Here is a 57,671-nt window from a genome sequence, read left to right as displayed (position 1 = left end):
CGCTGTTCGACCACCGCGCGGTCCTGCTGGACGGCGTGGAACTGGCCCGAGGTCAGGCAGGCGATGGCGGCCGGACCGCGTTCGTGTTCTCCGGCCAGGGCTCCCAGCGACTCGGCATGGGCCGCCAGCTGCACGCCCGCCACCCGGCCTTCGCCGAGGCCTTCGACGCGGTGGTCGCCGAGTTCGGCGACGACCTGCGCGACATCCTCTGGGGCACCGACGCGGAGGCCCTGACCAGCACGGACAACGCCCAGCGGGCGCTGTTCGCGGTCGAGGTGGCGTTGTTCCGGCTGCTGGCGTCCTGGGGACACCAGCCGGACTTCGTCACCGGCCACTCCATCGGCGAGATCGCGGCCGCGCACGTGGCCGGGGTGCTGTCGCTGGCCGACGCGTGCGCACTGGTGGACGCCCGAGCCCGGCTGATGGCCGCGCTGCCGGCTGGCGGGATCATGGTCGCGGCCCACGCCCCTGAGGCGGAGGTGGCCGCGCTGCTGGACGGTGAGGTGGCCATCGCCGCGGTCAACCGGCCCGGCAGCGTGGTGCTCTCCGGTGCCGAGGACGCGGTGACCAAGGTGGTGGACCGGCTCACCGAACTGGGGCACCGCACCAGGAAACTCGCGGTCAGCCACGCCTTCCACTCGCCGCTGATGGAGCCGATGCTCCGGGAGTTCGCCGCCGCCATCGACGGCATCTCCTTCGCCGAACCCCGTATCCCGGTGGTGTCCACGCTGACCGGACGGCTCGCCGACGGCGACGAGCTGCGCACCATCGACTACTGGGTCCAGCAGGTCCGCGGCTGCGTGCGCTACGCCGATGCCGTTGCCACCCTTGGCGAACTGGGTGTGCGCGGCGTGCTGGAGGTAGGCCCGGACGGCCAGCTCGCCTCGGCCGCGGCCGACGTGCTGCCGGAAGCCACCACCACCTCGCTGCTACGCCACGACACCGAGGACGAGGAGCAGGCGCTGCTGCGCGGCCTGGCCACGCTGCACGTCAACGGTTTCGACGTGGACTGGAAACCGTTGCTGCGCGGCGGTTCCACCGTCGACCTGCCCACCTATCCGTTCCAGCACCGCCGCTACTGGCCCGCGCCCGGTGTGGGCCGCGGCGAGGCCACCAACCTGGGCCTGGCCGCCACCCGGCACCCGCTGCTGGCGGCGAGCACCGCGCTGGCCGGTTCCGGCGAGCTGCTGCTCAGCGGCCGCCTCTCGGTGGTCACCCATCCCTGGCTGGCCGATCACGAGGTCAACGGCCGGATCCTGTTCCCCGGCGCGGGTTTTGTCGAGCTCGCCCTGCGCGCGGGCGACGAGGCGGGCCTGGACCTGGTCGACGAACTGACCATGGCCGCCCCGCTCACCCTCACCGAGGATGCCGCGGTCAACATCCAGGTCGTGCTCGGCACACCGGACGATTCGGGACGCCGCACCATCACCATCCACTCCCGGCCCGCCGACCGCGAGGACGAGCCGTGGACCCGGCACGCCAGCGGCCTGCTGGCCACCGCGAACACCCAGGCCGAGTCATTCGACGCCACCAGCTGGCCGCCCACCGGCAGCGAACCGGTCGACCTGACCGACTGCTACACCCGCTTCGTCGCGGCCGGATTCGGTTACGGGCCAACGTTCCAAGGGTTGAACGCGCTGTGGCAGCGCGGCGAAGAGCTGTTCGCCGAGGTTCGGCTGCCGGAAGAGAACGTCGGCGGCTACGGCCTGCACCCGGCGCTGCTGGACGCCACCCTGCACGGCCTGATCGCGGTCGGCGAGGGCGGTCCCGCGCGGCTGCCGTTCTCCTGGGACCGGGTGCGGCTGCACGCTTCCGGCGCACAGGACCTGCGGGTCCGCTTGACCCCCAACGGGGACGCGGTGCGCATCCAGGCGATCGACGGCGCGGGCCAGCCCGTGGTGACGGTGGAGGGCCTGCGCACCAGGGAGGCGGAGACCACCGTCGCCGACACCGGCGACTCGCTGTTCACCCTGGAATGGACCCCAATCACGCTGCCGGGGACCACGCCGCCGGACATCGCTCAGGTCACCTTCGTCGGTGGCCCGGACGCCCCGGCCGAGGCGCTGCGCCTCACCACCGAGGCCCTGTCCCTGCTCCAGCAGCACATCGCGACCGGCGACCCGCTGGTCGTCCTCACCCGCGGCGCCACCACCGGCGCGGACCCGGCGGCGGCCGCGGTCTGGGGCCTGGTGCGCAGCGCCCAGGCCGAGAACCCCGGCCAGTTCCGGCTCATCGACCTGGACCCCGACGGCGGCGACCTGCCCCCGCAGGCCCTGGCCGGCACCGAACCACAGCTGGCCATCCGCGGCACCGAGGTCCTGGCCGCCCGGCTCGCCCGCGCCAACCCGGCCGAACCGCAGCCGATCCGCTGGGACGGCACGGTTCTGGTCACCGGCGGCGTGAACGGTCTCGGCAGCCTGGTCGCCCGGAGGCTCGCTGGCACCCATGGCATCAGTCGCCTGGTGCTGGCCAGCAGGCGCGGCCCGGACACTCCCGGCGCTGATGAACTCGTAGCCGAGCTGGCCGAACTTGGTGCCACCGCAACGGTTGTCGCCTGCGACGTGTCGGACCGCGAGGCCGTGACCGCGCTGGTGAACGGCATCGACGGCCTGACCGCCGTGGTGCACTGCGCCGGTGTGCTCGACGACGGCGTGATCAGCTCGCTCACCCCGGAACGGCTGGCGAAGGTGCTGGCGGCCAAGGCTTCCGCCGCCTGGCACCTGCACGAGGCCACCAAGAATCGCGAGCTGGCCGGGTTTGTGCTGTTCTCCTCACTCGCGGGCACCATGGGCGCGGCAGGACAGGGCAACTACGCCGCGGCCAACGCCTTCGTCGACGCCCTGGCCCGCCATCGCAAGGAAAACGGGCTGCCCGCTACCGCACTCGGCTGGGGAGCCTGGGCCCCGGAGACGGGCATGACCGCCCGGCTCTCCGCCGCCGAACAGGAGCGGCTGACCCAGGCCGGCACGCCGCTGATGGCGGTGGAGCACGCGCTGAGCCTGTTCGACCTGGCGCTCACCCGACCTGAGCCGGTGTTGCTCCCGGTGCGGCTGAACCTGGCCGTGCTGCGCGCCCTGCCGGACCTGCCGCCGGTGCTGCACCAGCTCGTCGGCCCGCGCCGCACCGGCCGCAGGGCAGCTCAGGCCACCGCGGACAGCGGGCTGGTCGAGCGGCTGACCCGGCTCACCCCGGTGGAGCGGCACGAGCACCTGGAGGAACTGGTCCGCACCAGGGTCGCCGCGGTGCTCGGCCACGACGGCGCGCACCTGATCGACGCCGACCGGTCCTTCTCCGACCTCGGTTTCGACTCGCTCACCGCGGTCGACCTGCGCAACCAGCTCACCGCCGAGCTCGGCCTGCGCCTGCCGGCCACGCTGGTCTTCGACTACCCGTCGGCCGCCGTGCTCACCCGGCACCTGCTGGCCGAACTGCTCGGCGCGGACGAGCCCGAGGCGCGGGTGCGCACGGCCGCGATCAACGACGAGCCGATCGCGATCGTCGGCATGGGCTGCCGTTTCCCCGGTGGCATCAACTCGCCGGAGGACCTGTGGCGGCTGCTGCAGGCCGGGCGGGACGCCACCTCCGAGTTCCCTGCCGACCGCGGCTGGGACCTGGCCCAGCTCATCGGCCAGCAGGCAGGCGCGGCCGGGGGCTCGGCCACCGGGCGCGGCGGGTTCATGGACGACGTGGCCGGGTTCGACCCGGAGTTCTTCGGCATGAGCCCGCGCGAGGCACTGGCCACCGACGCCCAGCACCGCCTGCTGCTGGAAGTCAGCTGGGAAGCCCTGGAACGAGCTGGGATCGACCCGGCGACCTTGCGCGGCAGCGACACCGGGGTGTTCGCCGGGATCATGTACTCCGACTACGGCAGCATGCTCACCGCCGATGAGTTCGAGGGCTTCCGCGGCAGCGGCAACGCGCCCAGCGTCGCCTCCGGCCGGGTCGCCTACATCCTCGGCCTGGAAGGCCCCGCGGTCACCGTGGACACCGCCTGTTCGTCCTCGCTGGTCGCGCTGCACTGGGCGGCGCAGGCGCTGCGGGCGGGGGAGTGCTCGCTGGTGCTGGCCGGTGGCGCGACCGTGCTGTCCACGCCGGGCGCGTTTGTGGAGTTCACCCGGCAGAACGGCCTCGCGCCGGACGGCCGGTGCAAGTCCTATTCGGACAGTGCGGACGGCGTGGGCTGGTCCGAGGGTGTGGGTATGCTGGTCCTGGAGCGGCTGTCTGACGCGCAGCGCAACGGACACCAGATCCTCGCCGTGGTCAAGGGTTCGGCGATCAACTCCGATGGCGCGTCCAACGGGCTGACCGCGCCGAACGGGCCGTCCCAGCAGCGGGTCATCCGGGCCGCGCTGGCCAGCGCCGGACTGTCCACTTCGGACGTTGACGCGGTGGAGGGTCACGGCACCGGCACCACGCTGGGCGATCCCATTGAGGCGCAGGCGTTGCTGGCCACCTACGGGCAGGACCGGGAGACACCGCTGCTGCTCGGGTCGGTCAAGTCGAACCTGGGCCACACGCAGGCCGCGGCCGGGATCGCCGGTGTGATCAAGATGGTGCAGGCGATCCGGCACGGCGAACTGCCGCGCACGGTGCACCTGGACCAGCCGTCGAGCGAGGTGGACTGGACCGCCGGGCGGATCGAGCTGCTGGCGGAGAACACGGTGTGGCCGGAGGTGGATCGGCCCCGGCGCGCGGCGGTGTCGTCCTTCGGGATCAGCGGCACCAACGCGCACGTGGTGCTGGAAGAGGCCCCGGCGCAGCCTGGCCGGAGCCAGGAAGCGGTTGCCGCACAAGGCTCGCCCGGTGCCGGTGTGGTGCCGTGGGTATTGTCCGCCCGCAGCGAGCCCGCCCTGCGTGCCCAAGCCGCCCGCCTGCTCGCCCACCTGCGCAACGAGCCGGATCCGGCCGACCTCGGCTTCTCCCTGGCCACCGGCCGGTCCGCGTTCCGCCACCGGGCCGCGGTCCTCGCCGACCCGGCCGACCTCACCACCGCCCGCCAGGCGCTGACCGCGCTCGCTGAGGGCCGGACCGATCCCGGGCTCCTGCTCGGCTCGCCCATCGGCGGCCGGACCGCGTTCGTGTTCTCCGGCCAGGGCTCCCAGCGACTCGGCATGGGCCGGGAGCTGCACGCCCGCTATCCGGTGTTCGCCAAGGCCTTCGACGCCGCGCTGGCCGGGTTCGACCCCGGGCTGCGCGCGGTGATGTGGGGCGCGGACGCCGAAGCGCTCAACGGCACCGGGAACACCCAGCCCGCGCTGTTCGCCTTCGAGGTGGCGCTGTTCCGGCTGTTCGAGTCCTGGGGCGTGCGCCCGGACTTCGTGGCCGGTCACTCCATTGGTGAGCTGGCCGCGGCGCACGTCAGCGGCGCGCTGTCGCTGGCCGACGCCTGCACGGTGGTGAGCGCGCGGGCCAAACTGATGGCTGGCCTGCCCACCGGCGGGGTGATGGTCGCGGTGCGGGCCAGCGAGGAGGAGGTGTTGCCGCTGCTGACCGACGAAGTGTCCATCGCCGCGGTCAACGCGCCCGGCTCGCTGGTGCTCTCCGGTGCCGAAGCTGCTGTGCTGGCGGTCGCGGAAACCCTTGCCGCGCAAGGACGGGACACCAAGCAGCTGTCGGTGAGCCACGCGTTCCACTCGCCGCTGATGGAGCCCATGCTGGCCGAGTTCGCCGCGGCCATCGAGGGCATCACGGTCACCGAACCGGCCGTGCCGCTGATCTCCGCGCTCACCGGAACCCGGGTCGGCGCGGCGGAACTGGGCGATCCCGGCTTCTGGACCCGGCACGTGCGGGAGACCGTCCGGTTCGCCGACACCGTTGCCGCACTGCGGGAAGCGGGCACCCAGGTGTTCCTGGAGCTGGGGCCGCGCGCCGGGCTGAAGCCGGCGATGGTGGAGATGCTGGACGAGGCCGAGGTGCTGGCCGCCGCGGCGAAGGACCTGGACGAGGTCGCGGGCTGTCTGAGTGCGCTGTCCGCCCTGCACTGCTGGGGCCGGAGCGTGCGCTGGGCGGAGCTGTTCGCCGGGGCCCGGCTGGTGGAGCTGCCCACGTATCCGTTCCAGCACGAGCGGTTCTGGCCGCAGGTGAGCCAGACCGGCCGGGCGGGCGAGGTGAGCGCGTTCGGGTTGACCGAGTCCGCGCACCCGCTGCTCGGCGCGGTGGCCGAGTTCGCCGACGGGCGGGGCGCGCTGTTCTCCAGCAGGCTCTCGCTGGCCACCCACCCGTGGCTGGCCGATCACGCGGTGTTCGGCCGGGTGTTGTTCCCCGGCACCGGTCTGGCCGAGCTCGCCGGGTGGGCGGGCAGCCGGATCGGCTGCGGCCGGCTGGTCGAGCTGACCCTGTCCGCGCCGCTGCTGCTGCCCGCCGAGGGCGCGGTGCAGGTGCAGGTCCGGGTGGGCGAGGCCGGCCAGTCCGGCGAACGCGAGGTGACCATCCACTCGCGGCCCGAAGGCGCGGAGGAGCCCTGGACGCTCAACGCCGAGGGCACCCTGGACGAGCATCCGTCCGGCCCGGTCACCCTGACCGAGCCCTGGCCGCCCGCCGACGCCGAACGGATCGACCTGACCGGCAGCTACGAAGCCCTCACCGACGCCGGATTTGGCTACGGACCAGCCTTCCGCGGCCTGCGCGCGCTGTGGCAGCGGAAGGACGAGCTGTTCGCCGAGGTCGCGCTGCCCGCCGAGGTGGCCGAGTCGGCGGAGCGGTTCGGGCTGCACCCGGCGTTGCTGGACTCCGCGCTGCACGCGGCGATGGTGGCGGCGGCGGGCACCGGCGAGGCCGCCGTTCCGCACACCTGGGAGGGCGTCACGCTGCACCGCACCGGCGTCGCCGCACTGCGGGTCCGGCTCACCCGGACCGAGGAAGGCCTGGCGCTGCTGGCGGTGGACGCCGACGGCCGGGCAGTGGCCACAGTGGACACTCTGCGGGTGCGGCCGGTGTCGACCGAGCAGCTGGCGGCGGCGGACCGGTCGCAGGACACGCTGTTCCAGCTGGCCTGGTCCCCGGCGACGAGCAACGCGGTGGTCCCGGAATGGGCGGAGGTCGCGGCGCTCGACGAGCTGGAAGCCTTGCCACCACTGGTGTTGCTGCGCTGCGAGCCCTCCGGTGGCGATCTGGCCGCGGCCACCCACGAACGGCTGGCCGGGGTGCTCGCGGTGGCCCAGCAGTGGCTGGCCGAGGACCGGTTCCTCGGCTCCCGCCTGGTGCTGGTGACCCGCCGGGCGGTCGGCCCGGAGCCGGAAGACGTTGCGGGCGCGGCGATCTGGGGCCTGATCCGCTCCGCCCAGCACGAGCACCCGGACCGGTTCGGGCTGCTCGACCTGGACGAGGCCGAGGCCCCGGAGTCCGCGCTGGCGCTGCTGGCGGAGGAGCCGCAGGTGCTCGTCCGCGGCGGTCGCGCGCTGGCGGCCCGGCTGCTGCGGCTGCCGGTCGCGGCGGACACCGAGACCAAGTGGGACCCGGACCGCACGGTGGTGATCACCGGCGGCACCGGCGGCCTCGGCAAGGTCCTGGCCCGGCACCTGGTGGCCAGGCACGGGGTGCGCCGTCTGCTGCTGCTGAGCAGGCGCGGCGCGGCGGCGGACGGCGCGCCCGAGCTGGTCAACGAGCTGGCCGGGCTCGGCGCGGCGGTGGACCTGCGGCCCTGCGACGTCGGCGACCGCGAGTCGGTGGCCGCCGCGCTGGCCACGATCCCCGCCGAACACCCGTTGCAGGCCGTGGTGCACGCCGCGGGTGTGCTGGAGGACCGGGTGCTCACCGGGCTCACCGCGGACTCGCTCACCCCGGTGCTGCGGCCCAAGGCAGACGCGGCCTGGCACCTGCACGAGCTGACCAAGCACCTGGACCTGACCGCGTTTGTGCTGTTCTCCTCGGTCGCCGGGGTCTTCGGCAACGGCGGCCAGGCAAGCTACGCGGCGGCCAACGCGTTCGTCGACGCCCTCGCCCAGCACCGCAGGTGCCAGGGCCTGCCCGCGACCTCGATCGCCTGGGGCCCGTGGTCGCTGGAAGACGGCATGGTCAGCGAGGCGGAGGCGGCGCGGATGCGCAGGCTCGGCGTGCTGCCGCTGTCCGCTGAGGAAGGCATGGCCCTCTTCGACGGGCTGACCGGCGGCCCCGAGGCGGTGCCGGTGCCACTGCGCCTGGACCTGGCCTCGATCCGCTCGGCAGGCCAGATCCCGCCGCTGCTGCGGGGCCTGGTGCGCGATCCGGTCCGCCAGGGCCCGGACCGGGACACCGCGGCGGACTTCCTGGCCCGCCTGGCCGAGGCGCCGGCCGCCCAGCGGCACGAGGTGGTGGTGGACCTGATCCGCGACCAGGCCGCCACCGTGCTCGGCCACGCCGACCCGGCCGCGGTGGGCCGGGACCGGCGGTTCCAGGAGCTCGGCTTCGACTCGCTCACCACGGTCGAGCTGCGCAACCGGCTCGGCACCGCGCTGGGCAGGCGACTGCCGGTCTCGCTGCTGTTCGACCACCCCACCCCGGAGGTGCTCGCCGACTACCTGCTGCCCCTGCTCGCCCCGGCCGAAGCGGACCCGGCCGCCGAACTGCTCCGGCAGCTGGACCGCCTCGGCGCCGACCTCGCCGCGCTCACCGCGGATGAGACCACTCGCCAGCTGCTCAGCGGCAAGCTCGACCTGCTGCTGGCCGGGTTGCGCGGCGGCAAGGCCGAGGAGGAGGTGGACTTCGAGTCGGCCACCGACGAGGAGCTGTTCGACCTGCTGGACAACGAGTGGGAGCGCCCGTGATCTCGTGGACTGGGGCCGCGCCGCGATACCGGCCCCAGTCCACGACCTCGGCACTCAGCCCAGGCCGCGCAGCAGGTGCTCGACCTCGCTCGCCCTGGGATCGTTCAGCTCCTGGAAGGTCTCCAGCGCGTCCGTCCAGGCCCGCCTGGCCGAATCGTGGTGGCCCAAGGCGTTCCGGATGCGTCCGAGCAGCAGCAGGCTTTTGGCGAGGTCGTACCAGGCGCTGAGCGCACGGAACTCCGACCCCGCTGCTTCGGCGCTGTCTGCGGCCTTGGCCAGTTCGCCGAGGCCGAAGTAGGACTGCGCGAGGTTCACCGCGGCGATCCCGCCGTGCAGGTCCTTGCCCAGCGAGCGGAACAGCCGTCGCGCGGACTGGTTGTGCCGCAGGCCTTCCGGGTACCTGCCGACGGCGTTGTAGCCGTCGCCGAGGTTGAGCGAGAAGTCCGCCTCGTCGTTGACCGACCCCGCTTGGCGGGCCAGGGTGAGCGCCTGTTCCAGATATCCGATGGCGGCTTCGGCGTCACCGCTGTTCACCAGGGTGATCCCGATGTTGTTGACCATCATCGCGGTCCGCTCCGGGTCGTTGGCCGCCTGGCTGAGCGCGCCCCGGTACTGCGCGATGGCCTCCGCCCACCTTCCGGCCGCGCGGTAGGCGCCACCGAGGCAGTTGGCCGCGTGGAAAATCGCCAGTGGGTCGCCGATCCGCGCCGCGGCGGCGACCCCGAGCCGTCCCACCTCGATCCAGTCCGCCTTGTGCTGGCGAGCCCGGAAGAAGCCGTGCAACAGCCAGGCGAGTCGCCACACCTCGTCATGCCAGCCCCGCTTGGCCAGCCCGGTCACCAGGGCCAGCAGGCTGCCCCGCTCCGCCTCCAGCCAGTCCAGGGCTTGCGCGCTGCCACCAAAAACCGGCCAGGAGGGATCGCCCGCGGCGGTGTCCACGACCTCGTGGATCCGCGGGCTGAACATCACCAGCTCGCGCGTCCGTCCCACCACGACCAGGTACATCTCGACCAGCCGACGCAGTGCCGCCTCCAGCGTGGCCTCGTCCAGCCGCTCGGCGAGCTCGGTCGCGTACAGCCGCAGGAGGTCGTGCATGCGGTAGCGGTCCGGCAGCGTCCGCTCCACCAGCGAGCTGCTCTCCAGCGCGCGCAGCGGCCCGCGCAACCGCGCGGCGGGCAACCCGGTGAGGCAACTGATGGCGGTCAGGCTGAGATCGGCGCCCGGTGCGAGGCCGAGTGCCGCGAACACCTGCCCGGCCTCGGCGGAGAGCGCCCGGTAGGACCAGGAGAACACCGCGCGCAGGTTGTGGCCCGCGTCGTCGGTGTCGAAGGCGTCCAGCCGGGCCGCCGCGCTGCCCAGCTCCCCTGCCAGCACCGACAACGGCATCCCGGGCGCCGCCGCGGCCCTGGCGGCCACGATGCTCAACGCCAGCGGCAGTCCCCAGCAGGACCGCAGGATGTCGGCGACCGCCTCCGGTTCGGCCGCCAGCCGTTCTTCGCCGAGGTGGCGGCCGAGTAGTTCGCGTGCCTCCTGATCCGCCAGCACGGTCAGGCCGACCTGGACCGCGCCGTGCGCGCTGGTCAGGCCGATCAGCCTGCGGCGGCTGGTGACCAGCACCGCGCAGGTCGGCTCGCCGGGCAGCAGCGGCAGCACCTGCGCGGTGTCGGCGGCGTTGTCCAGCACGATCAGCAGGCGCTTGTCCGCGATCACGCTGCGGTACAGGGTCGCCATGGCGTCGGGCTCGGCCGGGACCATGGCAGGCGCCACCCCGAGCGCGTCCAGGAACCGCCGGAGGGCCGTTGCCGCGGGCATCGGTTCGGCCGAGGGGTCGAAGCCGCGCAGGTCCACGTACAGCTGCCCGTCCGGGAAGCGGTGGGCGTTGCGGTGCGCCCAGTGCAGGGCGAGGCTGGTCTTGCCAATCCCGCCCACCCCACCGATCGCGGAGATCACCACTGTCGACTGTGGACCACCGTCGAGCTGCGCGGCGCTGAGGACGGCGAGCTCCTGGGTGCGGCCGGTGAAGTGCTGGGGTGCGGCCGGGAGCTGACGAGGTGCGGGGTGTGGCCGGGCCCGGGCCGGGGCGGACCCGGTGTCACCGTCACGGAGCTGCTGGTGCAGCCGTCGCAGCGCCGGGCCGGGATCGGCGCCGAGCTCCGCGGCGAGCAGCAGCCGGATCCGCTCGTACTCGCGCAGCGCCGCGCCCTGGCGTCCGTTGCGGTACCTGGCGAGCATGAGCAGCCTCGCCAGCCGCTCGTCCAGCGGATGCGCCGCGGTGAGCCCGGCCAGTTCGAGGTCCAGCCCATCGCACTGTCCACTGTGGAGTTTCAACTCGGCGAGGTCCAGCCGGGCGTCGAACCGTTGACTGGTCAGTGTTTCCCGCAGCTGCGCCGCCCAGGCACCGTCGATGCCCGCGAGGGCCACTCCGGTCCACTGGTCGAGTGCCCTGCTGAGCAGGGTGGCCCGTTGCTCGTCGGGCGCGGCACCGACGTCGGCCAGCAGGTCCTGGAACCGGTGCAGGTCCACGGTTTCCGGGTCGGCGGTCAGCAGGTAGCCGCCGGCGCGCTGCGTGATGGCGACCCCGTCGACGCCGGCCAGCGCGCTGCGCAGCCGGGACACGTAGCTGTAGAGCGTGTCGCGAGGGCGACCCGGCTGCTGCTCGCCCCACACCCGGTCAGCCAGGGTGTCCAGCCGGACCACCTGGTTCAGGTCGGCGAGCAGCGCCGCGAGCACACAGCGCTGCCGCTGATGCCTGATCTCCAGCACGGCATCGCCGTCGAGCACCTGGAGCTCGCCCAGCAGTCGGAACCGCACCGGCACCCGTGCCCCCACCCCAGTCGCGAACCCACCTGCCCGTTGCTCCAGATGCTAATGAGCGTGTGCAAGATCCGTACAAGGTTCGGGCCAGCCCGCCCGGTTAGACATGGCTCGACTCGAAGTCCCGGACGAAGGCGAGAAGAAGATGCGACGCTTGGCGAAGATGGCGGTGGGCGCGGCGCTCATCGTCGGCGGTCTGGCCGGGTTCACGCCGGGGGCGGTTGCGGCCGAGCCGCTGGCCCCGCCGCTGTGCGGGGTGAACCGCTATGTGATGAGCTACAACCCGCCCATCGTCGGCTGGTCCGCCTACAACTGCGCGGACATCGGCTACACGGTGGAGATGTACCGGGCCGGTGGCGGGTCGGAACGGCACTGCGTGCGGGCGCACAGCTGGATCAACTTCCCGGCCGCGTTGTTCTCCGGTGGCCGGTTCGTCAACCCCTGCTACTAGGTCGCTGAGCACGGCGGATTCGTCAGGGGGCGAATCCGCCGTCGCCCGCGCGCCGGCCTGACCGATACTGTGCCGGTGGAATTCTTCTGCTACCACCGCGATCGTCCCGGCTCGCTGGCCCTGCGCCAGGAACTGCTGGAGCAGCACCTGTCGTACATGGACCGGTACGCCGCGGAGATGATCGCCCGCGGCCCCACCATGCTCGACGGGATCCCCACCGGCAGCGTGCACGTCCTCGACCTGCCGGACCCCGCCGCGGCCCGTGCCTTCGCCTTCGACGAGCCCGGCTACCAGGCCGGGGCGTACCGGGACGTGCTGCTGCGGCGGTGGCGCAACGCGCTGGGCCGCACCATGTGGGACTTCCCCGGCGGTCGCACCGGCGGCAACCGGTACCTGGTGCTCGGGCTGGGCGCGGGGGAGCCGGTGGACCTCGCCGTGCCAGCGGACCGGGAGCAGTTGATCGCGTACGGGCCGCTGCTCGCCGATGACGGGGACCGGTGGCTGGGCACGGCGGCGCTGGTCAGGGCGGAGGACCCGGCGGCGGCGCGCGCGGTGCTCTCCGTCGAGCGGTATGCCGACGTGGAGGTGCACAACTGGCAGTTCGGCGGCCGCCAGCCAAGTCAGTGAGACCTCGCGCGCGCCATCTCGGTCCACTCCACGTCCGGCGTGAGGGTGGCGCGCAGGGCGTCCAGGTCACCGGCGGCGGAGGCGAGGTACTGGCGGCGCACCACGTCGGCCAGCGCCGTGGAGGTGGCGAAGTCGGTGCTCATGTCGTTGCGCCCCAGGTCATTTCGCCCTTGGCGACCTTTGCGCCGAGCTGGGCGGCGATCAGCATGCCGTAGTCGGGGTAGCGCTTGATGAGCGCGTCGGTCAGCGCGGCGCCGTCTGCCGCCTTGCCGAGCTCCTCCTCGAAGGCGATGAGGTAGTCGCGGGTGGCGGTGATGGCGGAGGCGTCGGCGGGGGTGCCGGGCAGGCGGTGGCCGGGCACGACCAGCTCCGGGTCGAGGGCGGCCATCTCGGCCAGCAGCGCGATCCAGGCGGCGCGGAGCTCCTGGGTCGCGGTGTCGGCCACCCAGACGTGCTGCTGCTGGAACAGCAGGAGGCCGCCGAGGACGGCGCGCTGCTCGGCCTGCCACAGGTAGTGCCGGTCGGGCAGCTCGGCCGTGCCGCCCTTGAGCTGGAAGAGGTGGCCTTCCAGGGTGAGGTCGCCGGTCAGTGGCTCCAGGTCCACCAGGCGGGTCGGCAGGTTCGGGCCGAGATCGGCCCACGCGAGGAGCTTGCCCTGGTAGGAGTGCTTGATGTGCTCGATCACCGGCGGGGTCGCGACGAACCGCGCGGCCGGGAAGGCGTCGGCGATGACCTCGGCGTGCTCAAGGGAAACTCCTCAGTGTCCGAAGTGGACGGTCAGGAAGCGTGGGCTGGGTTCAGGGCCGGTCAGCGCGCTGATCCGGCGTTGGCGCCCTGGACATAACCGAACTCGCGGATCGGCACCCGGCGCGCGCCGGTGAACAGGCCGCTGGAGACCACCTCGACCGGCAACTCCGGGTGGCGGGCGGCGACCTCGAAGACGAGCCTCATCAGAACCCCGGGATCGTGTCGCGCCCGTCCGCTGCGAGCGGCTCACCCTCCACAACTTACCTGACTAGTCAGGTATTCCCGGCTCGTCAGCCGGATCTAAGGGTTTCCCGGGGGCATCAACCCAAGACTGGCGAGGCTGGTGCCACGGGAAGGGTCGAAGCCATATGCCGGACGACAGCAAGCTCGTCGACTACCTCAAGTGGGTAACCGCAGACCTGCACGAGACCCGGCGACGGCTGGAGGAGCTGGAGAGCGGGCGGCAGGAGCCGGTGGCCATCGTGGGGATGGCCTGCCGGTTCCCCGGCGGGGTGTCCTCGCCGGAGGAGCTGTGGGGAGTGCTCGCCGAGGGCGCGGACGTGATGTCGCCGTTCCCCACCGACCGCGGCTGGGACCTGCGGGTGCTCAGCGGGGACGGGGAGGGCCACAGCGCCACCGAGGTCGGCGGGTTCCTGCGTGACGTGGCCGACTTCGACGCCTCCTTCTTCGGCATCTCGCCCCGGGAGGCGCTGGCGATGGACCCGCAGCAGCGGCTGCTGCTGGAGACCGCCTGGGAGACCTTCGAGCGGGCCGGGCTGGACCCGCACGCGTTGCGCGGCAGCAAGACCGGCGTGTTCGTGGGCACCAACGGGCAGGACTACTCCGAGCTGGTGCTGCGCAGCGGCGAGGACGTGGCCGGGCACGCCGGGACCGGGCTGGCCGCCAGTGTGGTGTCCGGGCGGATCGCCTACGTCTTCGGGCTGGAAGGCCCCGCGGTCACCATCGACACCGCCTGCTCCTCCTCGCTGGTGGCGCTGCACTCGGCGGCGCAGGCCGTGCGGTCCGGGGAGTGTTCGCTGGCGCTGGCCGGTGGGGTGACCGTGATGTCCACCGCGATGGGCTTCGCCGGGTTCACCCGGCAGGGCGGGCTGGCGCCGGACGGGCTGTGCAAGGCCTTCGCCGAGGGCGCGGACGGCACCGGCTGGTCCGAGGGCGTCGGCCTGCTGCTGGTGGAGACGCTGGCCGACGCGCGGCGCAACGGGCACCAGATCTTGGCTCTGGTGCGCGGTTCCGCGGTGAACTCCGATGGCGCGTCCAACGGACTGACCGCGCCGAACGGGCCGTCCCAGCAGCGGGTCATCCGGGCCGCGCTGGCCTCGGCCGGGCTCACCCCCGCCGACGTGGACGCGGTGGAGGCGCACGGCACCGGCACCAAGCTGGGCGACCCGATCGAGGCGGAGGCGCTGCTGGCCGCCTACGGTCAGGAGCGGGAAACGCCGCTGTGGCTGGGTTCGGTGAAGTCCAACCTCGGGCACACCCAGGCCGCCGCCGGGGTCGCCGGGATCATCAAGATGGTCATGGCGATGCGGCACGGCGTGCTGCCGCAGACCCTGCACGTGGACCGGCCGTCCCCGCACATCGACTGGACCGCGGGCCAGGTCCGGCTGCTGACCGAGCAGACCCCGTGGCCGGATGCCGGACGACCGCGCCGCGCCGGGGTTTCTTCCTTTGGCATCAGCGGAACCAACGCGCACATCGTGCTGGAGCAAGGCCCGGCTGAAGAAGCAGCGGAAGAGCAGCCGCGCGAGGTGCCGGCCACGGTGCCCTGGGTGCTGTCCGGGCGCAGCCAGAAAGCCTTGCGGGCACAGGCAGAACGGCTGCTCGACCACCCCGGTGAGCCGGTCGACATCGGCTACTCGCTGGCCGCCACCCGCAGCCGGTTCGAGTACCGCGCGGTCGTGGTCGGCGCCGCGGAAGAACTCGCCGACGGCCTGCGCGCGATCACCGAGGAGACGCCGAATCCCGCTGTGGTCACCGGATCCGCGGGCAAGCCCGGCCGGATCGCCTTCGTCTTTCCAGGGCAGGGCGCGCAGTGGATCGGCATGGGTGGCGCGCTGCTGGACGAGTCGCCGGTGTTCGCCGAGCGGATCGCCGAGTGCGCGGCGGCGCTGGCCCCGCACGTGGACTGGTCGCTGACCGAGGTGCTGCGCGGACAAGGCCCCGAGGGCACGCTGGAGCGGGTCGATGTGGTGCAGCCGGCCTCCTTCGCGGTCATGGTCGCGCTGGCCGCGGTCTGGCAGCAGCACGGGGTGCGGCCGGACGCGGTGCTCGGGCACTCCCAGGGCGAGCTGGCCGCCTCGGTCATCGCGGGCGCGCTCGACCTGGCCACCGCGGCGAAGATCGTCGCCTTGCGCAGCGCGGCCATCGCGCGGCGGCTGTCCGGACTGGGCGCCATGGCCGCGATCCCGTTGCCCGCCAACGAGGTTCGCCAGATGGTCGGCGAGGGCGTGCAGGTGGCCGCGGTCAACGGGCCGCGCTCGGTGGTGGTCTCCGGCGAGGTCGACGCGGTGCAGGCGCTGGTGGACTCCCTCAACGCCAAGGAAATCAAGGCCAAGCGCATCCCGGTGGACTACGCCTCGCACTCCGCCCAGGTGGAGACCATCCGCGAAGAGCTGCTCGCCGACCTGAAGGACGTCACCCCCGCCGCGCCGGAGATCCCGCTGTTCTCCCCGGCCACCGGCGACTGGGTGCGCGGCGCGGACTTCACCGCCGAGCACTGGTTCCGCAACCTGCGCGACGAGGTCCGGTTCGACCCCGCGATCCGGCAGTTGCTGGCCGAGGGCTTCCGCACCTTCGTCGAGATCAGCGCGCACCCGGTGCTCGCGCACGCGGTGGCCGAGATCGGCGAGGACACCGGCGAAGCGGTGATTACCCTGGCCACCCTGCGCCGCGAGGACGGCGGCAGGCGGCGGCTGCTCACCGCGCTGGCCGAGGCGCACGTGCGCGGCCTGGCCGTGGACTGGACCCCGGCCCTGCCCGGCGGCAGGCGGATCTCCTTGCCCACCTACGCCTTCCAGCGCGAGCGGCACTGGCCGCGACCGGGCAGCACCGCGGTGGACGTGACCGCCGCCGGACTCGGCCGCGCCGACCACCCGTGGCTGGACGCGGTGGTCGAGCACGCCGACAGCGAGCAGGTGGTGTGCGTTGGCCGGATCTCGCTGGCCGCGCACCCGTGGCTGGCCGACCACGTGGCCGGTGGGCTGATTCTCTTCCCCGGCACGGGTTTCCTGGAACTGGCGGTGCGCGGGGGAGACCTGGTGGGCTGCCCCGCGGTGGAGGAGCTGAACCTCGCGGTCCCGCTGGTGCTCGCCGCCAACGGCACCACCACCGTGCAGCTCGTCATCGGCGCTCCCGACGACACCGGCAGGCGCGAGCTCGGCGTGTACTCCCGGCCGGCCGATCAGGAGGACGCGAGCTGGACCCAGCACGCCACCGGTGTGCTCGGCCCGCGACCGGTCGCCGAACCCGAGTCAACCCCGGACTGGCCGCCCGCCGGGGCGCAACCCGTTGACCTGCAAGGGTTCTACGCCAACCGCGAGTTCGGCCCGGCCTTCCAGGGCCTGCGCGCGGTGTGGCTCGGCGAGGGCGAGGTCTTCGCCGAGGTCGAGCTGCCCGGAGCCGAGGAAGAAGCCGGTTCCTTCGGCGTGCACCCCGCGCTGCTGGACGCCGCGCTGCACCCGATCTCCTTCGTGCTCAACCCCGAAGCCGGCAGCATGCTGTTGCCCTTCACCTGGGCCGAGGCCACCCTGCACGCCGCGGGCGCCTCGCACCTGCGGGTGCGACTGGCCGAGACCGGACCGGACACGGTCACCCTGTCGGCCACCGACGTCACCGGCGCGGCCGTGCTCACCGTCGGTTCACTGGCCCTGCGCTCGGTCGGGGCCGCCGCGGCCGCCCCGGTGGCCAGGGACGAGCAGGCCTCGCTGTTCCGCCTGGACTGGACCCCGCACACCGGCGACCTGCGGCCCACCTCCGGCGCCCGCTGGGCGATCGTGGGCGGCGACGTCTTCGGCCTCGCCTCGGCCATCGACCTGATCGGCGGCCGGGCCACCAGCTACGTCAGCTCCATCGCCGAGCTCGCCGCGGGCGGGGACACCACCGTGCCGGACGTGCTCGTGGTGCAGCTGGCCGGTGGCGCCGACCCGGTGGCCGCCGCGCACGAGCTGACCGCGCACACCCTGGAGATCATCCAGCAGCTCACCGGCGACGCCGCGCTGGCCCGCGCCAGGGTGCTGTTCGTGACCTGCGGCGCGGTCTCCGGCGGCCCGGAGGACCCGGTCACCGACCTGGGCGCGGCCGCCGTGCACGGCCTGGTGCGCTCCGCCCAGTCCGAGCACCCCGGCCGGTTCCTGCTCGCCGACCTGGACACCGAGGACAGCTCCACCACCACGGTGCCCGCGCTGCCCGGCCTGCTCGACGGCGGCGAGACCCAGGTGCTGGTCCGCGACGGCGCGGTCCGCCTCGGCCGCCTGGCCACCCTGGCCTCCGGCCCCGGCCTGCTGCCCCCGGCCGGCCCCTGGCGACTGGACACCGCCAGCCCCGGCAGCCTGGACGCGCTCACCCTGATTCCCAGCCCTGAAGCCGAACGCGAGCTGACCGGGCGCGAGGTCCGGGTCCGCGTGCGCGCCGCGGGCGTCAACTTCAGCGACGTGCTCAAGGCCCTCGGCACCTACCCCGGCGAGCCGGAACCGCTCGGTGCGGAGGTCGCGGGCGTGGTCACCGAGACCGGCCCCGAGGTCAACGGCCTGCGCGTCGGCGACCGGGTCTTCGGCGTGGTCCGCGGCGGCTTCGGCCCCCAGGTGGTCGCCGACGAACGCCTGCTCACCCCGGCCCCGGTGGAGTGGACCGACGAGGTCGCGGCCGCCGTGCCGATCGCCTTCCTCACCGCCTACCACTGCCTGGCCGAGGTGGCCGGGCTGCGCGCGGGCCAGTCGGTGCTGGTGCACGCGGGCACCGGCGGCGTGGGCATGGCCGCCATCCAGCTCGCCCGGCTGCTCGGCGCGGAGGTCTTCGCCACCGCGAGCCCGGGCAAGCACGCCCTGCTGCGCGAGCTCGGCGTGGCCGCGGACCACCTCGCCTCCTCCAGGGACACCGCCTTCGCCGCCGCGTTCGGCGCGGTCACCGGCGGCCGCGGCGTGGACGTGGTGCTCAACTCCCTCACCGGCGAGTTCGCCGACGCCTCCCTGCGACTGCTCGCCGACGGCGGCCGGTTCGTGGAGCTGGGCAAGACCGACATCCGCACCGCCGACACCCTCGACGGCGCCTGGTACCGCGCGGTCGACCTGGGCACCCTCGACCCGGCCGAGATCCAGCGCCTGCTCGGCGAACTGCTGGCCAAGTTCGCCGCGGGCGAGCTGCGGCCGCTGCCGGTCACCCGCTGGGACGTCCGCCGCGCCAGGGACGCCTTCCGGCACGTCAGCCTCGCCCGGCACACCGGCAAGGTGGTGCTCACCCTGCCCCGCGGCCTCGACCCCGAGGGCACCGTGCTGATCACCGGCGGCACCGGCACCCTCGGCGCCGCGCTCAGCAAGCACCTGGTCACCGAGTACGGCGCCCGCCGCCTGCTGCTGCTCAGCCGCCGCGGCCCGGACGCCCCCGGCGCGGCGCAGCTGCGTCAGGAGCTCACCGAAGCGGGGGCCGAGGTCGAGCTGGTCGCCGCGGACCTCACCGACCGGGACGCACTGGCCACCGTGCTGGCCGCGATCCCGGCCGCGCACCCGCTGACCGCCGTGGTGCACACCGCGGGCGTGCTCGACGACGGCGTGATCACCAAGCTCGACCGGCAGCGGCTGCGCACCGTGCTGCGGCCCAAGGTGGACGCCGCCTGGCACCTGCACGAGCTCACCCGCGAGCACCCGCTGACCGCGTTCACGCTGTTCTCCTCGGTCGCCGGGGTCACCGGCAGCCCAGGCCAGGCCAACTACGCCGCGGCCAACGTCTTCCTGGACACCCTGGCCGCGCACCGCCGCGACCTCGGCCTGCCCGGCAGCTCGCTGGCCTGGACCCTGTGGGCCGAGCGCAGCGAGCTCACCGGCAGGCTGGACGAGGGCCAGGTCCGCCGGATCGACTCCGCCGGCCTGCCCGAGATCACCACCGAACAGGGCCTGGCCATGTTCGACACCGCGGCAGGCTCGGACGAACCGCTGGTCATCCCGATCAAGGTCGGCAGGCGCGCGGCCGGCCAGGGCGCGGTGGTCCCGGCCCTGCTGCGCGGCATCGTGCAGGGCGGCCGCCGCTCGGCCGCCGCCGGTGGCGCGGTGGTCACCTCCGGGCTGCGGGAGAAGTTCCGCGGCCTCGGCGCCACCGAGCAGGAGGAGCTGGTGCGCGAGCTGGTCCTCACCCACGCCGCCGCGCTGCTCGGCCACCACGACCGCGGCGCGCTGGACCCCGAGCGCGGCTTCCTGGAGTCCGGCTTCGACTCGCTGATCGCGGTGGAGCTGCGCAACAAGCTGGCCGACGCCACCGGACTGCGACTGGCCTCTACGGTCGTCTTCGATACCAAGACCCCCGCCGCGCTGGCCCAGCGGCTGCGCGCGGAGCTGGCCGACTCGGTGGCCGCGGGCAGCGCGCCCGCGCAGGCCGGCGGCGCGGGCGGCGGCGAGACGGTGGAACGGCTCTTCGCCGACGCCATCCACAGCGGCAACGCCCAGGGCGGGCTCACCCTGCTCAAGGCGGTCGCCGCGCTGCGCCCCGGCTTCGACAGCCCGGCCGAGCTGACCACACTGTCCCCGGCCACCCTGCTCGCCGACGGCCCCGAGTCGCCCACGATCATCTGCATCAGCTCCCCGGTGATCACCGGCGGCGTGCACCAGTACGCCCGGATCGCCGCGCACTTCCGCGGCCGCCGCCGGGTGGTCGCCCTGCCGCTGATGGGCTTCGCCGAGGACGAGCCACTGCCCGCCGACGGTGACACCGCGATCCGCACCGTGGCCGAGAGCGTCCTGGAAGCCAGCGAGGGCCAGCCGTTCCTGCTGCTGGGCCACTCCTCCGGCGGTTCGATCGCACTCGGCGCGGCCGGGGTGCTGGAACAGGTGTGGGGCATCAAGCCCGAGGGCGTGGCCATGCTGGACACCCTCAGCGTGCGCAACGACGGCAGCGACACCGGCGGCATGGGCGGGATGACCCAGTTCTACCTGGACAAGATCGGCTCCTCGGCGATCCCGCTGAGCGCCGCCCGGCTCTCCGCCATGGCGCACTGGTTCAGCAAGCTGGCCGGGGCGGACCTGCTGGAGTCCACCGTGCCGAGCCTGCTGCTGCGCTGCACCAGGGACATGGACGGCAACCTCGCGGAACTGCCGCCGACGCAGGTGCCCGCGGACGTGGTGCGCACGATCGACGCGGACCACTTCTCGCTGGCCAAGGAGGACTCCGGGAAGGTCGCCGAGCTGGTCGAGGAGTGGCTGGGCTCGCTGAACTGAGGCGGCGAGGCGGATCAGACAGCTACGGCCTGGCCCGCGAAGTTCCGCGGGCCAGGCCGTAGGCGTGGCAGTGGGCTACCAGGTCACCGGCATCGAGTGCACGCCGAAGAGCACCCCGTCGTACTTGAACGGCAGCTCCGCGGGCGGCACCGCCAGCTTCAGCCCGGGGATCCGCTCGAACAGCGTCCGGTACGCGATGTCCATCTCCACCCGCACCAGGTTCTGCCCCAGGCACTGGTGCACGCCGTAGCCGAAGGCCACGTGCTGCTTGGCCCCCCGCTCCGGGTCGAACCTGCTGGGGCAGTCGAACATCGACTCGTCGTGGTTGGCCGCGGCCACCAGCGGCATGATGCCCTCGCCCGCCTTGATCAGCTGCCCGCCGATCTCCAGGTCCGCCACCGCCACCCGCAGCGCCACCAGGTCGGCCACCGAGTGCAGCCGCAGCGTCTCGTCGACCACCCGCTCGTCGCCGATCCACTCCGGGTTCACCAGCAGGGTCAGCACGCCGAGGGCGATGTTGTTCGCCGTGGTCTCGTGCCCGGCGATCAGCAGCAGCATGCCCACCCCCGGCAGCTCCTCGGGGGTCAGCGTGCCCGCGGCCAGCAACCTGCTCATCAGATCGTCGCCCGGCCACTTCTGCTTGATCTTGATCAGCCTGCTGACGTAGCGCAGCAGCGCGGTGCCCGCGGCCTCCCGCTCCTGGTCGGTGGAGGCCAGGCTGACCAGCACCTGGGTCCTGGACTCGAAGAACTCGTGGTCGGCATACGGCACACCAAGCAGCGCGGAGATGACCAGCGACGGGATCGGCAGCGCGAAGTCCGCCACCAGGTCGGCCTTGTCACCCCTGGCCAGCATGGCGTCGATCCGGCCGTCCACGATCTGCTGGATCGCCGGTCGCCACTCGCGCATCCGGCGTACGGTGAACTCCGGCATCAGCGCCTTGCGGAACCGGTTGTGCTCCGGCGGGTCGTAGCCGACGAACCAGCCGGGCACCTCGTCCGAGCGCGGCACGCCGCCGGTGCGGCCGAAGCTGGGGAAGCCCTCCCTGGTCGGGTCCGAGCTGACCCTGGGGTCGGTGAGGATCGCGCGCACCTCCTCGTGCCTGGTCACCAGCCACACCTGCTGGCCGGTGGGCAGGCTGGTGCGGACCAGGCCGGGGAGCTCGCGGAAGCGGGCGTAGTCCGCCGGTGGGAACGGCGCACCGGCGAGCCGCCGGGGGAACTCCACGACCGGGCACCGGGCCGGTTCGTCTGCCGGCATAGGTCCTCCTTGACTGCTGGGCGAGCCCGTCGCGGGCCGTGCGGCCACCATGGCCCGCCCAGGGCAGGAAAACGCCCAGAGGTGCGCCCCGCGCCGCGGTTCCGGCCACTGGGAACGATGGACGTTCAGACCGCTACGCCAGAGCTAGGATTCCGCCATGAGCGGGGGCGTTGAGCTGGTCGGGCGGGACCACGAGCTGGACCTGCTGGTCGAGATCGCGGACAAGGCGCGGGCCGGCACCGGTCAGGCGGTCCTGCTGCGCGGCCCGGCCGGGATCGGCAAGACCAGCCTGCTGCACGCCGCGCTGTCCCGGATCGCGCCGCTGGCCGCGCGCAGCCTGTCCGCGCGCTGCCGGGAGTCCGGCGGCGGGCCCTACGCCGCGGTGCGCGAGCTGTTCGAGCCGTTGCGGCTGACCGAGGACGGCGGCGCGGGACGCCTGCTCGACGGCAGCGCCCGGCACGCGCTGCCCGCGGTCGACCCCGACCTGCCCGACCCGACCCTGCACAGCAACGCCTACGCGGTGCTGCACGGCCTGCACTGGCTCACCGTCAGCCTGACCGCGGACGGACTGCTGGTGCTGGCCGTGGACGACGTGCAGTGGTGCGACGAGCCCTCGCTGCGCTGGCTGGCCTTCCTGCTGCGCCGCGCCGAGGACCTGCCGCTGCTGCTGGTGCTCACCCAGCGCACCGGCCGGGACGCCCCGGCCGCCGAGGTCTTCGACGAGATCGCCGGACTGCCGCTGTGCCACCCGATGGACCTGCCCGCGCTCAGCGCCCAGCCGGTGGCCGAGCTGCTGACCAAGGTGCTCGGCGGGCGGCCGGACGATGAGTTCGCCGCGCACTGCGCCCAGCTCACCGGCGGCAACCCGCTGCTGCTGAACCGGATCATGGCCCGGCTCAACGACTACGACGGCGACCGCACCGACCTCGCGGTGCTGGCCGACCTCGGCCGCGAGGTGGTCGCCCGCTCGGTGCTGGACCGGCTGCCCGAGCAGATCCTCGCGGTGGCCCGCGCCATCGCGGTGCTGCCCGGCGAACAGGTCGAGCTGCTGGCCGCGCTGGCCGGGGCGCACCAGCGCACCACCACCGCGGCCATCGCCGAGCTGCGCCGCCGCGACCTGATCACCGCCGATGACTGCGGCGCCCGCCCGGAGTTCGCGCACGACACCATCCGGCAGACCGTGCTCACCGGCACCCCGCCCGCCGAGCTGGACCAGCTGCGCGAACGCGCGGCCACCCTGCTCAACGACGCCGGCCGCCCGGCGGAGGAGGTGGCGGTGCTGCTGGCGCTGCTGCCCGGCACGCCGGAGCCGTGGATGGCCGACGTGCTGCGCGAGGCCGCCGGGTACGCCGAGCACCGGGGCGCGCCGAGGGTGGCGGCCGGCTACCTGGAGCGGGTGCTCGCGGTGGCGGACTCCGACGTGGCGGTGCTCTGCCAGGCGGCCAGGGTGCTCGCCATGATCCAGCCCGGCACCGCGCTGGCCCACCTGGAACGCGCGCTGGCGCTGGTGGCCGATCCGCGCGCCAGGGTGCCGATCGTGTTGCAGTACACCATCACCTCGCTGCGCGCGCAGAACTCGGTGCGGGCCTTCGCGCTGGCCGGTGAGGCCCTGGCGGCGCTGGAGGCGGTCATCGGCCCGGAACCCGACGGCGGCGACCGGGCGCTGCTGGCGGTGGTGGAGGCCTCCCTGCTGGCCGCGGGCATCGACGAGAAGGCCAACCTGGCCGCCCTCGGCGACCGCTTCGAGCACCGGCCGGTCCCGGCGGGGGACACCACCGAGGAGCGGCAGCTGCTGGCCGGGCTGGCCCTGCTCGGCATGGTGCGCGCCCGCCCCGCCGCCGAGGCCGCCGAACAGGCCAGGGCCGCGCTCAAGATCAACGAGGTGGAGGCGGGCGGCTGGACCATCCTGGGCTCCATCTACACCCTCTACCTGGCCGATGACACCGAGGCCATGCCCGCCACCCTGGACACCCTGGTCGAGCACATGCAGTCCGCGGGCGCGGCCTGGACCTACTGCATGGTGACCAGCCTGCGCGCCATCGTCCGGCACTGGAACGGCGACCTGGTGGAGGCGCTGGCCGACGCCCAGTCCTGCTACGAGCTGGTGGTGCAGGAGAACTGGGCGGGCGGGATGGTGATGCCGCAGATCGCCTTCGCCGTGGTGCTCACCGACCTGGGCGAGGCCGAGCGCGCGCAGGAGGTGCTGGACCAGATCCACCGGCCCCGCTTCGAGGCCTTCACCCTGGAGTACCACTACTACCTGATGGCCAGGGCCCGCACGCACGAGGCGCTGGGGGAGACCGAGCAGGCGCTGGAAGTGTTGCGGCACTGCGGCGCCAGCCTGCGCGACGGCCACGTGGACAACCCGGTGCTGGCCCCCTGGTGGTACGACGCGGCCTGCCTGCTCGCCGAGCTGGGCCGCCTGGAGGAGGCCCGCCTGATCGCCGGGCACGGCGCGGAGCTGGCCCAGCGCTGGGGCACGCCAAGGGCTTTGGGCATGGCGCTGACCGCCCGCGGCGCGGCCACCCCCGGCCCGCAGGGCGTGCGCCTGCTGACCGAGGCGGTGCGGGTGCTGGCCGCCTCCCCGGCCAAGTTCGAGCACGCCAAGGCCGAGTACCTGCTCGGCAAGGCGCTGCTGCGCGAAGGCGACCCGGAGGCCGCCCGCAAGCGCCTGCGCAGCTCCCTCGATCGCTCGGTGCTGCTGCGGCACCGCCGCCAGGTCTCACTGTCCTCGGCCGCGCTGCTGGAGGCGGGCGGGCGGCTGCGCCGGGGCACCGACTCACCCGCGGACAGCCTCACCGGCAGCGAACGCCGGGTCGCCGCCCGCGCCGCCAAGGGCGAGACCAACCGGGAGATCGCCGAGTCGCTGTTCCTCACCGTGCGCACCGTGGAGCTGCACCTGACCAGCGCCTACCGCAAGCTCGGCGTGCGCGGCCGCGCCGAGCTCGCGGCCGCACTGGCCAACCAGCTCTCCTAGAGGGAACGGCTCAGCGTGTGCTCGCTGGCCATGTGCGAGAGCTTCTCCGGGTTGCGCACCGCGTAGAGCCCGGTGATCCGGCCGTCCTCGATGCGCACCGCGACCACGGTGTCCAGCTCGCCGCCCCGCTGCACCACCAGCGCCGGGTGGCCGTTGACCTGGGTGGGCCGGAACGAGATCGGCCCGGCCGTCCGCCCGAGCCCGCCGATGAGCAGCCGGGCCACCTTGTCCGCGCCCACGATCGGCCGTGGCACGGCCTGCTTGATGCCGCCGCCGTCGCCCAGCAGCACCACCTCCGGCGCCAGGATGTCCAGCAGGCCCTGGAGATCACCGGTCTCGGTCGCCCGCTGGAAGGCCGCCAGCGCCGAACGCGTCTCCGCCGCCGACACCACCTCGCGCGGTCGCCGCGCCGCCACGTGCGCCCGCGCCCGGTGCGCGATCTGACGGACCGCGGCCGGGGTCTTGTCCACCGCCTCGGCGATCTCCTCGTACGGCAGGTCGAACACCTCGCGCAGCACGAACACCGCCCGCTCGGTCGGGGCCAGGGTCTCCAGCACCAGCAGCACCGCCATCGACACGCTGTCGGCCAGCTCCACGTCCTCGGCCACATCCGGCGCGGTGAGCAGCGGCTCGGGCAGCCAGGGGCCGACGTAGGACTCCTTGCGGCGGCCCAGCACGCGCAGCCGGGCCAGCGCCTGGCGGGTGGTGATCCGGACCAGGTAGGCCCGCTGCTCCCGGATCTCGGCCAGGTCCACACCGGCCCAGCGCAGCCAGGTCTCCTGCAGCACGTCCTCGGCGTCGGCGGCCGAGCCGAGCATCTCGTAGGCGATGGTGAACAGCAGGTTCCGATGGGCGAGGAACACCTCGGTCGCGCGGTCCGGGCGGTCGTCCACGGGGCGGCTCCTAGTCAGTCGGCTGGGTCACCCACCAGATGTCCCTGACCGCCATTCTGTGACAGCACCCCGCTGTGTCGCTCGTCACCGGGCCCGGCTGTCACAGGATCGGCGCGGCAGGCATCTCGTGTTCGTCCAACCCAGACGCACGAGTGAGGACAAGACAGTGGAAGCTCGCCTCAACCTGTTCACCAACGAGCTCGGCCTCAAGTTCGGCAAGCGCTTCGCCGGCACGGCCGCGCTGATCCAGCAGTCGTCGCTGCCCAAGGCCACCCAGGAGCTGGCGGCCTTGCGCGCCAGCCAGATCAACGGCTGCGCCTTCTGCATCGACATGCACACCAAGGACGCGGCCGCCGCGGGCGAGACCGCGGTCCGGCTGCACCTGGTCGCCGCCTGGCGCGAGGCCACCGTGTTCACCGAGGCCGAACGCGCCGCACTGGCCCTGACCGAGGAGGGCACCCGCCTGGCCGACGCACACGAAGGTGTGTCGGATGAGACCTGGGCCCAGGTGCAAGCGCACTACGACGAGGAGCAGATCGCCGCGCTGGTCTGCCTGATCGGCCTGATCAACGCGGCGAACCGGATGAACATCATCGTGCGCAACCCGGCCGGTTCGTACGAGCCGGGCACGTTCGAGGCCATGGTGCACTGAACGACAGCGGCAGGGGGCGGCACCGGCCGCCCCCGCCGATTCAGTGCAGGACCTTCAGCCCGATCACACAGCCGACGATCCCCAGCAGCAGCAACACTTTCACCACCGACACCGCCTCCGAGCCGGTCCACATGCCGTAGGCCACCGTGAGCGAGGCCCCGATGCCCACCCACACCGCGTAGGCGGTCCCGGTGGGCAGTTCCCGCATCGCGTAGGCCAGTCCGGCCATGCTGGCGACCAGGCTGACCGCGAACACCACGGTCGGCGTCAGCTTCGCGAAACCGGCGGACTTGCCCAGCGCGGTGGCCCACACCGCTTCCAGCACACCGGAGACAACAAGGACGAGCCACGACATGACGCACTCCCAGAGCGCCGTCTTGTCGCTGGCCGGGTACGGCACCCGCTCGTCCGGGGTCCTCCATCGGAGGCGCCAAGACCATTTTCGCACACCCTCCGCACACACCGCCGCACGCCGGGAAAAGCGCGAACAGGCGGGCGTGCGCGGAGGGCGCTACGGTCGCCCGGAAAGCGGTCCTGTTTTCCCGGAAAGGGCTTCCCCCTATGAGAATCGGTCGTTTCCTGGCCGCGTCCGCGCTCGTCCTCGGCTCCGCCGCGGGCGCCGTCGCGGCCGCGCCCTCCGCGAGCGCCGCGCCGTGCGGTTTCTACGTCGGCGACGGCAACACGGCCATGTACAACCACTGCGGCCGGGGCTCGATCACCATCCGGGTGCGCTGGCTGGGCGCGTTCACCGACACGCGGTGCGTCGGCCCCGGCATCACCAGGCTGGACAACCCGAACGACCCTGGCGACAAGTTCATCTCCAACGCCTGGTACCTCCGCGACGGTTGCTGACCGGTCACCGAACTCGTTCACCCGCCGGTCTTCCCGGCCCGCGGGTGAACGATCGCGCGCCCGGCGGCCACAACCGGCAGGCGAGCAGCGCGCCACCCCCGGCCAGCGCCGCCAGCGCGCCCAGCGTCGCGGGCAGTCCCGCCACCGCGCCGAGCAGCCCGGCGAGCAGGTAGGCGGCCAGCCAGGCCGCGTGGCTGGCGGTGAACTGGGCGGCGAAGAGCATCGGCCAGTCCGCGGCCTGCCCGGACCGGCGGAGCAGCCGGCCGGCAGGGGTCTGCACCGCCGCGCCGCCGAAACCCAGTGCGGGCCAGGACATCAGCAGCACCGCCCACCAGGCGTCCCGGTCCAGCAGGGCCAGCGCGAGCCCGGTCGCCAGCAGCACCCCGGCCAGCCCGGCCGCGCCAGTGATCATCAGGGCGCGGTCGCTGAACCTGTTGAGCAGCAAGGGGATCAGCACCGCGGCCAGGATCGAGCCCGCCCCGTACGCGGCCAGTGCCAGCGCCACCGCCGAGTCCGGCATACCCAGCTCGCCGCGCACCAGGACCACCGTGTTGACCAGCACCATGGCGCCGGCGGCCGCGGCGGCGAGGTTGAGCGCGAGCAGTGCGCGCAGGCGGGGCGTGGCCAGGTAGACGCGCAGTCCCCGCCTCGCCCGCTCGAACGCTCCGCCCGGCTCCGCCACCGGTCCGGGCAGCGCCACGCCGAGCACCAGCAGCGCCGAGGCCAGGAAACCCAGCGCGGTGCCCAGGAACAGCTGACCGGGACTGAGCACCGTCAGCAGCACCGCGGCCAGCACCGGGCTGAGCAGGCTCTCCAGCTCATAGGCCAAGCGGGACAACGACAACGCCCGCGTGTAGTCCTGCTCGCCGGGCAGGATCGTGGGGATGGTGGCCTGGAAGGTCGGGGTGAACGCGGCCGAGGCGGCCTGCAGCACCACGATCAGCGCGTAGACCTGCCACACCGCGTCCACCCACGGCAACGCCAGCGCCACCACGGCCCGCAGCAGGTCCGTCGACACCAGGAACGCCCGCCGGGGCAACCGGGCCGCCAGCGCGGTGACCATCGGCGCGAGCAGCACGTAGGCGCACATCTTGATCGCCAGCGCGGTGCCCAGCACCGCCCCGGCCCGTTCCCCGCCGAGCCGGTAGGCCAGCAGCCCCAGCGCGACCGTGGCCAGCCCGGTGCCCAGCAGCGCCAGCACCTGGGCGGTGAACAGGCGCCGGTAGGCCCGGTTGCGCAGCACGATCAGCACACCACGCAAGGTATATGCCCAAGGTGGTATGCGACTACGGTGCAACAGCCGCGACGGTGCAACGGCGACACCGAGGCAACGACGACAGGGGTGCAACGGCGACAGGGGTGCAACGGCACAGTGCTGGCAACAGCTACTCGCGCGCGGTCGCCGGGTGGTCCAGTTGCCTGGCCAGCCGCAGCCAGGCTTCGGCGGTCTGCCTGGCCAGTTCGGCCACCACCGGCGCGCAGTGCGCGGGCACGCTGCCCGCGATGCTCGTCGGGTCGACGGCCTGGGCGTCCAGCCAGCGCAACAGGTTCCGCCCCGACTCGGTGAAGCGCAACGCCGGATCCTGCCGCAGGTTCTGCCGGATCCCCGCGGTGCGCGGCTGCCGGAACAGCCGCTGCCCAGCCCCCGCTGCGCCCAGCCCGGCTCCTGCTCCGCCCGGCCCAGCCCCCGCTGCGCCCGGCCCGGCTCCTGCTTTGCGCCGTCCGGTTTCCGTTTCCCCCTGCGCGGCCGGGCGTTCGCGCGGCGCGGGCACCGGGTCCTCGCCGCGCCGCAGCCGGTTGCGCACGTCCAGCACCGTCGACGGCGAGATGCCCACCGCCTTGGCCACCGCGCGCAGCGAGATCTCCGGGTTCTCCATCAGCAACCGACCCGCCGCCAGCCGGCCCCGCACCGCGCTCACCGGCCGGGCCCGCCCGTCCTGGCCGATCCTGACCTCCGACCGGGGAGCCGCCGCCGACCGCCGCCGGACCTTGCCGATGGTCTTGCCGGACACCCCCACGACCGCCCCGATGGCCCGGTCCGACCAGCTCGGGTACCAGGCGATGATCCGGGTGGCCGCGGCGATCCGGTCAGCCGTCGAGAGCGACCGGCCGTGCTCGAGGTTGAGCCGCACCGCGAGCACGAAGGACTCACGCTCGTCACCCTCGAAGAACCGCACCGCGATCGTCTCGTCCCCGCGCCGCCGCGCCGCCAGCAGCCGGTGGACCCCGTCCACCACCCGCATGGTCGCCCGGCGCACCACGATGGGCGGCAACGGTTCCGCCGACTCCGCGAGCAGCCGCACGCGCGCGAAGTCCGTGCCGTCCCGCCGCAGGGCCGCCCCGGCGTGCAGGGCGTGCGGCGGCACCGGCACCACCGCCGAAAGTGCTTGGTGGTAAAGCAAACCGACCCCCAGTGTCGTCTTGCGTCGATCAAGGACCTTACGGAGCGGGCCTGGACAGATCCTGTTGCGATCCTGGCGGCCACCTGGCGGCGGGCTTTCGGCCTTTGCGCAGCTCATCGATAGTTCAGGTGATACATGTATGGCCCGAAATTCGAGCTGCGACCGGAACTTGCGCGCCAGGGGTTGACCCCGCCCCTGGGTCAAGCTGAATCCTGGCCGCATGGCAAACAAGATCACTTCCAGCACGCGGCTGGCGCTGGCCGTCGCGCTGCTGGCCGGGGCGGCCACGCCCGCGATGGCCGCGGACAGCCCGGCCGCGACGGGACCGGATCGCCCGGAGTTGCGCAAGGCCATCCAGGAAGTCGTGGCCTACGGCTTCGCCGGGGTGCAGCTGCGCGTGCAGGACCAGCACGGCACCTGGACCGGCAGCGCCGGGGTGCGCAAGCTGGGCGAGACCGCGAAGCCCAGGACGGATGGGCGGTTCCGGATCGGCAGCAACACCAAGACCTTCGTGGCGACCCTGGTGCTGCAACTGGTGGACGCGGGCACGATCGAGCTGGACCGCCCAGCCGCGGACTACCTCCCGGAGCTCGGGCTGGACCGGCAGATCACGGTGCGGATGCTGTTGCAGCAGACCACCGGGTTGCTGGACTTCACCGGCGATTTCGACGCCGACGGCAAGTACGTGCAGGGAATTCCCTGGCAGGGCAAGGAATGGGTGGCCAACCGGTTCCGCACCTATCCGCCGGGGGAGCTGGCGCGGCTGGCCCTGTCCCAGCGCCTGAAGTTCGTGCCGGGGACGGCGTGGAGCTACTCCAACACCAACTACCTGCTGGCCGCGCTGCTGGTCGAGAAGGTCACCGGCCACTCCTACGGGGAGGAGATGCGCGCGCGGCTCCTGGCACCGCTCGGACTCACGGGCACCGAGGTGCCGGGCGCCCGCATCGGGATCTCCGGGCCGCACGCCCACGGCTACTACCGCTACCAGGACGCCGAGCAGCGGTGGCAGGTGGTCGACGTGACCCGCCAGAACCCCTCCTGGATCCACGCCGGCGGCGAGATGATCTCCACCACCGAGGATCTGCGCAAGTTCTTCACCGCGTTGCAGCGCGGCGAGATCCTCTCCGCCCCGCTGCTGGCCGAGATGCGCAAGCCACACCCGGAGAGCCCTGGCTACGGCCTCGGCTTGTTCGTGCAGGACGGCAAGTCCGGGTCGCCGTTCCCGCCGCCGCGGTGCGCGGTCACGGTGTTCACCCACAACGGCGGCGTCAAGGGCTACGGGGCGCTGATGTACAGCACACCCGACGGCAAGACGGTGCTGACCGCCTCGGTGACCTCAGGGAACGCCGCGATCGACGAGGCACAGGCCTTCCGCAAGGCCCAGCAGCGGCTTGTCGACGAGGTGTTCTGCGGCGGGCGGACGGGTTGACCTTGACCTGAGGTCAGGCCGCACACTCGCGGCATGACACCCCCGACTTCGGCCGCCGCCCGCGGCGTCACGATCGGCCAGGCGGCGGCCTTCGCCGGAGTCACCGTGAAGACCGTGCGGCACTACCACCAGCACGGGCTGCTCGCCGAACCACGCCGGGACAGCTCCGGCTACCGGCGGTACGGCTCGGCCGACCTGCTGCGGCTGGTCCAGGTCAGGACCCTGGCCGCGGCCGGTGTGCCGCTGGCCGAGGTCGCTCCGCTGCTGGCGGCCGACGCCGAGGACTTCGCCACCGCGCTCACCGAGGTCGAGCGGCAGCTCACCGACCGGATCGCCGACCTGATCGCCCGGCGCGACATGCTGCGCCAACTCGCCGACGGTGACCGGGTCCTGCTGCCCGGCCGCGCGCTGGCCGTCCTGGACCGCTTCGCCGCGCTCGGCTTCGGCGCCGGCTACGTGGCCGACCAACGAGAAGCCATGGTGCTGGCCAGGGTCCTGGCGCCGGAGTTCCTGGACGCCTTCCTGACCCAGCTCGAACACCGGCTCGACGACCCCGGGTACGTCGAGCTGGCCAGGCGGGGCTGGCAGGCCCGGTCCTGGGATCCGGACGATCCGCGGGTCGAGGAGCTGGCCTCGGCCATGGCCGACAACCTGCTGGCCAACCGCGAACTGCTGGCGCTGCCGACCGGGTTCCAGGCCCGATCCGACGCCGCCACCCGGTACGGGCTGATCAACCACCACCGGGAAGAGGACCACGGACCGACCTCGACCCGGCTGACCGCGCTGGTCGAGGCGAAGCTCCGCGCGGCCGGTCTCGACATCCCGCACCAATGAGTACTTCCGCGCCACCGGCCTGAGAAGATCGGCCGGTGAGCGCTGCGGAGATCCCCTACACCACCGGTCTGCACGAGCTCGCCCCCGGCGTGCACGCCTGGCTGGCCCCCGACGGCAGCTGGGGCCTGAGCAACGCGGGCCTGGTCAGCGGCGACGGCGAGTCACTGCTCATCGACACCCTCTACGACCTCAACCTGACCCGCACCATGCTGGCCGCGATGGCCCCGATCACCGCGGCGCACCCGATCACGCACGCGCTCAACACCCACGCCAACGGCGACCACTGCTACGGCAACGAATGCCTCGACCCGTCGGTGACCATCCACGCCGTCACCGAGACCGCGCACGAGATGGAGCACGAGGCCCCGCCGGAGGTGATGGCCGCGCTGCTGTCCCCGCCCGCGGCCGAGGCGCTGGGGCCGGTGCTGGCCGGGTGGCTGCGGCGGGCGTTCGGGGCCTACGAGTTCACCGACATCACCCAGCGGACGCCGGATGAGACCTTCGACGAGCAACGGACGCTGACCATCGGCGGGCGGCTGGTCGAGCTGCGCAACCTCGGCCCGGCGCACACCGGCGGGGACGCGGTGGCCTGGGTGCCGGACGCGGGCGTGCTGTTCACCGGGGACCTGCTGTTCATCGGTGGCGCGCCGATCATGTGGGAGGGCCCGGTGGACAACTGGCTGCGGGCCTGTGACGAGATGATCGCGCTCTCACCGGAGCTGATCGTGCCCGGTCACGGCCCGGTGACCGACTGCGACGGGGTCCGCGCGGTGCAGGGTTACTGGCGGCATCTCCGGGAGCAGGCGCGTCAGTGGCACGCCAAGGGGCTGTCCTGGATGGAGGCGGCGCTGGCGGTGGACCTGGGGGAGTACGCGGAGCTGGGGGAGTCCGAGCGGGTCGCGCCGAACATGTACCAGCTGTACCGCGAGCTGGATCCGGACTTGTCCACTGTGGAACCGCTCGGGATGCTGGCCGCGATGGCCCAGTGGGACGCGGCACGGGGCAGCAGAGGATCCAACGCCACTCCGCCAGACGGCGCGAACGGATAGGGTTTGCGGACGGAAGACGCCGTGCCCGGTGTGGGCGGCGCCTGGTTGTGGAATTGGGATGGACATGACGCCGACCACCGCGGGCAACCCGCGACCCGATCTGCTGGGCGGGCGATACCGCCTCGGTGAGCTGATCGGACGAGGCGGCATGGGCGCGGTCTGGGCCGCCAACGACGAGGTGCTGCACCGCGACGTGGCGATCAAGGAGGTGCTCGCGCCGAACTGGGCCAGCGAGGAGGAACAGGCCTCGCTGTGCGAGCGCACCCAGCGGGAGGCGCGCGCCGCGGCCCGGATCAGCCACCCCAACGTGGTCACCGTCTTCGACGTGGTCACCGAGGACGGCCGTCCGTGGATCGTGATGGAGAAGGTCGAGGCCAGGGCGCTGTCCAAGGTCATCGACGAGGACGGCGCGCTGTCCCCGCGCCGGGCCGCCATGGTCGGCGAGCAGATCCTGGGCGCGCTGCGGGCCGCGCACGAGCACGGCATCCTGCACCGCGACGTCAAACCCGGCAACGTGCTGGTCTGCCCGGACGACCGGGCCGTGCTCACCGACTTCGGCATCGCCTCGGTGGACGGCGACTCCTCGCTTACCGTCTCCGGCGTGCTGGTCGGCGCCCCCGGCTACATCGCCCCGGAACGCGCCCGCGGCCTGCCCTTCGGCCCGGCCTCCGACCTGTGGGCGCTGGCCGCCACCCTGTACGCCGCGGTGGAGGGCAAGGCCCCGTTCGACCGCACCGGCGTGCTGCCCACGCTGACCGCGGTGCTCACCGAGGAACCCGACCCGATGGTCCTGGCCGGGCCGCTGGCCCCGGTGCTGGAGGCCATGCTGCGCAAGGAACCCGGCGACCGGCTCAGCGCCCAGGAGTTCGAGGACTCGCTGCGGCTGATCGCGCAGAGCCCGGACGCCGAGGTGGACGCCACCGTCGCGGTGGTCACCGCCAAGGTCAGCCGCGCCGACCCGACCCGCACCGAGATCCCCCGGCTGCTGCCGGTCGCGGCGGCCGGAATCCCGTGGTGGCAACGCAAACGCGGCCGGGCGGCCCTGGTCGCCGGCGGCGTGCTGCTGGCAGGCGGCGCGGTCGCGGCCGCGCTGCTGCTGATCCCGCCGCCCAGCGACACCCCCACCAGTCCGACCAACCCGGCAGGCGAGGTGCCGGTGAACGCGCCGCAGGACACCACCAGCTCCACCAGCCGGACCACCAACCCGCGCCAGCCCGTCGGGTCCAGCCAGGTGACCAGCAGTCCCAGCGCGACCACCGGCGAGTCCACCAGCACCGCGCCGAGCTCCAGCGCGCCGCCGTCGAGCAGCGCCCCGCCCAGCAGCGCGCCGCCGAGCAGCTCCAAGACCACGACCACCACCACGACGACCACCACCACGACCAACCCGCCGGTGACCAACGCGACCTCCGCGCCGCCCGGTGGCGGGGGTGGTGGGGGAGCCTGAGACGGCGCCGGGTTATCCTTCGGAGGGGTGACAGCATCCAGAAAGTCGCCTGAACTGGCCGGACCCGTCGCAAGCGGGTCCGTTCTCATTTCCGGGGCCAACCTCGTCGACGTGGCCACCGGCACGGTCGAGACCAGCCAAGACGTGCTGGTCCTCGGCGACCGGATCACCGAGGTCGGCCGGCTCGACCCACCGCCGGGCGCCACCGTCCTCGACGGACGCGGCCGCTACCTCATCCCCGGCCTGTGGGACATGCACACCCACGGCTTCGACGCCGATTACCTGCCCGGCTTCCTGACCAACGGCGTCACCGGCGTCCGGCAGATGGGCGGCGCCCCGGTGCACGCCGAGTGGCGGCAGCGGCTGCGCACCGGTGAGCTGTTCGGCCCCCGGATGGTCTTCGGCAGCCGCATCATCGACGGCCCGCGCCCCAGCCGGCCGGGTTCGATCGCGGTCAGCACCCCGGAGCAGGCCCGCGCCGCGGTGGCCGAATGCGCGGAGGCCGACTTCCTCAAGGTGTACTCCCAGCTGCCCCGCGCGGCCTACTTCGCGCTGCTGGCCGAGGCGGAGCGGGCGGGTCTCGACGTCGCCGGGCACGTGCCCTTCGAGGTCTCCGCGCGGGAAGCCGCCGCCCAGCGCAGCATCGAACACCTGGACGGCCTGCTGGTCGCCACCTCCCGCGAGCGCGACGAGCTGTCCTTCGCCGGTCTGGACCCGGCCGACCCACAGGCCATGTTCGAGCGCCTCAACGACCTCACCCACCGCGCTGCGGCCACCCCGGACCCGGCGCGACTGGACGGGTTGCTGGCGGTCTTCCTGGCCAACGGCACCTGGCACGTGCCCACCCTGGCCGTGCACCAGGCCAAGGCGACCATGGGCACCGACCGGTTCTCCCTGGCCGGTTACCTGCCGCGGATCGAGCCGATGCTGCGCCAGGGCTGGTCCCAGGCCGCCACCTGGCCAACCGACCAGCCGAAGGAGCAGCGGCTGTTCGACCGCTACCGCGAGTTCACCGCCGCCCTGCACCGTGCGGGCGTCCCGCTGCTGGCCGGCAGCGACACCTTCGTCCCCGGTTTCAGCCTGCACGACGAGCTGGCCCTGCTGACCACCGCCGGACTCAGCCCAGCCGACGCGCTGCGCACCGCCACCGTCAACCCGGCCCGCTTCCTGGGCGTCGAGGACCGCTTCGGTGCGATCGCCCCAGGCAGGGTCGCCGACCTGGTGCTGCTGGCAGGTGATCCGCTGACCGACATCGCCAACACCCGCCGAATCGCCGCGGTGGTGTTCGGCGGAACCGTGCTCAGCTCGCCAGCAGCTCCGGCAGCCGCTCAGGCGCTCCCGCCAGCAGCGCGCTGACCACCGCGATCCGGGCCTGGGCCGCGCGCAGGGTGCCGGTGAGCACCGCGCCGGCCCTGGTCAGCTCGGTGGCCGAGGTGTAGATCGGCAGCACCGGACCCGCCGCGGTCCGCGAGGTCACCGCGACCAGCACCCCAGCCGCGGTGGCCTCCCGGACCGCCTCGACCACTTCCGCGTTCACATTGCCCGACCCCGCCCCGACCAGCACGATCCCCCGCGCCCCCGCCGCCAGCGAGGCCCGCAGCAACACCGCGTCCCCATCGGTGTGATGAGTCAGGACATCCACCCTGGGCGACCGCCCTGAAACCGGCGCGGGCAACGGCGCGGGCCGGTGCCTGGGCGCGTCAAGCAGCACCTCACCCCCGACGATGTGCCCAACCGGGGCAGCGCTGGGATCGCGATAGGCATCCGGCTCCAGCGTGTGGTGCTTGACCGTGCCCCGCGCGGAGTGGATCTTGCCGCCAAACGCGATCAACACCCCGTGCCCCCGGGCCTGCCGAGCCACGGCGAAGGCGTCCGCGAGGTTGCCCGGCGCGTCCGAACCCGGGTCGCCGAGCGGCCGCTGCGAACCGGTGAAGACCACCGGCCGGGGGTCGTCGTGGTGCAGGTCGAGCAGGAAGGCGGTCTCCTCCATGGTGTCCGTGCCGTGCGTGACCACGATCCCGACGACCTGCGGATCGGCCAGCGTGGCCCGGACCTGGTGGAGCAGGTCGAGCTGCTGGGCCAGGGTCAGCGCGGAGCTGTCCACGGTGCACAGGTCCACCACGTCAACCGGCACCGGCGCCGCCCCGGTCAACACACCCAGCCCCGCCCCACCGGGCGCCGCCACACCCAGCCCAGCCGCCTCCGCCCCGGCCCCGCGACCCAGCCCAGCCCCGCCCGCCATCGCCGCGGCCAGCACCTCCCGCCCCGCCAACCCCGCCGCGAGCCCCGCCTCGGTCGGCATGCTGGAAATGGTGCCCCCGGTCGCGATCACCACAAGCCTGCCCATCGCCCACCTCCCGAAACGAACGATCGCGCGAACGTTCGCCCAAGCACAACAGATCAACACCCGCAGGTCAATGCCCGCCGGTCAGCACCCGCCAGTCAATGCCGCGCCCGCGGACGGCTCAGCGGACCGGGGCGTAGGTGAGGCCGCCGTCGACGATCAGGTCAGTGCCCGCGACGTAACCCGCCGCGTCCGAGGCGAGGAAGGCCACCGCGTCCGCGACCTGCTCGGGCAAGCCCAGCTCGCCCAGCGGCACCTCGCGGCGGCAGGCCTCCCGGGCCGCCGCGTCCGGGATGGCCTCGGTCATCATGTCGGTGCGGATGTAGCCGGGGCTGACCGAGTTGACCCTGATCCCGCGCGGAGCCAGCTCGACGGTGAGGGTCCGGGTCAGGTTGGTCACCGCGGCCTTGGTCGCCGCGTACACCGAGGCCCCGGCCAGGCCCCGGTACTGGGTCCAGGAGGCGTTCAGCACGATCGAGCCGCCCCGCTCCAGCAGTGGCAGCGCCTTGGTGACGGTGAAGAACAGGCCCTTGAGGTTGATCCCCACCAGCCGGTCGAACTCGGCCTCGGTCAGCTCGGCCGCCGGCTTGAACACCGCCGTACCGGCGTTGGCGAAGACCACGTCCAGCCGCCCCAGCTCGCCGTCGATCCGGCGGTACAGCTCGTCCAGCTCGGCCGTCTTGGCCACGTCGGCGGGCACGGTCAGCACCCGCTCGCCCAGCTCCTCGGCGACCGTGGTCAGCAGTTCGGCGCGGCGGCCGGTGAGCACCACGGTGGCGCCCTCGGCGTGCAGCAGCCGGGCGGTGGCCAGGCCCATCCCGCTCGCCCCGCCGGTGATCAGGGCGACCTTGTTCGTGAATCGGTTCATGGCGCTGATCCTGCGGCCGCCGGTCAAGATCAACCAGTGTCGCTTTATCCGGGTGTCGACAGCACCTGGCTGAGGCGGTCCGCGGTGGGCGTGCCGGGGGTCGGCAGGTGCAGCAGCAGCCGGTTGCCGGGCTGGTCGGGCACGGTGAGCACGGTGTAGTCGAAGCTCAGCTCGCCGACCTCGGGATGGACCAGCTGTTTGGTGCCGCTGCTGCGTTCCCGCACCTCGTGCCGCGCCCACAGCCCGGCGAACTCCGGGGACACGCTGGAGAGGTCCGCGGCAAGTTCGGCGAAGTGCTCGTCCCCGGGGTAGCGGGCGGACTGGGCGCGGAAGTTGGCCACCATGTCCGCGGCCACGGTGTGCCAGTCCGCCCAGCGGAACCGGCAGTCGGCCTGGGTGAAGAAGGTGACCAGGCAGTTGTGCGCGTGGCCCAGGTCGTAACCGAAGACCCGCCGCGCCGCGGTGTTGAGCGCCAGGAAGTTCCAGTGCCGGTCCATCAGGTAGGCCGGGTTCGGCAGCCAGCCGTCCAGCAGTCGCTGCTGTTCCGGGTCCACCGCGACCGCGCCGGTGGCCTCCGGCGGGTTCAGCCCGGCCAGCCGGTACAGGTGCGCGCGCTCCGGCTCGGCCAGCCGCAAGGCCCTGGCCACCGCGTCCAGCACCTCGCCGGAGACGGTGATGTCCCGGCCCTGCTCCAGCCAGGTGTACCAGCTGATCCCGACCCCGGCGAGCACCGCGACCTCCTCCCGCCGCAACCCTGGCGTGCGGCGGCGCGCGGTCTCCGGCAGGCCGACCTGGGCCGGGGTGAGCCGGGCGCGGCGGCTGCGCAGGAAGTCCCGCAGCTCGGCCCGCCGGTCCCGGAGCGTGGTGCCGTCCATGCCGGTGAGCCTAGGGCGTGTGTCCGCCCGCGCCGAAGGTGCGGCGGTAGGCCGAGGGCGTGGTGCGCAGGGCCCGGCGGAAGTGCTGGCGCAGCAGCGCGCCGGTGGCGAAGCCGGTGCGTTCGGCGATGCGGTCGACGGTCAGGTCGGTGGTCTCCAGCAGCCCGCGGGCGGTGGCCAGGCGCTGCTGGTTGAGCCAGCGCAGCGGGGTCAGCCCGACCTGCCGGGTGAACTGCCTGCCGAAGGTGCGCGGGCTCATCGCCGCGCGCTGGGCGAGCTGCCGCAGGGTCAGCGGCTCGTGCAGCCTGGTCATCGCCCACTCCAGCACCGGGGCCAGGCCCGCGGGTGCCGAGGGGGTCGCCGGGGCCGGGATGTACTGGGTCTGGTCGCCCTCCCGGTGCGGGGCGACGACCATGCGCCGCCCGACCTCGGCGGCGACGGCCGCGCCGAAGTCCTGCCGCACGATGTGCAGGCACAGGTCGATCCCGGCCGCGGTGCCGCCACTGGTGAGGATGTCGCCGTCGTCGAGGTAGAGCGCGGTCTCGTCCACCCCGACCTCCGGGTGCGCCCGCCGCAGCGCGTCGGCGTGCAGCCAGTGGGTGGTCACCGTGCGGCCGGTCAGCAGTCCCGCCTCGGCCAGCACGAACGCGCCCGAGCACACCGCGGCGATCCGCGCCCCCCGGCGGTGCGCCCGACGCAGCGCGTCCAGCAACTGCGGCGACGCCTGGGAGGACATGCCGGCGGCCACCACCACGAGGTCGGCGGACTCCAGCGCGGTGAGCTCCTCGGTGGCCTCCACCAGCAGCCCCTCCGGCGTGCGCCGGGACCCGGCCCGGTCCTGGCACAGGGCCAGGTCGTACCAGCGCGGGGTCAGGTCCAGCCGGTCGCAGCCGAACACCTCGCACGGCACGGCCAGCTCGAACAACGGGACGCCACCCAGCAGCGGCACCACCACACGCACACGCTCCCCCGCGGTGACCGGCATGGCGTGAATGTATCGAGAGTCGCGGTGCGAGCACGCTGATCGCACGAGGTCCGGCCGCACCCTCGCCTGATCGGCCTGAGCCTGGCGCGGACGCCGCGGACCACTAGGCTGTTCGGGGCGGGCTAGGAGGTGCGTGTGGCGCGGGCGACCCTGCGGGCAGTGGCCGAGGCCACCGGTCTGCACATCTCCACCGTGGCGCGGGTGCTCAACGGCACCGCCCAGGTCACCGCGGACACCGAGGCCAGGGTGCGGGCCGCGGCCGAGCGGCTCGGCTACATCCGCAACGAGTACGCCGCCAGCCTGCGCACCCAGCGCACCCGCATCCTCGGCGTGCTGGTGCCCACCCTCACCGACTACGTGCTGGCCGCGATCTACGAGGGCATCCAGGAAGCCGCGCTGGAGGCCGGTTACCGGACCTTCGTGACCAACACGCACGACTCGGCCGAGCAGCACGAGTCCGCGCTGGCCGCGCTGCTGTCCTCCCGGGTGGACGGGCTGATCGTGGGCGACGCGCGGCTGGACGGGGCCGGGCTGGACCGGCTGGTGCGCGACGACTCGCCGTTCGTGCTGGTCAGCCGCCGCTGCGCGGAGCACCCCTCGGTGACCTGCGATGACCAGGCCGGTGGCGGGCTGGCCGCGCGGCACCTGCTGGCGCGCGGGCACACCGCGATCGCGGTGCTGGCCGGCCAGCCCTACGCGAGCACCTGCGCCGACCGCACCACCGGTTTCCGCCGCGCCTGCGCCGAGGCCGGGCACCCGGTGCCCGCGGAGCTGGTGGCGCACAGCGGGTACGACTCGGCTGGCGGCTACGCGGCGATGGACCGGGTGCTGCGCGCCGGGCTGCCGGTGACCGCGGCCTTCGCGGTCAACGACGAGGCCGCCATCGGCGCGATGGGCGCGCTGCGCGACCACGGCCGCCGCATCGGCGAGGACTTCGCGCTGGTCGGCTTCAACGACATCCCGATGGTCTCCGCGCTGACCGTGCCGCTGACCACCGTGCGCTCGCCGATGCGGGAGATGGGCCGCACCGCGGTGGCCCGGCTGCTGGACCGGCTCGACGGCCGCGCGGCCGAGCCGGTCCGGCTGACCCCCGAGCTGGTGGTGCGCGACTCCAGCCCGGCCCCGTCCTGATCCGCCCTGTCGAACCACCGGCGAGGGGAACCCTGTGAGCACTGACCGCACCGTCGTCGACACCGCCGCGGGCACCGTCCGCGGGCTGGACCTCGACGGCGTGCTGGCCTGGCGTGGCCTGCCCTACGCCGAACCGCCGCTGGGCGAGCTGCGGCACCGCCCGCCGCAGCCGGTGCGGCCGTGGACCGGGGTGCGCGGCGCCCGCCGGTTCGCCGCCCGCGCCATGCAGCCGGTGCTGCCCGCGATGCCCGCCCCGGTGCCGGTGCCCACCCCGGCCGCGATGGACGAGCCCAGCCGGATCAGCGAGAACTGCCTGTACCTCAACGTGTGCGCGCCGGTGGCGCCCGGCCCGCACCCGGTGCTGGTGTGGGTGCACGGCGGGGGGTACGTGGTCGGCGCGGGGCCCGAGCACGTCGGCGACGGCGACACCTTCGCCCGCCGGGACAACCTGGTCGTGGTCACCCTGAACTACCGGCTGGGCGCCTTCGGCTTCCTCAACCTCGGCGAGACCCACCCGCACGCGGCCAACGGCGGGCTGCTGGACCAGATCGCCGCGCTGCGCTGGGTGCGGGACAACATCGCCTCCTTCGGCGGCGACCCGGCCCGGGTCACCATCGCGGGCAACTCCGCGGGCGCGAAGAGCGTGGCCAACCTGATGGCCGCGCCCGCCGCGGCCGGGCTCTTCCACGGGGTGATCTCGCAGAGCGGCGGCGGGGACCACGTGGCCGCCGAGGAGGTCAGCGCCGCGCTGGCGGCCCGGCTGCTGGCGCTGCTGGACGTGCGGCCGAACCGGCTCAGCCAGGTGCCTGCCGCCGAGCTGCTGGCCGCGCAGACCGAGCTGAGCCCGTTCGGGCGCGGCATGTGGGTGTGGCGGCCGACCGTGGACGGCGCGGTGCTGCCCGAGGTGCCGGTGCGCAGGGTGGCCGACGGGTCCGCGGCCGGGGTGCCGCTGCTGGCCGGCAGCAACCTGGAGGAGTCCGCGCTGTACCTGGCCATGGACCCGTGGGCGGGGGACCGGGCGCCGCGGGTGCTGGCCGCCGCCTTCGGCGAGACCGGCGCGCAGGAGGTGCTCTCGGCCTATCGGGCCAACCGGCCGGCCGCGAGCACCAGGGAGGTCAACGCGGCGGTGATGACCGACGAGCGCTACGGGGTGCCCACGGTGCGCCTGCTGGACGCGCAGAGCAGGCACGCGCCGGCGTGGCGCTACCGCTTCGACGCGGCCGCGCCCTGGCTCTCGCCGATGCTGGCGGCCGGGCACGGCACCGAGCTGCCGTACGTGTGGGCGCACGGCGCGGACCGGCGGGGCAGCCCGCTCAGCGCCGATCCGGTGGCCGCCGAGCTGTCCGCGGAGATGCACCGGCGCTGGGCCGCCTTCGCGCGCACCGGGTCGCCGCAACTGCCGGATCAGCCGGAATGGCCCCGCTACACCGAGACCGAGCGGGAAACCTGGATCTTCGGCACCGAGCGCCGGGCGGTGGCCGACCCCGGCGCGGCCGAGCGGAAGGTGTGGGACGGGCGCACCTGGGCCTCGGGCACCTGGTTCGAATAGCGGGTATACGCGCGCTGGCGCACGGCGACTTGAGTTGTCGCCGTGCGCTGTGCAGGGTGCAGCGCGGTCAGTCCCGGGTCACCAAGGCCACGTCCACTTCGGGCACTTCTGCCAGGCGAAGTGATATGTGGTGTTGATGGCCCCATCGGTGGAGTCCATCGCCATGAAGCTGGTCGTGGTCGCGGGATTGGAGGTGCCCTTGTCCACGCGCAGCTCGGTATTGATGTTGAAGTTGCGCTTTTCGCCACAGGGGGCGTAGACCAGGGAGGCCACATCGACCTTGTCGGTGGCCTGCCAGTTGTCGTCGAACGGCCCGTTGTAGTTGTGGTTGATAAAGGCCGTCGGTGACATTCCCTGGAAGTAGTAGTTGGCACGCTCGATGCCCTTGGCGCCCGCGGCGAGGTTGGCGTACCCGCGGTAGTCCGCCTGCGCGATCGCGTAGGTGAACCCGGACGGCACGTTGACCCGCATGTTGAGCTGGCAGTTCTTCCGCATGTCGGTCGGCTTGGCGCCGACGCCGACCTGCGCCAGGTACTCGCTGTAGGTGACGGTGAACGCAGTGTTGTCCTGGGAGACGGCCACCGCGGCCGTGCCGAGCGGGCAGCCCGAGCCGTTCACCGTGAGCAGATCGATGGTGATTTTCGCGGTGGGCGGAGGCACGGACTCGTCGGCAAATGCCGCAGGGGTAAACGACGTTAATAACGCAAATGTCGCGCCGACAGCGGCCATCATACGGAACATAGGGGTCCTTCCCAATGCTACGCTATATGTGGGAGAGCATCTGGGATAGGCTAGCGTAAATGTTTATGGGTATCGGCCGCTAAATGGCTGAACTCCATAGGTGGGATGTTCACCGGTTTTCGGTATAAATTTGGTAAACACTATGCATGTACACGGAAACGCATTTTCTGCGCGCAGCGGAGGATCAATGGATTACATCGGTGGCGGAGCCGTAACGGTAGCTCCGCCCACCCGACTTCGGCAAGGCTCTTTACTTGATCAGCTGGCGGTCTTGCGCTTGCCCAGCCCGGCGAGCAGGCAGGCCACGCCGATGACGCCGATCGCGTAGCGCGACCACATCGGCAGGTCGATCAGCGCGGTGAGGCCGAGATTGCCACCCCAGAGCACCGGCGCCAGCGCGCCGCCAAAGCCCTGGAAGATCAGCAGGGCACCCAGCACGATCATGACTTCCCCCAAGAGACGTTGTTCCAATGCGATCGCATGGTAACGATCGCCGGGAGCACAGGGCAAACTGACCCCATGCGGGACGGATACGTGCAGTGGCTGACCATCCCCACCCGGTGGGGCGACAACGACGTCTACGGCCACGTGAACAACGTCGTGTACTACGCCTTCATGGACACCGCGATCAACACCTACCTGATCGCCGAAGGCGGCCTGGACATCCACGGCGGACCCACCATCGGCCTGTGCGTGCAGTCCAGCTGCGAGTTCCGCGCGCCACTGGCCTTCCCGGACCCGGTGGAAGCCGGTCTGCGGGTGGCCCACCTCGGTCGCTCCAGCGTCCGCTACGAGATCGCCCTGTTCTCCGCCGGCGCGGACACCCCGGCCGCCGAGGGCACCTTCACCCACGTCTTCGTCGACCGCGCGACCCGCCGCCCCACCGAGATCACCACCCCGCTGCGCCCGGCCCTGGAGAAGCTCCTCCGCCCCTAGCTCGTTGCACTGGTAGAGAACGATCACCCAGGAGGTCGGATGAGTGGCGTGGAGCGGGTCCGGGCGGCGGTGCTGCGTGAGATCGGGGCCGAGGGACCCTATGCCGGGTCCCGGCCCCTGGACGTCGTCGAGCTGGCCCTGGACGGCCCCGGCCCCGGTGAGCTGTTGATCCGGGTCCGCGCCGCCGGGCTCTGCCACTCCGACCTCTCCGTGATCAACGGCTCCCGCCCCCGCCCGGTCCCGATGGTCCTCGGCCACGAGGCCGCCGGCGAGGTCGTCGAACTCGGCCCAGGGACCAGCGGCTTCACCCCCGGCGACCACGTCGTGCTCTCCTTCGTGCCCGCCTGCGGCCACTGCCCGCGCTGCTTCGGCGGCCGCCCGGCCCTGTGCGAGCCGGGCGCGGCCGCCAACCGGGCCGGCCACCTGCTCAGCGGAGCCAGGCGGTGGCGGGACGCGGCGGGGGAGCGGCCCTTCCACCACCTCGGCGTGTCCGCCTTCGCCGAGTACGCGGTGGTCTCGGCCCGCTCGGCGGTGCCGGTGCCCAGGGAGCTGCCGTGGGAGACCGCGGCGCTGTTCGGCTGCGCGGTGCTGACCGGCGCGGGCGCGGCGCTGAACTCCGCCCGGATCGAGCCGGGGGAGCGGGTGGCGGTCTTCGGGCTCGGCGGGGTCGGGCTGGCCGCGGTGCTCGGCGCGCTGGTCGCCGGGGCCGGGCAGCTGGTCGCGGTGGACCTGGTGGAGGACAAGCGGAAGCTGGCCACCGAGCTGGGCGCCACCGACTCGGTCGCCGGCGGCCCGGACGCGGTGGCTGCGGTGCGCGAGCTGACCAAGGGCGGCGCGGACAAGGTCATCGACACCACCGGCAGCGTGCGGGTGCTGGAACAGGCCTACGCGGCCACCCGCCCCGGCGGCACCACGGTCACCGTCGGCCTGCCGCACCCCGACCACAAGCTCACCCTGCCCGCGCTCAGCCTGGTCGCCGAGGAACGCACCCTGCGCGGCAGCTACCTCGGCTCCAGCGTGCCCGGCCGGGACATCCCGCGCTTCGTCGAGCTGCACGCCGCGGGCCGCCTGCCGGTGCACCGCCTGCTCAGCCACCGCCTCACCCTGGATGAGATCAACACCGGCTTCGACCGGCTGGCCAGTGGCGAGGCGGTCCGTCAGGTGGTGACCTTCTGATGTCCCGCCACGTGCTGGCCATGCTGCGCGACCCCTACCGCGAGCTGATGCGCCTGGACCGGGAGCACGGGCCGGTGATCCAGACCGGTTTCCCGCCGCTGCGCTTCACCTATCTGCTGGGGCCGGCGGCGAACCAGTTCGTCTTCGCCAACTCCGGGCTGTTCCGCTGGCGCGAGGCCTTCCAGGTCCTGCTGCCGGTCGGCGGGGAGACCGCGTTGATCGTCAGCGACGGCGAACCGCACCGGCGCAGGCGGCGGCTGGTCCAGCCCGCCTTCCACCACCGCCACATCCGGGCGCACGCCGAGCTGATGCGGGCCAACGCCGACGCCGAGCTGGACACCTGGCGGCCCGGCCAGGTGGTCGACGTCTACCAGGCCTTCCGCGCGGTGGTCCGCCGCAGCACCATCCAGGCCCTGTTCGGCCCGCGCCTGGCCGCCGACGAACCCGAGCTGGGCAGGCTGCTGCAGATCGGCCTGGACCTGGTGGAACGCCCGCCGCTGGTGCAGCAGCTGTCCCCGCTGGCCCGCCGCCGCGCGGCCAGGGCCAGGGCCGAGGTGGCCGACCGGGTGCGCGCGGAGATCGCCCGCCGGGACCGGGATCCCGAGGCCGGCGACGTGCTGGCCCTGCTGGTCGCGGCCCGCGACGAGGACGGCGCGGGCCTGTCCGAGACCGAGGTGGTGGACCAGGTGATCAGCCTGATCGCCGCCGGGTACGACACCACCAGCGCGGCCATGTCCTGGGTGATCTACGAACTGGTCCGGGACCCGGCGGCGCTGGCGCGGGCGAAGGAGTCCGCGCAGTACCGGGAGTGGGCGGTCAACGAGGCCCTGCGGCTGTACCCGCCCGCGGTGATCAGCGCCCGCAAACCGGTGCGCGGGTTCGACTACGCCGGGCACCGGATCCGCGCCGACGGCCTCGTCATCATCAGCCCCTACGTCACCCACCGGCTGCCGGAGCTGTTCCCCGACCCGCTGCGCTTCGACCCGGAGCGCTGGGACCCGGCGCGCCCCGGCTACCGCAAGCCGGGGCCGCACGAGTTCCTGCCCTTCAGCGGTGGCGCGCACCGGTGCATCGGCGCGAGCTTCGCCACCATGGAGCTGACCGTGCTGCTGGACCGGCTGCTCCAGCGGGCCGAGCTGGACCCGCCGACCGAGCCGGTCCGGCCCGTCACGCTGACCGCGATGCGCCCCAAGGGTGGCCTGTGGCTGCGGGTGCGGTCACTGGCCTGAGCCGCGCCACGGCTTGTGGCTGAAACCGAAGGTCAGCGCGAAGACGGCCGAGGTGGCGCCCTTCTCGCTCTTGCAGGCCTCCGCGAGGTGCGACTGGAGCTCGGTGCGGTTGGCCAGGTCGCCGCTGACGGTGTACCCGTCCAGCGCGCCGCCGGTGAGCTCGGCCTTCGCGGTCAGCTCGGTGCCCTTGACCGCCAGCTCGACCTTCACCTTGCTGGCCTCGGTCTCGCCGCCGTCGGCGCGCACCCAGGCCAGCTGCGCGGCGATCTCCGCCTTCAGCTCGCCGCAGGTGCCCTTGCCCTTGCCGGGTTCCGGCACGGTGATCACCGCGCCGGTGATCCGCTCCCCGGCCTTGACGTCCTTGCGCTTGTCCGTGCAGCTCGCGGTGGTGTCCTTGACGGTGATCTCGAACTCGGCTGCCTCGGCCATGGTGACGCCGGCGGACGTGCCGGCCACGGCCGCCGCGGTACAGGTGATGTCGGCGTCGGCCGGGTGCGCCAGGGCCGGTGTGCCCAGCAGCAGCAGCGAGCCGGTGATGAGGGGGATGGACAGACGGGAAAAAGAAGCATGACCCATGCCTTCGACCCTTGGGGGACCGCCCCGGACCGGCAACCCGGCGCCGGGGCGGTTCAACACAACGTGTGATCAGGCCGCCTGTGCGCGCGGCGCGGGCAGGTACTCCCGCAGCACCAGCGCGGCCTTGCGCCGGGTGCTCACCTTCGCCCTGGTGTCGAGCACCTCGTAGTCGCGGCGCTCGATCTCGTCCAGGATCCCGGAGTACAGCGCGGTGGCCAGCCGGGAGGCCTGGCGGCTGCTGGGGTGCAGGTAGTTCACCCCCGCCGCGCCCAGCGCCCACAGCTCCCGGGTGCGGGCGATCTCGAAGCGGACCAGCTCGCGCAGTGCCGGGCTGGTGGTGCGCGCGCCCAGGTCCGCGCGCGGCACGCCGAAGCGCTCCAGGTCCGCCAGCGGCAGGTAGCAGCGGCCCAGCCTGCGGTAGTCCTTGCTGATGTCGCGCAGGAAGTTGGTCAGCTGCATGGCCTTGCTGGTCGCGATGGTGTGCTCGGTGGCGGCCGGGTCCAGCGGCTCCAGGATCGGCAGGATCATCCGCGCCATGGACCCGTCCACCGCCTCCAGGTAGCGGTCCAGGTCGGCGAAGTCCTGGTACTCGGAGATGGTCAGGTCCATCCGCATGCCGCTGAGGAAGTTCTCCACATCAGCCAGCGCTATGCCCCAGGTGTGCATGGTGTGACCGAGGGCTCGGCCGATCGGGTCGCCGCCCACCCCGGAGCGCAGGTCGCTCAGCAGCCGGGAGCTCCAGGTCTCGAACTCCTCGGCCCGGTGCCGCGGATCACCGCTGTCCACGATCTGGTCGGCGTAGCGGGCCAGGCCGTAGATGGCGCACATGTGCGGTCGCTTGAGCGGCGGGAAGAGCAGGTTGGCCGCCCAGAACGACCGGCCCTCCATGGTGATCAGCAACCGGCGGCAGAACTCGTAGGACTCGCGTAGAACCTTGTTCTCGACCCCGGCCGCGTCCAGGGCCCGACTGTCCAGGTACAACGTTCGTCACCGCCTTGCGTGAGGTGGGAAACGAAGATCAGCTACCCCCGACAGTAGGACGCCCGCGCGACCCTGGGCGGGCTGCGCGGGCGATGTTCACTGGATTGTGCTCAGCCATGCGGCCGGGCGTAGCGCCCATGCCACCGCTTGGGCTGGATCTCCTGCACCGCTTGCTCGATCCGCTTCGGCAGCCGGGTGAACGGCGGGAACGGGAACCGGTACCGGGTGTGCGGCAGGCCGGGCATGGGCGGTTCCTCGTCCACCCGCCACTCATCCAGCGCCGGGTAGCGGGCCGGGAAGGCGGGGTCGGCGGGGAAGACCTCCAGGGCCTGGCGCTGTTCGGGGTGCACCAGGCTGGCGTGGTTGAACCAGGGCGCGGTGCCCACGCCGATGGCGCCGATCTCCGACCACGGGATGCGGTGCACCGCGCCGTCGCTGCGCCAGGACAGCGCGTCCCCGGTGGCGATCACGCCCCGGCCGCGCAGGGTGCCGCGGATGCTGAACACGCTCCAGATGAACAGCGCGGCGAAGAGCAGCTGCCAGACCCAGGTGAAGGTCTTGGCGTCACCGTTGGCGATCACCGCCGCGCAGGCCACCGTGGCCAGTCCGAACACCGCGCCGGCCAGCAGCAGCCAGCGGGCGCTGGCCGCGCCGAAGTCCAGGTCGTAGGCCAGCGGGGTGGCGATCTTGGGGGCCGCCATCTTCCGGGTGGCCGATCGCTTGGTCGGGTCGGTGAGCACGGGCCTCACCTGGGTGGGCGGGGCTTCTCGTTCCCACCCGCCACGTCGCCACTGCATGTCAGCGAATTCTACCGATCCGCCGGAACTGTCCCCAGTCAGGTGATCTTGGTAAGGTTAGGCTAAGCATCCTAGGTGGGGGTTCTGTGAGCACTGAGGCGCTGGACCGGTCGACGATCCGTCCGTACACCATCTTCCACGTCACGGTGCGGCGCGTGGTCCAGCTCTCGCCCAGCGTCCGGTTGATCACCTTCTGCGGGCCGGACCTGGCGGGTTTCGCCAGTGGCGGCAACGACCAGCGCTGCAAGGTCTTCTTCCCCCGCCCCGAGCGCGCCGACTTCCGGCTGCCCGCCCGCGGCGGCGACTGGTACCAGGAATACCTGGACATCGACCCGGACATCCGCCCGCCGATGCGCTCCTACACCATCCGGCGGCACGATCCCGAGCGCGCCGAGGTCGACATCGAGTTCGTGCTGCACGGCGAGACCGGCCCCGCCTCGGCCTGGGCGCTGCGCGCCGCCGAGGGCGACCGGGCGGCCATCTGCGGACCGGACGCGCGGCACTTCCCGGTGCTGGGCAACGAGTTCCACCCGCCTGCCGACACCGACTTCCGGCTGCTGGCCGGGGACGAGACCGCGCTGCCCGCGATGATGTCCATTGTGGAGGCTCTGGGGCCGGGCGAGCGCGCGGTGGTCTTCGCCGAGGTGCCCGACCCCGGCGACGCGCGCCCGCTGGACACCCTGGGTGAGGTCACCATCAGCTGGTTGCCGCGGCAACCGGGCGCGGCGGTGGGGGAGGCGCTGCTGGCCGCGGTGCGCGCCGCCGAGCTGCCGGACGGACTGCCCTACGCCTGGATCGCGGGGGAGAGCGAGCTGGTCAAACAGCTGCGCAGGCACCTGGTCCGGGACCGCGGCGTGGACAAGCGGCGGATCTACTTCTCCGGCTACTGGCGGCACGGCGGCGTGCTGGAGTGAGCCCGGCCGGGCACGTCACGGGGGGTAGTTGCGCCGCCCGAATCCGTCGTCAGGCAGGCTGTTACCCGTGACCACCTCGATTCATCAGCGGATCGCCGAGGAAATCGGTGTGCGGGAAGGGCAGGTGCGATCGGCGGTCGAGCTGCTCGACGGCGGATCCACCGTGCCGTTCATCGCCCGGTACCGCAAGGAAGCGACCGGCATGCTCGACGACGCGCAGCTGCGCACGCTCGAGGAGCGGTTGCGCTACCTGCGCGAGCTGGAGGAACGGCGCGCCGCCGTGCTCGACTCGGTGCGCAGCCAGGGCAAGCTGGACGAAGCGCTGGAAGCCCAGATCCTCGCCGCGGACTCCAAGGCCCGGCTGGAGGACATCTACCTCCCCTTCAAACCCAAGCGCCGCACCAAGGCGATGATCGCCCGCGAGGCCGGGCTGGAGCCGCTGGCCGACGGCCTGCTGGACAACCCCGAGACCGACCCGAAGGCCGCCGCCGCGGTGTTCGTCGACGCGGACAAGGGCGTGGCGGACGTGCAGGCCGCGCTGGACGGCGCGCGCGCCATCCTGGTCGAGCGCTTCGGCGAGGACGCCGACCTGATCGGCTCGCTGCGTGAGGACATGTGGTCCCGCGGCAGGCTGGTGGCCAAGGTCCGCGAGGGCAAGGAGACCGACGGCGCCAAGTTCGCCGACTACTTCGACTTCGCCGAGCCGTTCACCAAGCTGCCCTCGCACCGCATCCTGGCCATGTTCCGCGGCGAGAAGGAGGAGGTCCTCGACCTCACCCTGCAACCGGAGGAGCTGGCCGAGGACGCCCCGGCCGGGCCGAGCCGGTTCGAGATCGCCATCGCGGCCAAGTTCGGCGTGGAGGACAAGGGCAGGGCCGCGGACAAGTGGCTCACCGACACCGTGCGCTGGGCCTGGCGCACCAAGATCCTGGTGCACCTGGGCATCGACCTGCGGATGCGGCTGCGCCAGGCCGCCGAGGACGAGGCCGTGCGGGTGTTCGCGGCCAACCTGCGCGACCTGCTGCTGGCCGCACCGGCGGGCACCCGCGCCACCATGGGCCTGGACCCCGGTTTCCGCACCGGGGTGAAGGTCGCGGTGGTCGACGCCACCGGCAAGGTGGTCGAGCACGCCACCATCTACCCGCACGTGCCGCAGCAGCGCTGGGACGAGTCGCTGGCGGTGCTGGCCAGGCTGGCGGACAAGCACAAGGTCGAGCTGATCGCCATCGGCAACGGCACCGCCTCCCGCGAGACCGACAAGCTGGCAGGCGACCTGATCAAGCAGTTCCCGCAGCTCAAGCTGACCAAGACCACGGTCTCGGAAGCGGGCGCCTCGGTCTACTCCGCCTCGGCCTACGCCTCCGCCGAGCTGCCCGAGCTGGACGTCTCCATCCGCGGCGCGGTCTCCATCGCCCGCCGCCTGCAGGACCCGCTGGCCGAGCTGGTCAAGATCGACCCGAAGTCCATCGGCGTCGGCCAGTACCAGCACGACCTGTCCGAGGTGAAGCTGTCCCGCTCGCTGGACGCGGTGGTCGAGGACTGTGTGAACGCCGTCGGCGTCGACGTCAACACCGCCTCCGCCCCGCTGCTGACCAGGGTCTCCGGCATCGGCGAGGGCCTGGCCGAGAACATCGTGCTGCACCGCGACGACAACGGCCCGTTCCGCTCCCGCAGCGAGCTGAAGAAGGTGGCCCGCCTGGGCCCCAAGGCCTTCGAGCAGTGCGCGGGCTTCCTGCGCATCCCCGACGGCGACGACCCGCTGGACTCCTCCAGCGTGCACCCGGAGTCCTACCCGGTGGTGCGCCGCATCGCGGGCGCGGCCAAGCTGGAGCTCAAGGAGCTCATCGGCAACACCAGGGTGCTGACCTCCTTGCGGCCCCAGGACTTCGTCGACGACACGGTCGGCCTGCCCACCGTCACCGACATCCTCAAGGAGCTGGACAAGCCCGGCCGCGACCCCCGCCCCGCCTTCCAGACCGCGGTCTTCAAGGAAGGCGTGGAGAAGATCGCCGACCTCCAGCCCGGCATGATCCTGGAAGGCCAGGTCACCAACGTCGCGGCCTTCGGCGCCTTCGTCGACATCGGCGTGCACCAGGACGGCCTGGTGCACGTCTCGGCCATGTCCCGCACCTTCGTCAAGGACCCCCGCGACGTGGTCAAGTCCGGCGATATCGTCCGGGTGAAGGTCCTGGAGGTCGACCCGGCCCGCAAGCGCATCTCGCTGACGCTGCGGCTGGAGGACGAGCCGGAGAAGAGCGGCGGCAACCCGCGCGAGTCCCGGGGCGGCGGCGGTCGTCCGCAGGGCGGCGGCAACCGCGGCGGCGGTGGCGGTCAGCGCGGCGGTGGCGGTGGCGGTGGCCAGCGCGGCGGTTCCGGTGGCGGCCAGCGTCGTGACGGCGGCGGCTCGGGCGGCGGCAGCATGGGCGGGGCCATGGCCGACGCGCTGCGCCGGGCAGGACTGGACAAGAAGCTCGGCCGCTGACCCAGCGAACCAAAACGGCCGGCACGCGCCAGGGGAGACCCTGATCGCGTGCCGGCCGTTCTTGTACCAGGTCTTGGCCGGGGTCAGCCGCCCCCGCCGTGGACCGCGGCGGAGTGCGCGGCTTTCAGGCCGTCGATCACCTTGCGCAGCGCCGGTCCCGCCGGGCCGATGGCCGCCAGCAGCTCCTTGATGTGCGCCTTGTGCTGCCGCCGCTCGCGCGCGGTGAGCACCATCCGCAGCTCCCCGGTCGCCGCCAGCGCGGCCAGCGCCGTCTCCTCCGCCGCCCCCGCGCGCTGCTCGATGACCACGCCGCGCACCCGCTCGCGCAGCCGCTCCCGCGCCACCGCGTCGTGCACCGTCACCTCGTCGACCGGGAACAGGCCCAGCGCCCGCCGCTGCCGGACCGAGATCACGCCGGTGCGGGCCAGGCCCGCCTGCACCTGCTTGAGCATCGGGCGGTGGTTGCGGGACACCCAGGCCCGCCACTTGCGCGGCTTGTCCCGGCTGATCTCGGCGAGCACCTCGTCCAGCAGTTGGTCGCCGGTCGGCTTCACCGAGCCGGTGGCCGGGCGGTCGTCGGCGTCGGTGAGCCTGCCGCGCAGCACCAGGTCGGTCAGGGCGGCGGCGCGCAGCACCCGGCCGAGCTTGTCCCGTTCGGGCACCCGGCGTCGCTCCGGGTCGCAGGCCAGCAGGTAGAGCTGTTCGGGCAGGTTCACGGTGTGGTCCCCTTCTCCTCGCGGGCCAGCTCCACCAGGCGGCGGATGACCCGGTCCAGGGCCATCAGGTCCTCGGCGTCGAGCCGGTCCAGTAAGCCGCGGAAGTGCGTGGAACCCGCATCATCCAACCGCGCGATCAGCTCGTGTCCCTCTTTCGTGGGTTCGATGCGCCGGATACGCCGGTCGTTGGGATCCTCACGACGTTGGACGTAGCCGTGTGCCACCAGACGGTCCACCAGCCCGGTCACGGTGGCGGGGCTGACCTTCAGCTCATGGGTCAGTTCCTGGCTGGAACGGGGGCCCTGGATGGACACCACCAGTAACAGCCGCAGCTGCTGCATGGTCAGGTTGATCGAGAACAGTGGGTTGCCGTGGTCGGAGGCCGCCAGCGCGCGCAACTGCCGCTGGGCGGCCATCAGGGAGTCGATCAGCTGCGACCGCTCCGCAGGCAACTCCTCCGGCAACTCTGCTCCTCGGCCTCGGCATGCAACGTTCTTAATGCGGGTACCGGACCTTAGGTCATGTTCGGCGGATCTCGCACGCGACCGCCGGGCCCAGGCCGTCCCTGGCGGCGGCGCCGAGACGACCAAGTACGCCCAGTACGAGGTTGTCTCGGCGCCACCACCAGGAACGACCTGGACTCCGGCGCTCACGCACGAGATCCGCCGAACATGACCTAGCAGCCCCACACCACATAGACCCTTCGGGTGAGGCAGACTATTAGCACCAGGCTGAATACCCAACTCAGGAGACGAGCATGACTTCGCTGGCCAGGCTGAGCCTCGCCAACCGGGCGCTGATCGCGCTGATCGCGATAGTCGCGGCGGCATTCGGTGCGTTCGCCATCCCGTCTCTGAAACAGGAGCTGCTGCCCTCGCTGGAGTTCCCGGCGGCGACCGTGGTGGCCAGCTACCCCGGTTCCTCGCCGGAGCTGGTCGAGGACCAGGTGAGCATCCCGGTCGAGAACGCGGTGCGCGCGATCAACGGGGTGGACAAGGTCACCTCCACCTCGCGCGAGGGCTCCTCGACGGTGCAGGTGCAGTTCCAGTACGGCACCGTGGTCAGCGACGCGGTCAACGACATCCAGCAGGCGCTGAACCGGATCGGCAAGCAGCTGCCGCAGGACGTCGAGCCGGAGGTGATCGTCGGCTCCACCGACAGCCTGCCCGCGGTGGTGCTGGCCGCCTCGGCCGACGGCGAGCTGCGGGACCTGGCGCAGAAGCTGGACCGCAGCGTGGTGCCTGAGTTGCAGCGACTGCCGGGGGTGCGCGAGGCCACGATCACCGGCGCGCCCAAGCAGATCGTCACCATCACCCCGGACACCGCCAAGCTGCTGGCCGCCGGACTCGCCCCCACCTCGGTGGCGGAAGCCTTGCGCGCCAACGGGATCTCCATCCCGGCCGGGTCGATCACTGAGGGCGAGAAGTCGCTGTCGGTCCAGGTCGGACAGCAGCTCGGCTCGCTCAAGGACCTGCAGAACCTCTACCTCACCCCGAGCGCGGGCGGTGCGGGTGGCGCGGGCGGTGGTGGCGCGGCCAACCGCGCGCCGAAGCCGGTCAAGCTCGGCGAGGTGGCCGCGGTGAAGGAGACCCAGGCCCCGGCCAGCTCGCTGACCCGCACCAACGGCAAGGAAAGCCTGGGCATCTCGGTCACCCTGTCCCCGGACGGCAACGCCGTGGACGTCTCGCACGCGGTGCGGGACAAGCTGGGCAGCCTGGCCGAGTCGGTGGGCGGCAACGCCAAGCTGGACGTGGTCTTCGACCAGGCGCCGTTCGTGGAGAAGTCGGTGGAGGGCCTGACCACCGAAGGCGCGCTCGGCCTCGGCTTCGCGGTCATCATCATCCTGATCTTCCTGTTGTCCATCCGCTCCACCGTGGTCACCGCGGTCTCCATCCCGCTGTCCCTGGTGATCGCGCTGATCGTGCTGTGGACCGGCGACCTGTCGCTGAACATGCTCACCCTGGGCGCGCTCACCATCGCGGTCGGCCGGGTGGTGGACGACTCGATCGTGGTGCTGGAGAACATCAAACGACATCTGGGCTACGGCGAGGAGAAACGCGAGGCGGTGCTCGACGGCGTGCGCGAGGTGGCAGGCGCGGTCACCTCCTCCACGCTGACCACGGTCGCGGTGTTCCTGCCGATCGCCTTCACCAGCGGCATGGTCGGCGAGCTGTTCGCCCCGTTCGCGCTCACCGTCACGGTGGCCCTGCTGGCCTCGCTGCTGGTCGCGCTGACCATCATCCCGGTGCTGGCCTACTGGTTCCTCAAGCCCAGCGTGCTGCCCGAGGACGAGGAAGAGGCCCGCGAGGTGCTGCGGGCGCAGGTGGAGAAGGAACGCCGCGGCTTCATGCAGCGGATGTACGTGCCGATCCTGCGCTGGGTCACCAAACGCCGCTGGCTCACCGTGATCGCCGCGGTGCTGGTCTTCGGCGGCACCCTGGCCCTGGTCCCGCAGCTGCAGACCAACTTCCTGGACTCCTCCGGCCAGAACACCATCGCCCTGCAACAGAAACTGCCCATCGGCAGCAGCCTGCAGGCCACCGACGCCGCGGCCAAGAAGGTCGAGGAGGTGCTCAAGGACACCCCCGAGGTCAAGACCTACCAGGTCAACGTCGGCTCAGCTGGCGGGTTCGCGGCCTTCGGCGGCGGCGGGGGCAGCAACTCCGCGACCTACTCGGTGACGCTCAAGGACGATGTGGACACTCCCGCGGTGGAGCAGAAGCTGCGCGAGCGCACCAACGAGCTCAGCGGCGCCGGTGACATCACCGTCGGCGCGGGCGGTGGTGGCGGCGGCCTCGGCTCGACCAGCCTCGAGGTCAACGTGCAGGCCTCCGACCCCGGCGCGCTGCGCACCGCGGCCGACCAGGTCACCGACACCGTGCGGAGCATCAGCGGGGTCACCGACGTGGCCAGCGACCTCGGCGACAGCGCCCCTCGGGTGCAGGTCACCCTGGACCGGGAGGCCGCGGGCAAGGCCGGGCTCAGCGACCAGTCGGTGGGCCAGCTGCTCGGGCAGGCCTTCCGGGGCGCCACGGTCGGCCAGATCTCGGTGGACGGCAAGCGCCAGGACGTGCAGCTCACCGGCGGCGCCGCACCGGAGAACCTGAACCAGATCAAGGCCTACCAGCTGCTCACCGCGGCAGGCCCGGTCCGGCTGGACTCGGTGGCCGAGGTCAAGCAGGTGGACGCCCCGGTGCAGATCAAGCGCATCAACGGTTCCCGCAGCGCCACGGTGAAGGCCACCCCGGTCGGCCAGAACCTGGGCGAGGTGACCACCCAGCTGCGCCAGAAGCTGGACGCGCTCAAGCTGCCGGGCGGCGCGAGCTACACCATCGGCGGCGTCAGCGCGGAGCAGCAGAAGGCGTTCTCGGACCTGGGGCTGGCCCTGCTGGTCGCGATCGCCATCGTGTTCGTGATCATGGTGGCCACCTTCCAGAGCCTGGTCCAGCCGCTGATCCTGCTGGTCTCCATCCCGTTCGCGGCCACCGGCGCGATCGGCTTGCTGCTCATCACCGGCAAGGCCCTCGGCGTGCCGGCGCTGATCGGCATGCTGATGCTGGTCGGCATCGTGGTGACCAACGCGATCGTGCTGATCGACCTGATGAACCAGTACCGCAGGGACGGCCTGAGCGTGCAAGAAGCGGTCATCGAGGGCGGGCGGCACCGCCTGCGCCCCATCGTGATGACCGCGGCCGCCACGATCTTCGCGCTGATCCCGATGGCGCTGGGCCTCACCGGCGGCGGCGGGTTCATCTCCCAGCCGCTGGCCATCGTGGTGATCGGCGGCCTGGTCTCCTCCACGGTGCTGACCCTGCTGCTGGTGCCGACGCTCTACACCATGGTGGAGAACGTCAAGCAGCGCAGGCAGGACCGGCGGGCCACGGACGAGAAGTTCGCGCACATGAGCTGAACGCGAACATGACAGCGGCCGGTTCTCCCTGGGGGAACCGGCCGCTGTCACGTGGACGGCTAGCGGGTGCCACCGACGATCTTGGCCACCTCGTCCATGAGCTTGGTGAGCACCTCGTCGACCTCCTTCTCGTGTTCCTTGTGGAAGGTCAGCAACTTCGGCGCGAACTCGCAGAACTTCAGCACCAGCTCCCGGAAGTCCTTCGTGCCGATCAGCCCGGTCGCGCCCTCGGCGGTGATGTCCTCGCAGATGTCCGCGCTGAGGACCGCGGCCAGCCCGAGCTGGGCCACGGCCAGCTCCTCCGGCGCGCCCTCGATCTCCTGGAGCTCGGTGAGCGCCTTGTCCGCCGCTTCGCCCAGTTTGGTGACCAGTTCCGGCTTCTCCTCCTCGCACAGGTGCGCGGCGGCATCGGCCAGCCGCAACACCGCGGTGACCGGATCGACCTCCGCCGGCGGGGGCGCCGCGGCGGCGGTGCCGGTGAGCCCGCCCATGAGCACCGCGACGACCAGCGTGAGCTTCTTGACCTGCGAGAACATTGGGTTCCCTCGCTTTCCCCGACTGCCTTCGACGCTAGGAGCGCCAGGTGGGGCGGGCAGCGCGAGCAACGGTGGCTCACCCGTTCCGGCGGTCGCGCGGTCTAGAGAACTTTGCTTGCACCTGCCGTGGCGGCATGTGCTGTCCTTGCGGCACCACAGCACGAAAGGTCCCGTGTGCGATGTACCCCTCCGTCACCACGCCCCGTCAGGTCAAGATCGGTGATGCCGCCGCCTTCGCCGGCACGACCCCGCGCGCCATCCGCCACTACCACCAGATCGGTCTGCTTCCGGAGCCTGAGCGCGGCGCGGACGGC

41 protein-coding genes, 1 pseudogene and 1 riboswitch (2 of these 43 cut by a window edge) are annotated in these 57,671 nt (G+C 72.7%); of the genes and pseudogenes, 21 read left to right on the top strand and 21 right to left on the bottom strand.

Features of this window, described 5'->3' with window-relative positions; genetic code table 11:
* A pseudogene (locus M8C13_RS08380) lies at positions 1-8,741 on the top strand (SDR family NAD(P)-dependent oxidoreductase) (its annotated part extends 11,548 nt beyond the left edge of the window); the annotation flags it as partial.
* Between the two features lie 54 nt (positions 8,742-8,795).
* Here M8C13_RS08380 and M8C13_RS08370 read toward each other — a convergent pair.
* Positions 8,796-11,558: a BTAD domain-containing putative transcriptional regulator gene (locus M8C13_RS08370; RefSeq protein WP_252479918.1), complete on the bottom strand. Its 2,763-nt coding sequence runs from the start codon at positions 11,556-11,558 to the stop codon at positions 8,796-8,798.
* Between the two features lie 103 nt (positions 11,559-11,661).
* On the opposite strand from M8C13_RS08370, the gene M8C13_RS08365 reads away from it, so the two are divergent.
* Positions 11,662-12,006, top strand: coding sequence for a hypothetical protein (locus M8C13_RS08365; protein ID WP_252479917.1), 345 nt, complete (start codon positions 11,662-11,664; stop codon positions 12,004-12,006).
* 75 nt (positions 12,007-12,081) lie between these two features.
* Positions 12,082-12,633 carry a YciI family protein gene (locus M8C13_RS08360; protein WP_252479916.1) on the top strand — a complete coding sequence of 184 codons (552 nt, stop codon included), beginning with the start codon at positions 12,082-12,084 and terminating at the stop codon, positions 12,631-12,633.
* On the opposite strand, the gene M8C13_RS08355 is transcribed toward M8C13_RS08360, so the two are convergent.
* From M8C13_RS08355 to M8C13_RS08345, 3 genes are all read right to left on the bottom strand, one after another.
* On the bottom strand, positions 12,627-12,776 hold the full coding sequence (locus M8C13_RS08355; protein ID WP_252479915.1) for a hypothetical protein: 150 nt from the start codon (positions 12,774-12,776) through the stop codon (positions 12,627-12,629). The two genes, M8C13_RS08360 and M8C13_RS08355, sit on opposite strands and share 7 nt — an antisense overlap.
* Positions 12,773-13,318: a hypothetical protein gene (locus M8C13_RS08350; RefSeq protein ID WP_252479914.1), complete on the bottom strand. Its 546-nt coding sequence runs from the start codon at positions 13,316-13,318 to the stop codon at positions 12,773-12,775. The genes M8C13_RS08355 and M8C13_RS08350 overlap by 4 nt, the downstream gene beginning before the upstream one ends.
* Before the next feature lie 122 nt (positions 13,319-13,440).
* Complete coding sequence (locus M8C13_RS08345) at positions 13,441-13,584, bottom strand: hypothetical protein (protein WP_252479913.1); 144 nt, start codon at positions 13,582-13,584, stop codon at positions 13,441-13,443.
* Between the two features lie 164 nt (positions 13,585-13,748).
* On the opposite strand from M8C13_RS08345, the gene M8C13_RS08340 reads away from it, so the two are divergent.
* Complete coding sequence (locus M8C13_RS08340; RefSeq protein WP_252479912.1) at positions 13,749-20,819, top strand: type I polyketide synthase; 7,071 nt, start codon at positions 13,749-13,751, stop codon at positions 20,817-20,819.
* A 75-nt stretch (positions 20,820-20,894) separates the two neighbouring features.
* On the opposite strand, the gene M8C13_RS08335 is transcribed toward M8C13_RS08340, so the two are convergent.
* On the bottom strand, positions 20,895-22,079 hold the full coding sequence (locus tag M8C13_RS08335) for a cytochrome P450 (protein WP_252479911.1): 1,185 nt from the start codon (positions 22,077-22,079) through the stop codon (positions 20,895-20,897).
* A 157-nt stretch (positions 22,080-22,236) separates the two neighbouring features.
* Here M8C13_RS08335 and M8C13_RS45020 point away from each other — a divergent pair, with 157 nt between their 5' ends.
* Complete coding sequence (locus tag M8C13_RS45020; RefSeq protein ID WP_305883933.1) at positions 22,237-25,056, top strand: AAA family ATPase; 2,820 nt, start codon at positions 22,237-22,239, stop codon at positions 25,054-25,056.
* Here M8C13_RS45020 and M8C13_RS08320 read toward each other — a convergent pair.
* A complete protein-coding gene (locus M8C13_RS08320; protein WP_252479910.1) occupies positions 25,053-25,949 on the bottom strand; it encodes an RNA polymerase sigma-70 factor in 897 nt (298 codons plus the stop codon). The two genes, M8C13_RS45020 and M8C13_RS08320, sit on opposite strands and share 4 nt — an antisense overlap.
* A 166-nt stretch (positions 25,950-26,115) precedes the next feature.
* On the opposite strand from M8C13_RS08320, the gene M8C13_RS08315 reads away from it, so the two are divergent.
* Positions 26,116-26,601: a carboxymuconolactone decarboxylase family protein gene (locus tag M8C13_RS08315; RefSeq protein ID WP_252479909.1), complete on the top strand. Its 486-nt coding sequence runs from the start codon at positions 26,116-26,118 to the stop codon at positions 26,599-26,601.
* Between the two features lie 40 nt (positions 26,602-26,641).
* Here the strand turns inward: M8C13_RS08315 and M8C13_RS08310 are convergent, their stop codons facing one another.
* Entirely contained in the window at positions 26,642-26,956 is a 315-nt protein-coding gene (locus tag M8C13_RS08310) for a multidrug efflux SMR transporter (protein ID WP_252479908.1), read from the bottom strand.
* Between the two features lie 11 nt (positions 26,957-26,967).
* Positions 26,968-27,034, bottom strand: a riboswitch (guanidine-III (ykkC-III) riboswitch).
* A gap of 128 nt (positions 27,035-27,162) precedes the next feature.
* Between M8C13_RS08310 and M8C13_RS08305 the strand changes: the two genes are divergently transcribed.
* Positions 27,163-27,453, top strand: coding sequence for a DUF6355 family natural product biosynthesis protein (locus M8C13_RS08305; RefSeq protein WP_252479907.1), 291 nt, complete (start codon positions 27,163-27,165; stop codon positions 27,451-27,453).
* A 4-nt stretch (positions 27,454-27,457) separates the two neighbouring features.
* Here M8C13_RS08305 and M8C13_RS08300 read toward each other — a convergent pair whose 3' ends face one another.
* Both M8C13_RS08300 and M8C13_RS08295 read right to left on the bottom strand, forming a co-directional pair.
* Positions 27,458-28,705 (bottom strand): MFS transporter, encoded by a 1,248-nt coding sequence (locus M8C13_RS08300; protein ID WP_252479906.1) that lies wholly within the window; start codon positions 28,703-28,705, stop codon positions 27,458-27,460.
* A gap of 133 nt (positions 28,706-28,838) precedes the next feature.
* Complete coding sequence (locus tag M8C13_RS08295) at positions 28,839-29,819, bottom strand: winged helix-turn-helix transcriptional regulator (protein WP_252479905.1); 981 nt, start codon at positions 29,817-29,819, stop codon at positions 28,839-28,841.
* Between the two features lie 256 nt (positions 29,820-30,075).
* On the opposite strand from M8C13_RS08295, the gene M8C13_RS08290 reads away from it, so the two are divergent.
* From M8C13_RS08290 to M8C13_RS08270, 5 genes are all read left to right on the top strand, one after another.
* A complete protein-coding gene (locus M8C13_RS08290; RefSeq protein ID WP_252479904.1) occupies positions 30,076-31,284 on the top strand; it encodes a serine hydrolase in 1,209 nt (402 codons plus the stop codon).
* 33 nt (positions 31,285-31,317) lie between these two features.
* A complete protein-coding gene (locus M8C13_RS08285) occupies positions 31,318-32,118 on the top strand; it encodes a MerR family transcriptional regulator (RefSeq protein WP_252479903.1) in 801 nt (266 codons plus the stop codon).
* A 35-nt stretch (positions 32,119-32,153) separates the two neighbouring features.
* Positions 32,154-33,167, top strand: coding sequence for an MBL fold metallo-hydrolase (locus tag M8C13_RS08280; protein ID WP_252479902.1), 1,014 nt, complete (start codon positions 32,154-32,156; stop codon positions 33,165-33,167).
* Positions 33,168-33,225: 58 nt separating this feature from the next.
* Positions 33,226-34,611: a serine/threonine-protein kinase gene (locus M8C13_RS08275; protein WP_252479901.1), complete on the top strand. Its 1,386-nt coding sequence runs from the start codon at positions 33,226-33,228 to the stop codon at positions 34,609-34,611.
* 111 nt (positions 34,612-34,722) lie between these two features.
* Positions 34,723-35,967: an amidohydrolase family protein gene (locus tag M8C13_RS08270; protein ID WP_252479900.1), complete on the top strand. Its 1,245-nt coding sequence runs from the start codon at positions 34,723-34,725 to the stop codon at positions 35,965-35,967.
* Here M8C13_RS08270 and M8C13_RS08265 read toward each other — a convergent pair.
* The 4 genes from M8C13_RS08265 to M8C13_RS08250 all read right to left on the bottom strand — a co-directional run bounded on the left by M8C13_RS08265 (position 35,912) and on the right by M8C13_RS08250 (position 39,683).
* Positions 35,912-36,958, bottom strand: a complete 1,047-nt coding sequence (locus M8C13_RS08265) for an asparaginase (RefSeq protein ID WP_305883932.1) — start codon at positions 36,956-36,958, stop codon at positions 35,912-35,914. The genes M8C13_RS08270 and M8C13_RS08265 overlap by 56 nt on opposite strands.
* A gap of 118 nt (positions 36,959-37,076) precedes the next feature.
* The gene (locus tag M8C13_RS08260) at positions 37,077-37,823 is read right to left on the bottom strand and encodes an SDR family NAD(P)-dependent oxidoreductase (RefSeq protein ID WP_252479898.1); all 747 of its coding nucleotides are present in this window, start codon (positions 37,821-37,823) and stop codon (positions 37,077-37,079) included.
* Between the two features lie 44 nt (positions 37,824-37,867).
* The gene (locus M8C13_RS08255) at positions 37,868-38,698 is read right to left on the bottom strand and encodes a helix-turn-helix transcriptional regulator (RefSeq protein ID WP_252479897.1); all 831 of its coding nucleotides are present in this window, start codon (positions 38,696-38,698) and stop codon (positions 37,868-37,870) included.
* Positions 38,699-38,708: 10 nt separating this feature from the next.
* Positions 38,709-39,683, bottom strand: coding sequence for a GlxA family transcriptional regulator (locus M8C13_RS08250; RefSeq protein WP_252479896.1), 975 nt, complete (start codon positions 39,681-39,683; stop codon positions 38,709-38,711).
* A 135-nt stretch (positions 39,684-39,818) separates the two neighbouring features.
* Here M8C13_RS08250 and M8C13_RS08245 point away from each other — a divergent pair, with 135 nt between their 5' ends.
* Both M8C13_RS08245 and M8C13_RS08240 read left to right on the top strand, forming a co-directional pair.
* Entirely contained in the window at positions 39,819-40,814 is a 996-nt protein-coding gene (locus M8C13_RS08245; protein ID WP_252479895.1) for a LacI family DNA-binding transcriptional regulator, read from the top strand.
* A gap of 34 nt (positions 40,815-40,848) precedes the next feature.
* The gene (locus tag M8C13_RS08240) at positions 40,849-42,363 is read left to right on the top strand and encodes a carboxylesterase/lipase family protein (protein ID WP_252479894.1); all 1,515 of its coding nucleotides are present in this window, start codon (positions 40,849-40,851) and stop codon (positions 42,361-42,363) included.
* A 78-nt stretch (positions 42,364-42,441) separates the two neighbouring features.
* On the opposite strand, the gene M8C13_RS08235 is transcribed toward M8C13_RS08240, so the two are convergent.
* Both M8C13_RS08235 and M8C13_RS08230 read right to left on the bottom strand, forming a co-directional pair.
* A complete protein-coding gene (locus tag M8C13_RS08235) occupies positions 42,442-43,095 on the bottom strand; it encodes a DUF4360 domain-containing protein (protein WP_252479954.1) in 654 nt (217 codons plus the stop codon).
* A 267-nt stretch (positions 43,096-43,362) separates the two neighbouring features.
* The gene (locus tag M8C13_RS08230; protein WP_252479893.1) at positions 43,363-43,548 is read right to left on the bottom strand and encodes a hypothetical protein; all 186 of its coding nucleotides are present in this window, start codon (positions 43,546-43,548) and stop codon (positions 43,363-43,365) included.
* Between the two features lie 75 nt (positions 43,549-43,623).
* On the opposite strand from M8C13_RS08230, the gene M8C13_RS08225 reads away from it, so the two are divergent.
* The 3 genes from M8C13_RS08225 to M8C13_RS08215 are packed head-to-tail and all read left to right on the top strand — an operon-like array spanning position 43,624 to position 46,445.
* Positions 43,624-44,040, top strand: coding sequence for a thioesterase family protein (locus M8C13_RS08225; RefSeq protein ID WP_252479892.1), 417 nt, complete (start codon positions 43,624-43,626; stop codon positions 44,038-44,040).
* Between the two features lie 39 nt (positions 44,041-44,079).
* Positions 44,080-45,216, top strand: a complete 1,137-nt coding sequence (locus M8C13_RS08220) for a zinc-dependent alcohol dehydrogenase family protein (RefSeq protein ID WP_252479891.1) — start codon at positions 44,080-44,082, stop codon at positions 45,214-45,216.
* Positions 45,216-46,445 (top strand): cytochrome P450, encoded by a 1,230-nt coding sequence (locus M8C13_RS08215; RefSeq protein ID WP_252479890.1) that lies wholly within the window; start codon positions 45,216-45,218, stop codon positions 46,443-46,445. The genes M8C13_RS08220 and M8C13_RS08215 overlap by 1 nt, the downstream gene beginning before the upstream one ends.
* Here the strand turns inward: M8C13_RS08215 and M8C13_RS08210 are convergent.
* From M8C13_RS08210 to M8C13_RS08200, 3 genes are all read right to left on the bottom strand, one after another.
* Positions 46,434-47,021: a hypothetical protein gene (locus tag M8C13_RS08210; protein ID WP_252479889.1), complete on the bottom strand. Its 588-nt coding sequence runs from the start codon at positions 47,019-47,021 to the stop codon at positions 46,434-46,436. The two genes, M8C13_RS08215 and M8C13_RS08210, sit on opposite strands and share 12 nt — an antisense overlap.
* Positions 47,022-47,090: 69 nt before the next feature.
* Positions 47,091-48,002, bottom strand: a complete 912-nt coding sequence (locus M8C13_RS08205; RefSeq protein ID WP_252479888.1) for a phytoene/squalene synthase family protein — start codon at positions 48,000-48,002, stop codon at positions 47,091-47,093.
* A gap of 110 nt (positions 48,003-48,112) precedes the next feature.
* Complete coding sequence (locus M8C13_RS08200) at positions 48,113-48,799, bottom strand: hypothetical protein (protein WP_252479887.1); 687 nt, start codon at positions 48,797-48,799, stop codon at positions 48,113-48,115.
* Between the two features lie 86 nt (positions 48,800-48,885).
* Here M8C13_RS08200 and M8C13_RS08195 point away from each other — a divergent pair, with 86 nt between their 5' ends.
* Both M8C13_RS08195 and M8C13_RS08190 read left to right on the top strand, forming a co-directional pair.
* Entirely contained in the window at positions 48,886-49,713 is an 828-nt protein-coding gene (locus M8C13_RS08195; protein WP_252479886.1) for a siderophore-interacting protein, read from the top strand.
* A gap of 67 nt (positions 49,714-49,780) precedes the next feature.
* Positions 49,781-52,195 carry a Tex family protein gene (locus tag M8C13_RS08190; protein ID WP_252479885.1) on the top strand — a complete coding sequence of 805 codons (2,415 nt, stop codon included), beginning with the start codon at positions 49,781-49,783 and terminating at the stop codon, positions 52,193-52,195.
* A gap of 83 nt (positions 52,196-52,278) precedes the next feature.
* Here the strand turns inward: M8C13_RS08190 and M8C13_RS08185 are convergent, their stop codons facing one another.
* Positions 52,279-52,911: a GPP34 family phosphoprotein gene (locus M8C13_RS08185; protein WP_252479884.1), complete on the bottom strand. Its 633-nt coding sequence runs from the start codon at positions 52,909-52,911 to the stop codon at positions 52,279-52,281.
* On the bottom strand, positions 52,908-53,375 hold the full coding sequence (locus tag M8C13_RS08180; RefSeq protein WP_252479883.1) for a MarR family winged helix-turn-helix transcriptional regulator: 468 nt from the start codon (positions 53,373-53,375) through the stop codon (positions 52,908-52,910). Before M8C13_RS08180 ends, M8C13_RS08185 begins: the two co-directional genes overlap by 4 nt.
* Positions 53,376-53,668: 293 nt before the next feature.
* Here M8C13_RS08180 and M8C13_RS08175 point away from each other — a divergent pair, with 293 nt between their 5' ends.
* Positions 53,669-56,821, top strand: coding sequence for an efflux RND transporter permease subunit (locus tag M8C13_RS08175; protein WP_252479882.1), 3,153 nt, complete (start codon positions 53,669-53,671; stop codon positions 56,819-56,821).
* Between the two features lie 59 nt (positions 56,822-56,880).
* Here the strand turns inward: M8C13_RS08175 and M8C13_RS08170 are convergent, their stop codons facing one another.
* A complete protein-coding gene (locus M8C13_RS08170; protein ID WP_252479881.1) occupies positions 56,881-57,357 on the bottom strand; it encodes a hypothetical protein in 477 nt (158 codons plus the stop codon).
* A 179-nt stretch (positions 57,358-57,536) separates the two neighbouring features.
* On the opposite strand from M8C13_RS08170, the gene M8C13_RS08165 reads away from it, so the two are divergent.
* A protein-coding gene (locus M8C13_RS08165) for a MerR family transcriptional regulator (protein ID WP_252479880.1) crosses the window boundary here: on the top strand, positions 57,537-57,671 show its beginning. It continues 693 nt past the right edge of the window; only the first 135 of its 828 coding nucleotides appear in the window; the start codon lies at positions 57,537-57,539; its stop codon lies off the right edge, out of view.

The organism is Crossiella sp. SN42 (genome assembly GCF_023897065.1).
Taxonomy (GTDB): Bacteria; Actinomycetota; Actinomycetes; order Mycobacteriales; family Pseudonocardiaceae; genus Crossiella.
This window is presented reverse-complemented; position numbering and strand designations above follow the sequence as displayed.

Bases quoted from the DNA above. Each gene is read 5' to 3' on its own strand.
- M8C13_RS08310 (WP_252479908.1), bottom strand. From the start codon at position 26,956: ATGTCGTGGCTCGTCCTTGTTGTCTCCGGTGTGCTGGAAGCGGTGTGG.
- M8C13_RS08235 (WP_252479954.1), bottom strand. From the start codon at position 43,095: ATGATGGCCGCTGTCGGCGCGACATTTGCGTTATTAACGTCGTTTACC.
- M8C13_RS08255 (WP_252479897.1), bottom strand. From the start codon at position 38,698: ATGGACGGCACCACGCTCCGGGACCGGCGGGCCGAGCTGCGGGACTTC.
- M8C13_RS08220 (WP_252479891.1), top strand. From the start codon at position 44,080: ATGAGTGGCGTGGAGCGGGTCCGGGCGGCGGTGCTGCGTGAGATCGGG.
- M8C13_RS08215 (WP_252479890.1), top strand. From the start codon at position 45,216: ATGTCCCGCCACGTGCTGGCCATGCTGCGCGACCCCTACCGCGAGCTG.
- M8C13_RS08285 (WP_252479903.1), top strand. From the start codon at position 31,318: ATGACACCCCCGACTTCGGCCGCCGCCCGCGGCGTCACGATCGGCCAG.
- M8C13_RS08345 (WP_252479913.1), bottom strand. From the start codon at position 13,584: ATGAGGCTCGTCTTCGAGGTCGCCGCCCGCCACCCGGAGTTGCCGGTC.
- M8C13_RS08170 (WP_252479881.1), bottom strand. From the start codon at position 57,357: ATGTTCTCGCAGGTCAAGAAGCTCACGCTGGTCGTCGCGGTGCTCATG.
- M8C13_RS08230 (WP_252479893.1), bottom strand. From the start codon at position 43,548: ATGATCGTGCTGGGTGCCCTGCTGATCTTCCAGGGCTTTGGCGGCGCG.
- M8C13_RS08355 (WP_252479915.1), bottom strand. From the start codon at position 12,776: ATGAGCACCGACTTCGCCACCTCCACGGCGCTGGCCGACGTGGTGCGC.
- M8C13_RS08340 (WP_252479912.1), top strand. From the start codon at position 13,749: ATGCCGGACGACAGCAAGCTCGTCGACTACCTCAAGTGGGTAACCGCA.
- M8C13_RS08200 (WP_252479887.1), bottom strand. From the start codon at position 48,799: ATGCAGTGGCGACGTGGCGGGTGGGAACGAGAAGCCCCGCCCACCCAG.
- M8C13_RS08210 (WP_252479889.1), bottom strand. From the start codon at position 47,021: ATGGGTCATGCTTCTTTTTCCCGTCTGTCCATCCCCCTCATCACCGGC.
- M8C13_RS08175 (WP_252479882.1), top strand. From the start codon at position 53,669: ATGACTTCGCTGGCCAGGCTGAGCCTCGCCAACCGGGCGCTGATCGCG.
- M8C13_RS08275 (WP_252479901.1), top strand. From the start codon at position 33,226: ATGGACATGACGCCGACCACCGCGGGCAACCCGCGACCCGATCTGCTG.
- M8C13_RS45020 (WP_305883933.1), top strand. From the start codon at position 22,237: ATGAGCGGGGGCGTTGAGCTGGTCGGGCGGGACCACGAGCTGGACCTG.
- M8C13_RS08250 (WP_252479896.1), bottom strand. From the start codon at position 39,683: ATGCCGGTCACCGCGGGGGAGCGTGTGCGTGTGGTGGTGCCGCTGCTG.
- M8C13_RS08265 (WP_305883932.1), bottom strand. From the start codon at position 36,958: ATGGGCAGGCTTGTGGTGATCGCGACCGGGGGCACCATTTCCAGCATG.
- M8C13_RS08305 (WP_252479907.1), top strand. From the start codon at position 27,163: ATGAGAATCGGTCGTTTCCTGGCCGCGTCCGCGCTCGTCCTCGGCTCC.
- M8C13_RS08290 (WP_252479904.1), top strand. From the start codon at position 30,076: ATGGCAAACAAGATCACTTCCAGCACGCGGCTGGCGCTGGCCGTCGCG.
- M8C13_RS08260 (WP_252479898.1), bottom strand. From the start codon at position 37,823: ATGAACCGATTCACGAACAAGGTCGCCCTGATCACCGGCGGGGCGAGC.
- M8C13_RS08225 (WP_252479892.1), top strand. From the start codon at position 43,624: ATGCGGGACGGATACGTGCAGTGGCTGACCATCCCCACCCGGTGGGGC.
- M8C13_RS08365 (WP_252479917.1), top strand. From the start codon at position 11,662: ATGGCTCGACTCGAAGTCCCGGACGAAGGCGAGAAGAAGATGCGACGC.
- M8C13_RS08335 (WP_252479911.1), bottom strand. From the start codon at position 22,079: ATGCCGGCAGACGAACCGGCCCGGTGCCCGGTCGTGGAGTTCCCCCGG.